Genomic DNA, 56,381 nt, shown 5'->3' with positions numbered 1-56,381 from the left:
AGAAGCGGGAGCTGCCCGGCGGGAGCCCGGCGGAAACACTTTTTGCCCAGCATGCACGCTCCGGATGGCTTCCAGCAGGTGCTCCGCATCAGCCGACTTGGCCACGAAGCCCTGAGCACCGGCCGCGGCCACCCGCTCAATCAGCTCCGGCGAGGCCGCCGTGCTGAACACCAGTACCCGCAGCTGCGGATACTGCTGCAACGTAGGCAGCAGCGTCAGCCCATCGGGGCCGGGCAGGTGCAGGTCGAGCAGCACCACGTCGGCGGGCGGCGTGGCGGCAGGTATTTGGGCCAGCCATTCCAGCAGGGCCGTTCCCGAAGCCAATTGTCCTACCACTTGCATGTCGGGCTGCCCGGTGAGCAGTAGCGCCAGGCTCTGGGTGAGCATGAGGTGGTCATCGACGATGAGCAGGCGGCAAGGGCGGGAGTGCATGCAGGAGGAAGGCGTGAAGAACGAGGAGTGGGGCTAGTTAGCAAGGAATTCTGACAACGATGCTACTGCCCTGCGGGGAGCTGTCGATGTAGAGCTGGCCGCGCAGATAATCGGCGCGGGCCCGCACGCCGCGCAGGCCAATGCCGCCGTTGGGAGGGGGCTCGGTGAAGCCCCGGCCGTTGTCTTCCACCATAATTTCGAGCTCTTGGGAGTGGCGTAGCATCTGCACCGATATTTCCGTGGCCCGGGAATGGCGAATGGCGTTGTTGAGCAGCTCGGCCCCAATGCGGTAGGCGGTCTGCTGAACAGGAGCCGGCAACTCATCCACGGTGGCGTCGCAGTAGGTGCGCACGGCCGGGCTGCCGTGCAGGTTGTGCAGCTTGCCCAGTGCCGCCACCGACTCGCTCAGCGTGCCCAGGCCCGGCTCGGTGGGGAGTAGCGTGTGGCTGTAGGTCCGCACTTCGTCGCGCAGGTGGCGCAGCAGCAATTCGGTGTGCTGCCCCACGGCGGCGGCGGCGGGCGAAGTAGACAGGGCCTCACGCATGGCCGGCCCCTGCCAGGCCATGTGGAGCGCGGCCAGGTTAGGGCCCAGCGCATCGTGCAGCTCCCGGGCCAGCTGAGCCCGTTCTTCTTCCTGGGCCGCAATCAGGCGGGCACTCTGGGCATTGCGCTGCCGCAGCTGCCGGATCCGCAATTTTTCGTTTTGCCGCAAGGTGTGCCGAAACCGGCCGGTGAGCAGGCCGCTAAGCACTAGTAGCTCCAGCACCAGCCCCCAGGCCAGGGCGTTGGGCCGCACCAGGTTGAAGTTGGTCAGGCCGAGGTGGTTTAGCCAAAACAGCATAAAACCCACGAAAAAGAAGGAGTACGTCAGGGCGTAGTAGGCGCCCAGCTGTCGGCGCCGGCGCGACAACAGCACGCCCAGTAGCGTTACCCAGCTATACATAGCCAAGGCTCCCAAGAGTACTTCCCGCAGCCCGTTGAGTATAGTCGGAAAAGTAGGCCCGGCTTGCACAGCCCGCGGAAACAGCAGCGCATACACCAGCACAAATACTGCCGCTAGGCCCGCCAGCCAGTTGCCCACGCGGTAGAGCCGGGGCCAGCTGGCCCGCAGGCCCAGGAAGGACTGCATAATCTGCACGCCGCAGGCGGCGGCCAGCAGCAGGAAATTGAATTGTCCTACCGTCCACACCAGGCGGTAAAGCCCCGCGGGCAGCACCCAGGCGTCGAATCCGTCTTCCATCAGCAGGAAAAGCGTGATACACACCACGTAGGCCACGTACCAGATGTGGATTCGGTCGCGCAGGAAGGTAAACAGCACCAGATTGAACAAAGCGCTGCTTACGTAAAAGCCCAGCAGCCAAATCCAGTACCGCTCGAACGGGGCCTCGACTTCCGAAGCCAGAAACTGCTCAGTCGTTTCGATGTAGGTGGGCAGGTACAGGGCCCCGGCCCGGTGGTCGACGCGCAGGTATAGCACGGCCCGCTGCCCGGCTTCCAGAACGAAGGGGAAGCTCAGGGACCGGGCCGGGAAAGGACGTTTATCGGCTTCCTGCCAGGAACTGGCCTGTACCCGCCGAAACTGCTCGGAGCCATTGGGCCGGAAGTAGAGCGTGGCGCTGTCGGTGAAATTGTAGATACTCCACACGTAGCGGCTGCGCTGACTCGACGTATTGGCTACGGCAATGCGTACCCACACGCGCTGGTGCAGAAAACCCAGACTAAGCGCCTTGTGCCAACGGCCAGGCCGGAAAGCCCCGGCCTGCCACAGGCTGTCGGCCCGCTCGGGGCTGGGCTTTACCGCAAACGGCTCGGTGTAGTAGCGGTACACCTCCGACACGTGCCGGTGATTCTCGTCCTGCAGGAACAGCGTGTCGAGTACGGTCTGGTCATCGGCGGTGGCATCGGGAGCCTGGGCCCGGGCCGGTAGCCAGCAGCCAAGTAGCAGGGCGCAGAGAACAAGCAGGCGAATAGGCACGGTGGGTTAGAATAGAGGCAGCAACGGTCAGGTGTGGACGGAATATACCCTGTACTTACCTGACCCCAGCTGCGTTGCATCCCTGGCAAATTACCCCGCTTATTTGCTGGTGCTGGCTTTCAGCTGCCACGCCAAAACAGGCTGTGCTACTGGCCGAAACGAGGGCAACAGGAAATCAGGGTTTCCATTGCTGTGCTGGCTGTTAGCGGAGGGGCGCCTTAGTCGTAGTACTGATAGTGGTACTGGTAAAAAGTGCGGGCGCCGGTGCGGGCATTTGTGGTTTCACCCGCCAGGAGCCCAGATTCTAAATAGGAGTATACCGTGTAGGTGGAAAGGGCAGACGCACCGGCACTAGTAAAGCCACTTTCGCGGCCGATGAGCTGGCCCAGGTTGTTATACGTGTAGCGGACGGTACTACGAAAAGAAGGGGAATCATTCGACTTCGTGAATTCCTCCCGAATAAGGCGGCGCTGGGAGTCGTAGAAACGGCGGTTCTGGGGCTGAAGCCCGGTTCCCCGCCGCAGGGCTGCCACTGCCTGCTCCGGGGCCAGCATTGCCGCGCCGGCAGCTTTCGTTTCTGGGCCGGGTTTGGGCAGCGTTATTTTGCCCGTTTCGAATAAACGGCCGCGCTGGTAGAGCAGATAATCGAACTGGTGGCTGCTGATTTGCTGGTCTTTGTTGTAAAAGTAAGTCAGGCTCAGCGTCGTGTCGGGATGAAGGGCCAGGCGCAGGCTGCGCTGCACATACTTCGGGTAGTAATAGTTGCCTACTTGCAGCTCGTGGGCCTTTATTTCGGTCAGCAGCGTGTCGCCGCTGTGGTAGAGCTGCTTTTCCTGAACCAGGGTGTGGGTGCCGTTGCGCTGGAGTACTTCCTGGTGGCCCCGTTGCAGCGCAGGATTGTAGGTACTGATAACGGTGTAGGGGCGGGCCGACCGGGGGTGCTCTATTAGCGCCGTGCACTGGCCGGCACTGTTATAGCTCCATTGCCGCTGCACCTGACCTTTCCAGGTGTTTACTTGCGTCCAGCGGCCTTGTTCGTCAATGGTGAGGTACTCAATAGTGTCTAGTACTTCGCCCTGTTTATTGAGGCGGGTTTTCAGCACTGAGCGCACCCGATGGCGGACATACTGGTGCCGGGTAGCGGAGTCGGGTTCGGGCCTAATAGAGCCGTCAGCATCGATGGGAATCGTCGGCGCCACTACTATTTGCCTTGTAGCCTGATGCTGAGTTGGCGAGTATAATTGGTGGAAGTTTTGCGGCTGATAAAGTTGCGGATGATAAATCATCTGGCCCTGCACATAGCCCGAATAAGCTGTCAGCAGACCGGGCAATAGGAGGGTACGTAGCAGAGGAAGGCGCATGGGATAATAGACTTATAGAAATAGACACCAAAAGATAGGACAGCAAAATCAGTAACCCAAAAAAGAAACAGACCCCACCGGAGTCGGCAGGGTCTGTCGTTAGGCGGTTGGGTCGGGTTACTTTGCCGCTTGAGCGTCGGGCTTGAGCGTGCGGCCCAGCCAGTCGAAAAACACCCGGTTCCAGAGCACCGCGTTCTGGGGCTTCTGAATCCAGTGGCCTTCGCCGGGGAAGTACAAAAAGCGGCTGGGGATGCCGCGCAGCTGGGCCGAGCCGAAGGCTTCCATGCCCTGGCCCTCGGGTACCCGGAAGTCCTTGCCGCCGTGAATTACCAGGATGGGCGTATCCCACTTGCCCACGAACTGCTGGGGATTAAAGTCGGTGTAGCTCTTGTGCTGCGGCATTTCCCAGGGTGCAGCCCCGATGTCGTGCTTGGCAAAGAACATTTCCTCGGTGCTGGGGTACCAGCTGGTTAGGTTAAACAGGCCAGCGTGGGCAATAAAGGTCTTGAACCGACCCTGGTGATGACCCGCCAGGTAATACACCGAGTAGCCCCCGTACGAAGCCCCCACGCAGCCGCGGCGGTCCTTGTCTACGTAGGCCTCCTTGCTCACGTCGTCAATGGCCGAGAGGTAGTCCCGGATGGGCTGCCCGCCCCAGTCGCCGCTGATGCTGTTGTTCCACTCGGTGCCGAAGCCCGGTAGGCCGCGGCGGTTTGGGGCCACCACGATGTAGCCGTTGGCGGCCATCAGCTGGAAGTTCCAACGGTAGCTAAAGCTCTGGGTGACCGGGCTCTGGGGGCCACCCTGGCAGTAGAGTAGGGTCGGATATTTCTTGCTTGGGTCGAAGTCGGGCGGGTAGATGACATAGACCAGCATTTGCTTGCCGTCGGTGGTCGTTACCTGCCGGCTTTCCACCTTGCCCATCTTCAGGCCGCCCAGCTCGTCCTTGTTGATAGATGTTAGCGGGGTTTCCTTGCCGGTTTTCAGATCCACGCGCACTAGGTCGGCGGGGCTGCTGATGGTGGTTTTGTTGGCAATAACCTGGTCTTTGCCGGCCAGCTCAAACGAGTTGTAGTTCTGAGCGCCCTTGGTGAGCTGCTTGACTTTGCCACCTTTGCTGGGCACCGAGAAAATCTGGTCGGTGCCCTGAATGACGCTGGCGAAGTAGATGGTTTTGCCGTCGGCGCTCCAGCGGATATTGGCCGCGGCCTGCTCCGAGCCCTTGGTAATATCCTCGCGCTGCTTGGTCTTGAAGTCGTAGACCACAATGCCGTTGCGGTCCGACTCGAAGCCCGGCGTGGCCATGCTCAGCCAGGCTACTTTCGAGCCGTCGGGCGAAAACACAGGCTCAATGTCGTAGCCTTCCAAGCCTTGGCTCAGGTTTTCAGTTTTGCCGTCCCGGATGCTGTAGAGGTAGATGTCGGAGTTGGTACTTTCGGCCTCGGCCTTGCCCGTGAGCTTGCGCGAGGTGTAAGCCACCGAGTAGCCGTCGGGGGAAAAGGCCAGCTGCTCGGAGCCCGCCAGGGGCTGCAGGGGCGCATCAAACTTCTCGCCCTGCATGGCGTCCTTGCCGTAGCCGGTCGGCTTGCCATCGGCCCCGACGGGCTGAAAGAACACGTGGGAGACCTTGTAGTCGTCCCACACGTTCCAGTGGCGGTAGTTCAAGTCGTCGATGATGCGAGCGTCGGCCTTGGGCAGGTCGGGGTACCAGTCCTTGACCTCCTTGCCCGTTTTCACGTCCTGGGTGTAGAGGATAAAGTTGCCCTTGGGCGCGTACTTGAGGTTGCTCAGGCCCTCTTTCGGAAACTGGCTAAGCTGCTGCTTGCCCGAGCCGTCGGCGTTAATGACGTAGAGTTGGTCGGTGCCGCCTTCGCCCGAGAGGAAGGTGAGCTTGCCGTCGGGCCGCCAGTTCAGCGTGTTTTCGGAAACGGCCGGCGTGTTGGTCAGCTGCTTTACGGCGCCGCCGGCCACGGGCACCAGGTAGATATCGGCGCTGCCCTTGTTATCACCCAGGCTATAGCGCGTCACGGTGAAGGCCACCATTTTCTGGTCCGGCGACACCTGCATTTCGCCCAGGCGGCCCAGCTGCCAGAGCTTCTCCGGCGTCAGTACCGATTGTTGGGCCGCGGCGGCCAGGGGCAGAAAGGCCAGCGCGGCAAGGAAAGGTTTTCTCATTGGGAAAGGTGGAAGTGGGAATTGCAAGTGCAAGGTAGGGCTAGTTGTTGGTTGTTAGTTGCCCGTTGTTAGGTGTTCGATTAGCCAATTAGTTGTCTGTCATCTGGAACACAGGATGACAGCTCTGCTGACTGACAACGGACAACCAACAACTAATAACTAGCCCTACCTTGCAGCCATGCCCGATTTTCGTCTTCGCGTTTTTCAGTCGGTGGCCCGACACCTAAGCTTCACCAAAGCCGCCCAGGAGCTGTTTATCACCCAGCCTGCCATTACCAAGCATATCCGGGAGCTGGAGCGCAGCTACGGGCAGCGGCTGTTTGAGCGCCGCGGCAACCGTGTTACCCTCACCGAAGCCGGCCGCCTGCTGCTTACCCACGCCGACGCCGTCGAAACCCTGCACCAGCAACTCACCGACCAGCTCCACGGCCTGCACGCCGAAGCGGCCGGCCGCCTGCGCCTGGGCGCCAGTACCACGCTGGCCCAATACGTGTTGCCGCCCATTCTGCCCGGCTTCCAGGCCCGCTACCCCCACGTCGAGCTGACGCTCTACAATGGCAACTCCGAGCAAATTGCCGAATCCCTGCTCTACGGCCACATCGACCTGGGCTTCGTGGAGGGTCAGGTTAAAAATCGCGACCTGCACTATGAGCCCGTGCTGGACGACGAGCTGGTAGCTGTGCGCCGGGCCACGCTCACCGGGCCGCCCCAGGTGCCGCTGCCCTTGGCCGAAGCCATGCGTCACCCTTTGGTGCTGCGGGAGCGGGGCTCGGGTACTTTGGAAGTGCTGGAGTTTGCCCTACGGGCTCAGAAAATCAAGCTGGCCGATTTACAGATTGCCCTCTACCTCGACAACACCGAAGCTATTAAGTCTTACCTGGAGGCGGCTTCTCACTGTCTGGGGTTTATTTCCAAGCAAGCCTTGAAGAAGGATATCGAAGCCAGCCGACTGGAAATTGTGCCCGTCGAAAATCTGAGCTTAAAGCGGCAGTTTGAGGCCGTGTGGCTGCAAGGGCAGCCGCTGGCAGTGCCGGCCCGGCGCTTCCTGCTGTATGCCCAACAAACGCTGAGCACGGATTAGTATAACCTAAAGTAATAACTGATAATCATTTTTGATTATCGAAAGGGGTGGGGTCGGCGTACTTTTGGGGTAGTTATTGCTACCGCCCCACCCGTGAAAGTTTCCCACCCCGCCCCACCCGTACTGCCCCACCCGGCGGAAGCCCGCAGCGCGTTTGCGGCTTTCCTAACGCAACCTTTCTTCATTTTTGGCTTACCCGTCACGCTCCAACAGCTGATTTTTGCTGGGGCCGTGCTGGTGTGCGTGTCGCCGCTGGGTTCTCCGCCCCTGGCGTTGCTGCTCGGGCTGTTAGTGGCTTTAGTCGTCGGTAATCCATTCCTGAGCTTGAGCCGCAAAGTGACCAGCAAGCTGCTGCAGTGGTCGGTTATCGGGCTGGGCTTCGGCATGAATGCCCAGGCGGCAGTGCAGGCCGGGCGCGAAGGTGTCCTGTTTACAGTGGCCTCCATCGGCACTACGCTAGTGCTGGGGTATTTTCTGGGCCGTTGGCTGAAACTGAATCCTAAAACTTCCCACCTTATTGCCAGCGGCACCGCCATTTGCGGGGGCAGCGCCATTGCCGCCGTGGGCCCGGTGCTCAAAGCCGACGAGTCGCAGATGTCGGTGGCCCTGGGTGCGGTATTTATCCTCAATTCCATTGCCCTGTTCGTGTTTCCGGCGCTGGGCCACGAGCTGCACCTGAGCCAAAACCAGTTTGGCCTCTGGTGCGCCCTTGCCATTCATGATACCAGCTCGGTGGTGGGCGCAGCCAGCCATTACGGCGACCAGGCCCTACAGATTGCCACCACCGTGAAGCTGGCCCGCGCCCTGTGGATTATCCCGGTGGCTCTGGGTACGGCCTTTCTTTTCAAAACGCCCGGCGCCAAGCTTAAGCTACCTTATTTCATTCTGGGATTTATCGGGGCCATGCTGCTCAATACCTACGTGCCGGCCCTGCAGCCCCTGGCGCCGGTAGCCGTGAAGCTGGCCAAAATCGGCCTGACGCTGACTTTGTTCCTGATTGGGGCTGGGCTCTCGGCCCAAGTGCTGCGCTCGGTAGGTGTACGGCCCTTTGTGCAGGCCGTGCTGCTGTGGGTAGTTATTTCGGTGGCCTCACTCTACGCCATCCTGCATACAGTTAGTTAGCCGGTGCGGTGTTTTACCGAAACGGCTACCAACGAAAATTGCAAAAGGGCCTCTTCAGGATAGGAGAGGCCCTTTTACGGTTACGAGTGGTCAAGAAGAGTCGCCTTATTTATCGTCGGCTTTCTTGCGGCCCGAGCCGCTCTTTTTGCCGCCGCCGTCCTGCTTGTTGACGGTGGCCCAGGCACGGCTTTCGGCTTCTTCTTCCGAGAGGCCGCGCTTTTCGTAGCTTTCCTCAATGTGCTCGGCCTGCCGCTTTTGCTTGTCGGTATAAGCTGATTTATCTCCTTGTGGCATGATGCAAGTGGGAGTTAGGTGAGACAATAATCGGATGTGAGTTTTGTACGCGGCCCCTGGGCGGGTGTTATGCCGAGCTTGCCGGCAAGGGAGTTGCGCGGGGCTGCCTATCTTCGCCCGTTCAACCCAGTGCCAACCCCTGCTGCTATGCGCCAGCTCGCCGATATTCCGCATCCGGAAGCCAAAATCACGCTCTTCTCCTGGAATGGGAAATATCTCATCAAGCTCGAAAAAGGGCCTTTCGAGCAAACCTACAAAGTGAGCGAAATGGACGTGACCAGCGAGGCCGAGGTGCGCGAGCTGCTCGACGACGAGTTCATTGCCGCCGCCGTGCTGCGCTTCACCCAGATGCGCCAGGATTTGCAGGCTGCCTTCGAACGGCACGATATTTACTAGTTCGCGGCCCCGGCTGCTTTCTTTACTGCCTGATATTCTTTTCCTATGAAATTCTTCTTCGCAACTCTTGCGCTGGCCGGGTTAGTCGGCTTTGCGGCCCCGCAGGCCAGCGCCCAGCTCTACGAAGCCCGCACCAGCAGCGTCAACTTCGAGAAAAAGGAGCGGGCCGCCGTTAAAGTGCAGGTGGAAGGCACCGCCGCCTGGACGCGCGACTTCTGGCAGTCCTGGATTAAGGACACCTACAACATCCGCCTCAAGGGCGACGGAGTCTTTGGCGTCGGCAAAAAAGACGTGCTGGCCGCCAAGCAGACACCGGCTTCCAGCGTGTCGGGCAAGCTCATCGACTTTTACTCGATGATTACCTCGCCCTCGGATACGACCTCGGAGCTGTCTATTTTCGCCGCTTTCGGCCCCGATACTTTCCTGGATCCGGACAAGACCACAACCGAGTTTGCCGCCCTGCGCACCATGGGGCAGAGCTTTGCTGTTGCCGCCCGCCAGAAGGCTTATAAGGAGAAGATTGCCGAAGCCGAAAAGCAGCTGAAGGAAGCCGAAAAGGAAAAGGAACGCCTGCAAAAGGAAATTTCCACCCTGGAAGCCAATACCACCAGCAACCTGGCCCGCATTGAGGCCCTAAAGCAAACCAACGCCAGCAACGCCCTCAAGGCCCGCGAAGACTCCGTGAAGCTCGTCACCAACGGCCAGCAGATGGAACTGCGCAAAATTCAGCTGCAAAAGCGGCGTGACCGTTTGTCGGCCCTGGACCGTAAATAACCCCCGGCCCCATAGCCCCAACCGCTGCCTTGTATGGAAAAAGACCCGTCTCCCCTCGATACCCTGCGCCAGCTCAAAGAGTGGCTCGACGCGGGCACTATTACCCAGACCGAATTCGACACGCTAAAGCGCAAGCTCCTGTTTAGCGAGCAAAACCCCGGCGCAGCCACACCCTCGGCCCCAGCCGCCACAACGCCGATGCCCCCGGTAGGTACGCCGCCGACCACTACGGTATCCGGCTCCGGTACTTCCTTCAGCCCGCCTAGTCCGCCCACTGCTCCGCCGGTCATCGTACCTATTGTGTCGGAGCCGGAGCGGCCCATTACGCCGCCTATTGCGGATTTGCCGCCCGTAACGCCCACCGCCCCGCCCGTGGTACCCGTGAATCCGGTGTCGCCCACCGAAACCTACAGCTACACCCGGGAGCGGCCTGCCGAACCCATTTACACCAATGTGCCCGCCGAAAGCTTCGAGGCCAATGAATTGCCCGACGAGCCCGACGAAACGCCCTACGTAGCCCCAGCCCGCAACCCGCTGTCCACGGTACTTATCGTGGGTGGTATCCTGGCTTTGCTGGCTTTGATTGGCTACCTCGCGCTCGGCAACCGTGAGTCGGAACACCTGAGCAGCCAAAGCCGCACCGAAGCCGACAGTGTTAGCACTACTCCGGAAGTAGGCCCCCAGGCCGAGCAAATCGACCTGCCTCCCGCCGCCGCGCCCGAAACCGTGCGGGTAGCACCCGTGGTACCGCCCACTACGGCCCCGGCCCAGGATACGGCTACCACCGCTCCCGCCACCACGCCCGCTGAAGCTACAGCCCCCGCTCCGGCGGCCGACGACAGTGCCGTGCGCAGCCGCATCGAAAGCACACTGTCGGCTTACTACGAAGACATGAAAGCCGCGCCCTTCAGCGCCGCTCAGTACTTTTCGCCCTCCGTCGAGCGGTTTTATACTCTGCAAAACACTACTCCGGCGTCCATCAACGAGGAACTGACCCGTAGCCACTTTCCCGAGTTTCTGGAAGCTTCCACCGAAATTGAGCCGGGCAGCCTGCAAATCAGCGACGCGGCCGACGACGGCTCGCGCGTGGTAACATTCCAGGAGAAAAGCCAGGCGTTCCGCCAGTCGCAGCAGAAGCACCAGCAAACCCGGGCTCAGGTGCGGGTGCGCTTCGATAAGAACTACAAGATTAAGTACCTGCGCCAGGAGCGTTTGCTCGAAAATACCTTCACCGATTAAGCAGAGGAGGCAGCTGCACTGTCGGCTGCCGTTTCAGGCGGGAGGCGAAATTCTACCGGCCGCAAACCTGCTCAGAAGAAGAATAGCTCCCGCAACCGGCTTGCGTGAGCTATTTTTGTGTTCCCGCTACTGTTACTCATGCAAATTTCCGTTCTATCCCGTTCCTGGTATCTGGGCGCGGTGCTGCTGGCCGCCAGTAGCCTGAGTTCCTGCTTAAAGGTCATCAAACCCGGCAAGCAGTTCACGGCCTACCGTCCCGCTACTGCCCCCGACTACGCCCAGCCCGATACCTGGGCTGCCCTGCCCACCCGCCGCGACTCGGCCGACGTAGTACCGCTGGGCTCCGGCCTGCACGACCAGCAGCGGCAGGCCGCCGCCGACGTGTTCTATGTGCATCCTACCACGTACTACAAGAGCTTCTCCTGGAACGCCGACCTCTCGGATGAGCGTCTGAACCGATTCACCGATAACAGCACCATCCGCAAGCAGGCCACGGTGTATAATGCTGCGGCCCGCGTCTACGCCCCGCGCTACCGCCAGGCTACGCTTTACTCGTTTTTCGACGAGAAAAGCACTAATGGCAAGGAAGCTCTGGACTTAGCTTACTCCGACGTAAAAGCTGCTTTCCAGTACTACTTGGCGCACTATAACCAAGGTCGGCCTATCATCATTGCCGGCCACAGCCAGGGTACTTTCCACGCCACGCGCCTGCTACACGAGTTTTTCGACACCAACCCCAAGCTCCGCAAGCAACTCGTCGTGGCCTACCTCATCGGCTTCAAGGTTAAGACCGACGAGTACCAGACTATGCGGCCCTGCCAGGATTCCACCCAAACCGGCTGCTACGTAGGCTGGAATTCTGTAGAGTCGGGCAACGAGTATCCGCCCTTCGCCGGCGGCCTGGCTACCAACCCCCTCACTTGGACGCTCGACACCGCCCCAGCCCCGGCTCAGCTGAACAAAGGAGGCGTACCGCTCAACTTTGCTCGGATTGATACCGCCGTCGTCGGCGCCCAGGTGCATAAGGGCCTGCTGTGGATCAACGTGCCCCAGCCCATTGGCTACCCGCGCTTCCTGCTGCCCGGCCAGCCCCAGCTCCGCCACTCCTTCCACATTGCCGACTACGGTTTGTTTTACCTCAACCTGCGCCGCAATGCGGTTACGCGGGTGCAGGCGTATACCAGTCAGCCGCAACGCCCGTAAAGCCCTGCTATGAAGAATATCAATTGGCCCCGCGTCCTGATTGGGCTGCTGTTTCTGTTGTTACTGGCCGCGCTGGCGAAGAATTTGATTGGAGGCGCCAGCCGGCGGAAGCATTCGGTTGAGCAAAGCCGCTAATCAATCTTTTGCTGGCATTACTCTGTCAAGCTCCTGTATATAGCAGTGCCTGATAGACCAAAACGAATCAGTAGGCGTCTGTTTACGCATTACTTCGTATTCTTGCCACAGATGCTCCTCAATGAAGCCTTGGAAATCAATTGCTGAATAGAACGCTAGTTTCTCCAACCATCTGGCAAAAAGACTGATTTCTTTTACAAGTTGGTAATGTCTATACCACGAGGCTGGGTTGTAAATCTTAAAATCATCTGAAGCGCAACAAATGGCGATTAACTTAAAGCCATGTTGCAAAACGGCGCGTAGTGCGTATTTCTTCTCTTCCGTCATAGCCACGAAGTACCAAGGAAACTTGGTACACACAAAAAAGGCCCGCCGGTTTTCACCAGCGGGCCTTTTCAATAAACTAAACTTCTTAAATCTTAGGCACCGATGGCCACCCGCTTGAAGTCGGTTACGGTCATGCCTTTCGACGTTTTGTCGAGCAGCTGAGCGATGGTCAGCGAGTTGTCTTTCACGAACTCCTGGTTCAACAAGGTGTTCTCCTTGTAGAACTTGTTCAGCTTGCCTTGAGCGATTTTCTCCAGCATAGCCTCGGGCTTGCCTTCGGCACGCGCCTGCTCTTTGCCGATTTCGATTTCGCGCTCGGTGATCGAAGCGTCCACACCGTCTTTGTCAACGGCTACGGGCTTCATGGCTACGATCTGCATGGCTACGTCGCGGCCAACGGCGGCGGTGTCAGCACCACCTACGTTCTTCAGGCCTACGAGTACGCCTTTCTTGCTGTCCGAGTGGATGTAAGAAGCTACTTTCTCGGCGGTCAGGGTGGCGTAGGTCAGGTTCAGCTTCTCGCCGATTTTGCCCATCAGGTCGGTGATGTGCTCCTGAATGGTCAGGCCATCTTCTTCCTTGGTAGCGAGCAGCTCTTCCTGCGACGTAGCATTGGTACGTACGGCAGCATCCAGGATGCGCTGTACCAGCTCGCGGAACGAGGCAACTTTAGCTACCGATTCCGTTTCGCAGGCCAGGGCCACTAGCTTGCCGGCGGTGCCGTCTTCGCTTACGGCTACGGCTACAAAGCCTTCCGACGTTTCGTTGTCAGCACGCTTGTCAGCAATTTTCTGACCCTGCTTACGCAGAATGTCACGAGCAGCTTCGAAGTCGCCATCGGCTTCGGTCAGCGCTTTTTTGCAATCCATCATGCCTGCACCGGTCATGGTGCGGAGCTTGTTCACGTCTGCGGCGGTAATTGCGGCCATTCTTGTGAGAGTTAAAAGGAGGGGATGTTATGAGAGGAAAGAACCGCTAGCGTACCAGCAGGTTCTCAATAGGCGAAAAAGGGGAGGAGTACCTAAAGAAAAAGGGAACACCGGAGCCGAGTGCTTCGCATGTTCCCCTCTTCTCAATAGGTAGCCGGACTATTCGTCGGCGGCCAGCTTCTCTTGGATGCCTTCGTCTTCCGACTGCTTCTTGTCCGCTTCGTCTTTGTCGACTTTGCGCTCCGACAAGCCTTCTTCGATAGCCTTGCTGATGATACCTACGATCAGCGAAATCGACTTCGAGGCGTCGTCGTTAGCAGGGATGGGGAAGTTTACCAGCTCAGGGTTCGAATTCGTATCGCAGATAGCGAAAACGGGGATACCGAGTTTCTGGGCTTCTTTAACGGCAATGTGCTCACGCTTTACGTCCACTACGAACAGGGCAGCGGGCAGGCGGCTCAGGTCGGCAATGCCGCCCAGTACACGCTCCAGCTTCTCCCGCTCGCGCGACAGCATCAGACGCTCACGCTTTGCAAGTGCTGCGTAGGCCGTGTTTTCCTTCACCATCTTGTCGATGGTGCTCATTTTCTTCAGCGACTTGCGAACCGTGGCGAAGTTGGTGAGCATGCCACCCAACCACCGGTCGGTAACGAATGGCATTTTCAGGCGCTTGGCCTCTTCGGTAACGATTTCCTGAGCCTGCTTCTTGGTAGCAACGAACATTACTTTCCGACCGCTCTTGGCGATGTTGCGGATAGCAGTGGCAGCTTGCTCCAGCGAAACCAGGGTTTTGTTCAGGTCAATGATATGGATGCCGTTCTTCTCCATGAAGATGTACGGCGCCATTTTCGGGTCCCACTTACGCGTAAGGTGACCAAAGTGGGCACCTGCGTCGAGCAGTTCTTTATACGTGGTGGACTGAGCCATGATAAAATTCCTCTGGGTTTAGCGTTTCGAGAACTGGAACGAACGACGAGCCTTGCGCTTGCCGAACTTTTTGCGTTCCACCATGCGGGGGTCACGGGTCAGGAAGCCTTCTTTTTTCAGGGCGGGACGCACTTCGGCGTTGTCACCCACGAGGGCTTTCGAGATGGCCAAACGGATAGCCTCAGCCTGAGCCGAGATGCCACCACCGCGCACGTTCACCTTGATGTCATACTGGTTGAGTTGCTCAACCGTATTCAAAGGCTGGTTCACGATGTTTTCCAGGAGTTCATTGCCAAAGTAGGCTTTCATTTCCCGGCCGTTGATAGTGATATTCCCTTGCCCGGCTTGCATGTAGATGCGAGCCACCGAGGTTTTTCTTCTACCAGAGGTGTTGGAGATTTCCATTAATGAAAAATTAGAGAAAAAAAGGAAAGCTGGTGAGGCTTACAGGTTCTTCAGATCAACAGCTACCGGCTGCTGAGCTTGGTGGGGATGCTCGGCACCTTCGTACACGAACAGGTTGCGGAATTGCTCACGGCCCAGACGGTTGCCGGGCAGCATGCCGCGTACAGCGTGCTCGATAACGCGGGTCGAGGAACGCTCCATGACCTCACGCATCGACTTGCGCTTCTGGCCACCGGGGTAACCAGAGTGCGACACGTAAATCTTGTCGGTCATCTTTTTACCCGTCACGCGCAGTTTGTCGGCGTTGATAACGATAACCGAATCGCCGCAATCAGAGTTGGGCGTGAACGAAGGCTTGTGTTTGCCGCGCAGAATGTTGGCAACTTGGCTGGACAGACGGCCCAGGGTGTTGTCACCAGCATCAATCACGACCCAGCCCTTGTTGGCGTTGGCTTTGTTGACGGACACCGTCTTGAAGCTCAGATGATCCATTGGGGAGTTGAGTAAGCGTTTGAAAATGAGATAGAACCCAGCAAGGGTTCGGGAAAAACGGACACAAAGTTACCCTTTTTCACTTACGAAGCAAAGGGGCAGACAGAATTATCCGCTTAAAACCCATTCACTTACCAGCTTTGGCCGTTTCGGGTGCTTGCTATTCAAAGCAAAACCCGCGGGGTTTCGGGCCAAAGAAGCATTAAAGCCTAGCTATACTGCCGCAACGTATCGACCAGCACCCGGAAATCCTTGGGGTAAGGCGCTTCCACGGTTACTTCCTCGCCGTTAAGCCGGGTAAATGTGAGCTTGGCGGCGTGCAGGGCGAAACGCTTAATAAAGGGCTGTTCTTCCTCGCCTTCCTTCATATTGAACTTCTTCTTCAGCGTCGACAGGTAGAAATCCTCGCCGCCGTATACCACGTCGCCCACGATGGGAGCCTGCAGGTACATCAGGTGCAGGCGAATCTGGTGCATGCGGCCGGTGATGGGCACGCACTGCACCAGCGTATGGCGCGCAAAGGGTTCCAGCGTGGTAAAGTAGGTCTCGGCCGGCTTGCCCTTGTAGGCCAGGCGCGCTTTGCCTTTGGTAGTGGTTTCGATGCTGCGGTCTACCAGCTTGTTGTCGAACTGGTGCACGCCCCAGGCCACGGCGTGGTAGAGCTTCTTGACCTCCCGGTTCTCAAACTGCATCGAGAGGTGGCGGTAGGCTTCCGGATTTTTGGCCAAAGCCAGGGCCCCGGAGGTTTCTTTGTCGAGGCGGTGGCAGGCCTGCATGTCGTCGGAGTACTCCCGGGCCATGCGCAGGATGTTGGGCGCGCCGCCCACCCGCTCGTCGAGCGTGGCCAGGAACGGGGGCTTGTTGATGACCACGAAGTCGTCGTCCTCGAACAGAATCAGGTCCTTAAAATCGATATTCTTCTTCATAGCGGGCCGCAAAGGTACGCCGAAGTCTTGGGAAGCTTAGGCCTCGGGCGCACTTACTTCAGTAGGCACTTCACTGGCTGCTTTAGGCAAGCGGGGCTTGGGTAGCTTAAATTCCAGCGTAGTGCCCACGCCCATCTCACTGCGCACCCGAATCACTGACTTATGGGCTTCCACAATATGCTTGCTGATGGCCAGGCCCAGGCCCGAGCCGCCGGAGTCGCGGGAGCGGCTTTTATCGATGCGGTAAAACCGCTCGAAAATGCGGTTCTGGTGCTGCTTCGGAATGCCGGCCCCGTCGTCGCGCACGGCCACACGTACCGTTTTGCTGCTTTCTACCAGGCTCACCGTGACGTGGCCGCTGTCTTTGCCATACTTAATGGCGTTGTCAATCAAATTGACCAGTACCTGCCGTATCCGGTTCCGGTCGGCCAGCACGGGCAGGGAGTCGGTAGCTAGGCTGGGCGGGAAAAGCTCCAGCGTGACGTTGCGCTGGGCTGCTTTAAGCTCCAACTGCTCAAAGATTTCCCGAACCAAGGCCGCCAGGTCGAAATTCTGCTTCCGCATACGAACCACGCCCTTTTCCAGTTGGGAGATAGTGACCAGGTCCTGCACCAGGGCATCGAGGGTGTCGAGGCTGGTGGCAGCTTTGTTCAGAAACTTCTGGCGGAGGAAGTCGTCGTCCATGTCGCCGTCCAGCACGGTGTGCAAAAAACCCTGAGCGGCGAAGATGGGCGTTTTGAGCTCATGCGACACGTCGGCCAGAAACTCGCGGCGCAGCACCTGCAGGCGCTTGAGCTCGTCAATTTCCCGCTCCTTGCGCTCGGCCATTTCCAGGATTTCATCCCGCATCCGCTTCAGCGGCTCCGGCCGAAACAGGAACTTGTTGGAAAGTCGCCGAAACTCCTTGCGCTTAATATTCTCCAGCCCGGCGTAGATGTTATTGATTTCCCGAAACAGCAGCGCCTCAAACGACAGATATACCAGCAGAAAGCAGGCCGCCACGGTGATGCCCATAGCCAACGAAGCCTCTTGAAACGGCAGCGTGGGCGCTATCCAGGCAAAGGTGACCAGCACGCCGGCCACGAGCAGCGCAATCAGAATGGCAATGGTGCGGGAAGAAATGTTCACTGGATGAACAGAGTAATTAACTGCTAAAAATACGACTGTCACCCCTGGAAAAGAAGGGTGACAGTCGTTCATTGAAAAGTCGGTAAGGGCTTAATCGGCGTTGAACTTGTAACCGACGCCCTTGATGGTCTGGATGTGGTGGTCGCCGACTTTCTCCCGGACCTTGCGCACGTGCACGTCCACGGTGCGGGCCAGCACGAAGACGTCGTTGCCCCAGATATTCTGGAGCAGCTCCTCTCGGCCGAAAACCTTGTGGGGCGAGGCCGCCAGGAAAGCCAGCAGTTCGAACTCCTTCTTGGGCAACGAAATCTTGCGGCCTTCCTGAAACACGGCAAAGCCGGTGCGGTCAATGGTCAAGCCGTTGATTTCAATGGTTTCCGACACGGCCGAAGTTTCATGGTCGCGGCGGACGAAGGCAGCCAGGCGGCTCATCAGGGCCCGGGGCTTGATGGGCTTGGCAATAAAGTCATCGGCGCCGGCGTCGAAGGCGGCTACTTCCGAAAATTCCTCGGCCCGGGCCGTGAGGAAGATGATGTAGGTTTCCTTGAAGCGGCTCATAGCCCGCAGCTGCCGGCAGGTGTCGATACCGTCGAGGTGGGGCATCATCACGTCGAGCAGAATGATGTCGGGCCCGAACTGGGGCGCTACTTCCAGGGCTTTGCGGCCGTCGGGGGCGCTGGCCACGAGGTAGCCCTCTTTGCGCAGGTTGTACTCAAGCAGTTCCACGATGTCCGGGTCATCATCGACTACCAGAATCTTGTAGGCGTTGGAGGAAGGAGTAGGGTGCACGGGTCGTGGGGTTTGGGGGTAAAAGAAAATGCGCGAGGACAAAAATACTTGCTGCCGGATGGTAGCGCGTGTTACCTTTTTGTGAACCGGGCTTACCCCAGTGGCCCCTGGGCGCAGGTTTTGCACGGGCCGCACCACAGCCGGCGGGCAATGCCGGTTGGGGATGAGGTTCTGCAGAAGCGGCTTAGAGCTTTTCTTCGGCAAGGTTTCAGTCAGCGGCATAGCGTGGAGCTTGGTTGATCAACAGAAAGAATGAACTCGGGCAAGGCAGCAGGGTATAAAAAAAAGCGACTCGGACGGAGTCGCTTTTAGAAACAGAATCAATTTTTGGCCACCAGATTCAACCGGTTTCGCAGGCCTTGGTACTTGTACATATCGACTTTCACGGAGCCGACAAACATTTCTGCCTGAAACAGCACCGGGATTTTGTTCCGGTCGTCAGAGAGGTACACCGATACGGCGTTTTCCCCTTTAAACAGCTTATTCTCGGGCATTTTCGGGACGAGGCGAATAGCGCGAATGACACCGGCTTTCGTTTCGACCGTTTCCTTGCCCTTGTAGGTCACGTCCATGTTGAAGACCTCGTCGTCGAAGAAGCCCTGGACCCGGATAACCTCCCCAACTTTGCGGTTGTCGTAGTTCAGGGTCCGCAGGAAGTAAAAGCCGCTGACGATGTCCTGGATGTTGTCGGGGGTTTTGAATGAGCCTTTCTTGACCGGATCCTGCTTGCGGTGGGTTTCGACCTGCACTAGGTTCTTATTGTGGTCGAAATCCATGTATTCCTTTTTGCGAAAGCTGTTCTCCTCGATATTCTGAAAGAAGCGCTGGGGCAAAATGCTCGTCGTGTCGATGTAGGAGCGCCACGTGTCGCGAATGCGCAGGAAGAAGTCGAAGGAGCCGGTGGTTTTGCCCGTGACGGTGGCCTTGTAGCAGGGCCGATCATTGACTTTGTGAATCTCGTCGGACAGCTCCACGGTGGCCTCGGCGGCGTTGATCAGGCCGTAGTGCACTTTATAGCGCAGCACCTCGCCCTTGGTAAAGCTGTTGTTGGGAATACTGCGTTCAGTTTTGGCCGTATCAAACGACCACAAAGCAGCACAAAAAGCGAGAAGCAACGGAGAAAACAGAAGCCAGCGACGGTTCATGGAAAACGGCAAAATGGTTTTGGCCGATGCTTATTCAAACGAGGTGCCAGCAAAGATACCAGTAACCACAGAAACTACATCGTACTTGGGCAAAAGGAACGCAAAAGTGCGTGCCGAGTTATTTTACCCACTTTTAGCCCAATAAGATACGCACAAAAAAGCCTTCCCACTTTCGCAGGAAGGCTTTTTTAGATGAACCGGGAAGTTTATTCCTCGTCGTCCTCGTCCGTCGACTCGTCGGTGGGAATGGCGGCCAGCGCAGCAGCGGGCTCCCCTTTCACCATGGCGCGAATCTTCTGTTCGATTTCGTCGGCCAGCTCGTGGTTGTCGAGCAGGATTTGCTTCACTCCTTCGCGGCCCTGGCCGAGGCGGTTGCCGTTGTAGGAGAACCAGGAGCCCGACTTGACGATGATGCCCATGTCAACACCCAGGTCCAGAATCTCGCCGACTTTGCTGATGCCTTCGCCGTAGATGATGTCGAACTCAATCACTTTGAAGGGCGGAGCTACTTTGTTTTTCACCACCTTCACCTTGGTGCGGTTGCCGGTTACGTTGTCCTTGTCTTCCTTGATCTGGCCGATACGACGGATGTCGAGACGAACCGAAGCGTAGAACTTGAGGGCGTTACCACCGGTCGTGGTTTCGGGGTTACCGAACATCACGCCGATTTTCTCGCGCAGCTGGTTAATGAAGATGCAGCAGCAGCCGGTTTTGTTGATGGTACCAGTAAGTTTCCGCAGGGCCTGGCTCATCAAGCGGGCCTGCAGACCCATCTTGGAGTCACCCATGTCGCCTTCCAGTTCGCCTTTGGGCACCAGAGCGGCTACGGAGTCAATTACGATGATGTCGATGGCACCCGAAGAAATCAGGTGGTCGGCTATTTCCAGGGCTTGCTCACCGTTGTCGGGCTGAGCAATCAGCAGGTTAGTAGTGTCGATACCCAGCTTTTCAGCGTAGGTTTTGTCGAAGGCGTGCTCGGCGTCGATAAACGCGGCAATACCGCCTTTCTTCTGGGCCTCGGCGATGCAGTGCATCGTGAGCGTGGTTTTACCGCTCGATTCAGGGCCGTAGATTTCAACGACCCGGCCGCGGGGCAGGCCGCCGATGCCAAGCGCAATATCAAGGCCGAGCGAGCCAGTGCTGATGGCCGGGATATCGACCACGCGCTCATCGCTCAGCTTCATGACGGTGCCTTTGCCGTAAGCTTTGTCAAGCTTGTCCATCGTGAGCTGAAGCGCCTTCATCTTCTCGACGTTGGCATTGACAGCTTTATCAGTGGTGGGTGCAGCCATTGGAATGGGGTTAGGGATAAATGCTTAGGTTTGGTGAATGTAGGCGTTTTAAGCCGCTAAAACAACCCGGTCAGGGCCTTTTACGGTGTCTGACGTGGGGTGTTCCTGGTCGGCAATGGGTAACACAGCCGGGCTATATTTTGTCCCCACAATGCTAAAAAAATTTGCTGAATTTCGGGGTATAGATCAATGCTAAAATTTTTGTCAAAGCTAGTGCCTGATTCCCAGCTAAAACCAGCGGGATTGGCTTTTCTGGGGCTGTTTTTTTTGTTGGCCGGTGCCCCGAAAAGTTGGGCCCAACTCAACAACCGCGCCTTTTACCGGCCCATTGACCTTCGCCCCGAGTACGACCAGCAGCTGCGGTTGCAGGTTAGCGCGCTGCTCTTCAACAAGGACAACGAGTATTTCAACAAGATTGATGACGGCCTCACGTATTATGGTGCCCAGCTGGCGCCGCGGCTGATTTATTTTCCTAGCCCCAAGTTCCGGCTGGAGGCGGGCGTTTTTCTGCAGAAGAACTACGGCACCGATAAGCTGCGCATCGTGCAGCCTTTGTTTACGGCCATATACCAGCATGGTCCGCACCGGCTGCTGCTGGGCAATATTCAGGGCCACGTGCAGCACGGCTACATCGAGCCCCTGTTCGACTTCGAGCGGGTATTGACCAACCCATTGGAAGAAGGCACCCAGTACTTGCTGACCACCCGCCGGCTGACCCTGGACGCCTGGGTGAACTGGCAGCGGCAGCAGTACCGCTTCAGCAACTACCAGGAGGAAGTAGCGGGCGGGCTGGCCACGGAAGCCACGGTGCTGCAAGACTCGTTGGGCTGGCGCGTGGGTATTCCGTTTCAGTTTACTGGTAAGCACCTCGGCGGGCAGATTGATACCCTGGATAAACCCCTGCAGACGTACTTTAACCTGGCTACTGGGCTGCGGGTGCGCAAAAAGCTGCCTTCGGACCTGTTTCGGGCAGTTTCTTTTGATGGCTACCTCACTCAGTTTATTGACTATTCCTTTACCCAGGAGTTGGCTTTCGACAAAGGCTACGGCATCTATCTGAATGCCGGGCTCAATACCAAGTTGTCGGATCTGCAGGTAGCGTACTGGCGGGGCAACGGCTATTTTTCCCCGCTGGGCGGGCGGCTGTATCGGTCCATTTCCTCTACCGTCAGTGACCCCCAATACACGGAGCGGCATCGGGAACTGCTGATTCTACGGGTGCTGAAGGATTACCAGTTGGCTGACAACATCGTCCTGACCACGCGCTTTGAGCCTCTTTACGATTTGGGCAACAAGTCCATTGACTTCTCTTTTGCGCTGTACCTGAACTTCAACCAGGAGTTTTTGCTCACTACCCTCAAGCGGAACAACTAGGTAAGAATCGGGCCTGGGTTAGGCCGCCTCGGCTGATAGGCTGTAGTAGTAAATTTCCGGCTGATTGCGCTGTGGCCACAGCCGGGGCCGGGCTGGTAGCCGCCGGAAGCCAATTCGCTCGGCTACGGCGCAGCTGCGCGGATTCGTGGCGTAGCAGCGGATATCGAGGCGGGTAGCACCCAGGGGTTTGCTAAATCCGAAGGCTACGGTGGCGGCCAGAGCTTCCTGGGCATAACCCTGACCCTCGGCTTCGGCAGCTAGGTAGTAGCCGATTTCAGCTGTAACGGCACGGCCCCACACAGGCTTGAGGCTGATATCCCCCAAGTAAGCGCCCGACTCGGCGTGCCAGATACCCAGTACCAGCAAGCGGCGCGAGGTCCAGTCCTGGGAGTAGCCCAGCAGGACCTGCCGGGCATCGGCCAAGGTCTGGACGGCGGCTACACGGGAGGGAAAGGCCGGCCGCAGCCGCAGCCGGTTCTGGTCGATGACGGCAAAAAAGTCCTCGGCGTCGGTGGGCTCATAGGGGCGGAGCATGAGGCGCGACGTGCGGATCGGCGTACGGGAAGGGGCTTGGGGCAGCTCAGCAATACTCATAAGGACACGGCCGGAACACCCTAGGCTACACGTAGCCGCGGCCGGAAAGTTGGGGCGCGGTGCCCAGCTTTTGGCATAACCTGCCCTGCAGAACGCCGTTAAGATTTAGTGTCGCGGCAGGCAGTGGGCCACAAAATCAGGGTCATTTGCCAACTACCGCGCAAATCTATCTACCCAACCAAGCACCCATCATGACCAGAAGATTAGAAGGCAAAGTAGCTATTGTTACCGGCGGTGGCGCCGGTATTGGCGAGGCCATCAGCAAGAAATTTGCCCGGGAGGGCGCCGCCGTAGTTGTCGTTGGCTTTGCCGAAGACCCCGTGGGCGACGTAGTAGAGGAAATCGTGGCTGCCGGGGGACGGGCGCTGGCCTTCACCGGTGATATTTCCAACCAAGCCACCGCCGAAGCCTGTGTGCAACAAGCCGTAAGTCAGTTTGGAAAGCTCGATGTGCTGGTCAATAACGCCGGCGTGTTTCCCGCCACCGACGAGCTGGACAAGTACCCGGTAGAGGCATTCGAGTACATGATTAAAAACAACATCTACACCGTGTTTCATATGAGCCGGGCCGCCCTGCCCTATCTGCAAAAGACGCGGGGCAACATCATTTCGGCGGGCTCGGAAGCGGGGCAGATGGGTTCCCCCAACATCACGCCCTACGGCGGGACCAAGGCCTGGGTCATGACGTTTTCCAAGGGCCTGGCCGTGGAGCAGGCCAAGTACGGCGTGCGCGTCAACTGCGTGGGACCGGGGCCTATTGATACAGCCTGGACGCACAAGGAAACCGGGCCGATGGACAAAAAGATGGAAAAGAACACGGTGGAAGGCGTCCCGATGGGCCGCCGCGGCACCCCCGAGGAAGTGGCCAACGTGTACCTGTTCCTAGCCTCCGACGAAGCCAGCTACGTGACGGGCGCAACCTACTTCGTGGATGGCGGTGTGACGTCTTCTAAGAGCCTGTCCGGCGAAGAAGTGCCGAGCGAGCTGAAAAAGGAGCCGGCTGGGGAGCTGGTTTTAAACCACTCCCAGGATGGGCACGCCGAAATCCGCTCCGAGGATGGCGGCCACATGAGCAGCTAATTAGGGCTGTAGAGCACTCACCAACAAAAAAGCCGCCTCGGGTTGAGGCGGCTTTTTTGTTGGCTTAGGTACTATAGCGCTACTTTTTCAGGGCCACGCCAGTGCTTAGGTGCGGGTGCTGGTATTGCACGGGGCTGCCCAGCGCCTGCTGAATCCGCATCACGTTGACCAGGCGGGCCGTTTCGTTGAAGTACTCCAGGCGGCGAATCAGCATTTCCTTGGTCAGCACGCGGCCTTCGGGAGTGCGCATAAAGGAGCGTTTGTCTTCCAGAATGCGGCGCATAATGGTTTCGGTTTCGGCTTCCTGGCGCAGGTACTGCTCCTCAAACTCGGCCAGCCGGGCTACGCCTTCGGTGGTAAGGCGGTACGTGGCTCCACCCGTGTTAAGCACTTCGCAGAGCACGTAGACTTCCAGGGGCAAAGAGGTTTCCAGGGGTGTCGTGCGCAAATCAAGGCCGGCCCGCAGCGCGTCGAGGATGATTCCGATGTTGCGCTCAAATTGCTGATAGTAGCCAAGAACTTCCACTGTGGAGAATGTTGAATGGTGAAGGGTAAATGTTGAATGGGGCGCTGACTAGCAGAATGTAAAGGTCATTCTGCGCTTAGCATCCGAAGGCCAAGGGGCTAAAGGAGCTCCTTGACGATTTGGTCGATGCTGATACCTTCGGCTTCGGCCTTGAAGTTGCGCACCAGGCGGTGGCGCAAGATCGGACCGGCAATGGCTTTCACATCCTCAATATCGGGGGAGTATTTGCCGTTGAGCAGGGCATTGCACTTGGCGCCTACAATCAGGTGCTGTGAGGCCCGCGGCCCGGCACCCCATTCCAAGAGCTGATTGACGCGGGCCGAAGCCCGGTCGGTGTTGGGCCGGGTTTTGTGCACCAGGCTCACGGCGTATTCCACCACGTTGTCGGCTACGGGCACCCGACGTACCAATTGCTGATAGGCCTGAATATCGTCGGAATGCAGGATTTTGCTGACGCTCGGCTTTTTGTCGGACGTCGTGTTTTTCACAATCTGCAACTCGGCCTCGTAGCTGGGGTAGCCCAATTCAATGTTGAACATAAACCGGTCTAGCTGGGCCTCGGGCAACGGATAGGTGCCTTCCTGCTCAATCGGGTTTTGGGTGGCCAATACGAAGAACGGGCGCTCCAGCGGGTAGCGCTTACCGGCCACCGTTACGGAGTATTCCTGCATGCTTTCCAGCAGGGCGGCCTGGGTTTTGGGCGGCGTCCGGTTGATTTCATCAGCCAACACGATATTGGCAAACACGGGACCTTTCACAAATTGGAAGTCGCGCTGCTGGTTCATCGTTTCCGAGCCCACGATGTCGGACGGCATCAGGTCGGGTGTGAACTGAATCCGGTTGAACGACAAATCGAGCGAGTCGGCAATGGTCTGAATCAGCAAGGTTTTGGCCAGACCCGGTACGCCCACCAGCAGGCAGTGGCCCTGGGAAAAAACGGCCGTCAGTACCAGCCGGACAACCTCATCCTGGCCAATAATGACCTTGCCAATTTCCTGGCGCAGCGTACGGTAGGAGGCTGCCAGGGCATCGGCGGCTTCTTTATCAGAAGAGAAAGTGCGCATGAATAGGTGAAATTGTGAGATGGTGAAATTGTGAGTTGAGAAGCCGTGAAACAGGAGCTTATGTTCGACTAACGCGGCTTGACGCCTCCAGAACAAAAACTCACTATTTCACCACTTCACCATTTCACCACTTAATAAACCGCGTCCAGTAGTTTGCAGTCGGCGTACTGCGGGTCGGCTTCGAGGTATACGGAGCCGCGGTTTTTAAGGAACCACTCGTCCAGCGCCTTGTTTTTCTTTTCGTTCAGGGCCGCCTGGGCAATTTTCTGGTAGTCGTCCTTCAGGTTGGCCTGGTGGGGCGGCGTGTTCGATTTAAGCCAGATAATGCGCATGGCATCCTTGCCATCGTCGGTGCGGTAGGGCAGGGGCGGGGTAATGTGGCCCACTTTCATCGTGTCGATGGTGAAGAAGATGGCCGGATCAAGCTTATCGAGGGGCAGGTAGTTGCCGCCATCCTGACGGTTGGCCAGCAAGCCGCCATTACCGCTGGTTGGCTTATCGTCCGACATTTCCTTGGCCGCCTTGGCAAACGAGATACTGTCGCCTAGGATGCGGCGGCGCAGCTTAGTCAGCTGCTTGGCTGCTTCGTTGACGTCGTTGCCACCCGCGGCGGGCTTGAGCAGAATGTGACGGGTGCTGTAGCTGTCGCCTTTGCGCTCAATGAGCTGAATCAGGTGAAAGCCGAACTGCGACTCCACGATGGGCGAAAGTTGACCGGGCTCCAGCTTCAGAGCGGCGGCTTCGTACTCGGGCACCAGCTCCCGGCGCTTGAAGAAGCCCAGGTAGCCGCCCTGCGACCCGGAGCCGGGGTCTTCAGAATATTGCTTGGCCAGGGTTTCGAAGCTTTCCCCACCCTGAATTCGGGCGCGGAGGTCGTTGAGCTTGGCAATGGTTTCCTGCTTGGCCTTGGGATTTACCTGCGCCAGCTTCACAATCTGGCCTACTTCTACCTCGGTAGAATAATAAGGCAGGCTGTCTTTGGGAATCCGGTTGAAGTACTGGCGTACCTCGCGCGGAGTCACGGTGACCTTACCGGCAATGGTTTCCTGCATCTTCTGCTGAATCAGCTGCTCTTTCACCTGGGGGCGCAGGTCGTCCTTGAGCTGCTTGAGGGGCTTGTTATAATACTCCTCCAGCTTTTTCTCAGAGCCAATCTGCTGCACGAAATAGGCCATGCGGCGGTCCAACTCATTCTTTACTTGGCTGTCCTCGACCACTACGGAGTCGGTTTCGGCCTTGGCCAGCATCAGCTTGTTGAGCACGATGCTTTGCAGGATTTTGCAGCGCAAATCGGGGGGCAAGGGCTTGCCCTGAGCCTGCTGCACCTGCTGGGCGTAGGCAATTTCCAGGTCGGAACGCAACACAATCTGGTTGTCGACCTTCACAATAATAGCATCCGCAATCTGCCGACCGACGGGGCGCCCAATGCCAAGCTGGGCGAAACTTGTACTAACGGTGCCGGCCAGCAAACCCATGCCAAGCAGGGCCACGCGGGCCGACGTACGAACGAATTGAATCATGGAATCGAAAAGAGTAATGCCCGCGGCAGCCGTGCGTGCTGCACTTGCCGGAGCCAGCCGACTTCTGAAACGCAGAAAGTCGCCCGTAAATTTCAACATAAATCCTTTCTCCGGCAAAAACAACGGTTTAGGTAGTCTTACGGGCCGGAAAGTAGCCTAAGGAGTCCGGCGGGGGCCGGGGCGTTGCATGAGCAGGGCCGGTAAAAAAGAAGCCCCGGCAACAACCGAGGCTTCTGTAACGAGTAGCGCCGGAAAACCAGGCGCCCTATTTAGTAACCAGCTTGTCGACTTCGGGCTGGTTGACTTTCACCGGGTACTGCTCACGCAGCTGCGAAATCCACTGCTTTTCCAGGAAGTTCTGGTAATCGGAAGTAGCTTGGCCACGGGCTTCGGCCAGCGTTTTGGGACCAGCGGGTAGCACCTTATCGATAGTTACGGCGTAGTAGCGCCCGTCTTTGTTAACGCTGTAAGTGCCGGGGCCTTTGCTCAGGAGCTCATCCACCACCTTGTTGTCGCCTTTCTGGAAGCTGCGCTGCTGAATCTGCACGGCCAGCGGGTTCTGCTCATTGAGGCTTTCCTCCAGAGCCGTGGGGTTGGTGCTGGTCAGGGCCAGTACGGCGGCGCCATCGGCAGTAGCGGTCTTGCTGGGCACCGTCGTGATGCGCCGTGCCAAGGCCCCTTTGGCTACCAGATACGATTTTACTTTGGCCGCACGTGAGGTTGCCAGGCTAGCGGCTTCCCCGCGCTTGGGGTGACCCGTAACTGTAAGAGTCAGGGTCGTGTCAGTGGCCAGGCGGTTGGCCAGGCGTTCCAGATTAAGCAGGGCCGCCTTGGGCATGGTCACTTTACCGGGCAGGAAGCTTACCGTTTGGGGCACTACGCGCTTTACTTCGTAGCGGCCGGACTTCAGCTGCGCCTGGGCTTGCTTGAGCAGCTCGGGCGTGGCCGCGCTGATAACGGTACCCTGCACGCGGGGCTCCCACTGGTACTTGCTCTGGTTCTCAGTAAAGAACTTCTGCAACCCTACCGAGTCCTCAATGGCCTTTGACCACACCTTTTCGTCCATGAGCTGGAACAGCAGAATACCGTCGCGGTACTCTTTCACGAGCATGCGGTAGTCTTCGTACTTGGTTTCCAGGTTAGCCTTTTCAAAGTCGGTCAGCGTCTGGTCGACGTACTGGTCGTAGAGCTGCTGCATGCTGAACTTGGGGTCAGCTCCGGCCTTGGCGCGCTGGTTTTGCTGCACGTACGTCAGGAAATCCTTGGCCAGATATGGCTTGCCCTTGATGGTAAACAGTGGCGTGTTGTCGCCTACGGTCTTGCTGGCCTTGGCTGGTGCAGCCGGAGCTGTGTATTTGAAGCGGCCGTTAACCAGGGACGTATCGGCCTTGGCAAACACAAAATCCTTACTGGCTTTATTCTCGGTAAACTGGTTTTCGGTCCGAATCCGCTTCAGGAAAGCGGCGCGGTTGAGCTCCGAGCGGGAGTCTTTCGACACCTTGCTTTTCAGCGACGCCTCCATGTCCTCGAACTTGGGCACGGGCTGCTTCTCAATCAGCTTGATGATGTGCCAGCCGTAGGGCGTCTGCACGGGCACCGACAAATCGCCGGAGTTCTTGAGGCGGAAAGCGGCTTCCTCAAAAGACGGAATCATGCGGCCGGTGCCGAAGGGTGGCAGCTCGCCACCATTGGCCGCCGAGCCGGCATCTTCCGAAAACTGGGCTACCAACTTGTCCCAGGGCTCCTTACGCTGCAGGCGGCTGTAGATTTCGTCGATTTTCTTCTTGGCCGTCACCGAGTCGGCTTTGGGCATGTTGGGCGTAGCCCGAATCATGAGGTGGGCCACTTTGATTTCGCCCTGGGCCGTGCGCACATCATTCACCTTGATGATGTGGTAGCCAAAGCGGGTGCGCACCGGCTGCGATACTTCGCCCACCTTGGTGCGGTACGCGGCCGACTCAAACGGGTACACCATCTGCATAGCCGTGAAATAACCCAGTTTGCCGCCATTATCGCGGGCCGAAGGGTCTTCCGACGTCTGGGCTGCAACCTGGTTGAAGTCCTCGCCACCGGTCACGCGCTGGCGTAGGGCCATGATCTTGTTGTAGGCCGTCAGCGTATCGGCTGGAGCCGCGTCGGGAGCCAGGCGAATCAGGATGTGAGAAGCGCTTACCTCTTTGCTCATCCGGTCGTAGGCTTCGCGCACCAGCTGGTCAGTAACGCTTTTTTCCGTTAGGTAGGGCTGAGCTAGCTGCTGCTTATAGCCTTCCAACTCGCGCTTAAAAGCCTGGGTGGTGTCGAGGCCGCGCTGCTCAGCTTCCAGCACTTTAAGCTTGAAGTTGGTGTACAGGTCCAGGTATTCCTGGACGCTGGCCCGGGTGCCAAACTCGGGCGCGGTACCGTTGTTCTTGCGATACACATAGGCAAACTCCCCAGCGGGCACCTCGTGGGTGCCGAGCGTTTCGATAACGGGTTGTTTGGCGGTGGTAACTGATTTGGTAGTCTGGCAGCCAGCGGCCAGCAGTGCAGCGGCCAGCGGGCCGGCGTACAAAATGCGTTTGTGCATACAATAAGTAAGATACTACAAAGCGTACAGCCATCGAAACTCGGTAGGATGGAAGGCTGACTGACGCAATTTTACGCATTTTTTTCGGCCCGCCGCTGCCAAGCTAAGTCGGCTGTGGGCATAAAAAAAGCCCTTCCGATGGGAAGGGCTTTTTCGATTGGGTTTGGGGCTTACCCAAGGCGTTTGTAGAGGCGACACACATTGTGGGTACCGGTGGTGGTAAACTCGACGCGGTCCATGATGCGGTTCACCAGTGTCATGCCCACACCGCCTTTTTTCCCGATGCGGATGTGCTCCTGCAAATCTGGCTCCTTGTACAAGGAAGGCTGGTAGGACGAGTTGCTGTCGTCTTCAATTTCGATTTCGAAGACCTGATGCTCTATCGTTATGCGCAGGTCCAGGAACTGGGATTCGTCTTCGTGGTTGGCATGAATAATCAGGTTGGCCACTACTTCATCGACGGCCAGAATGATCTGGTTAAGCTGCAAGTCCGACAGGCCGTAAGCAGCCAGATAGCTGCTTACAAAATCGCGCACCACCTTGAGGTTGTGGCGGCTACAACTGATGCGGATTGCGTTTTTCATTCCCTCCTGTACCCCTTGAAGCTTAAATGGCGGTGGCTTCGGCCTCGGAAGGCACAATAGTCATCAAAGCGTCCAAGCCCAGAATTTCGAAAACGTTGTGGACTTTTTCCTGCATGTTGAAGAATACCAACTTCACGTTGGCATCCTGAAAACGCTGCAAGTGGGAAATAAATACCCCCAGACCCGCTGACGAAATATAGTTGAGGCGCTGACAATCAATGAGCACCTTTTTATAGTCGAGTACTTCGGGCTTGGTCAGTTCCGTATCGAGCAAGACGGAAGAGCTGGCATCTAGTTCTCCGTCGAGGCTGAGCGTGAGGGTATTCTCGGTAGTGTGTTGATTAATTTTCATGCCTCCACTGTACGTTAGATTGTTGCTTCTGGTTGAGCTGCCTTAAACTTGATAACCAGTAGCGTCTGGTCGTCGTGCATGGGCTGGCCCTTGCTGAACTCGTTGAGGTCGTCCAGAATATGCTGTTTGATTTCGTTGGCCTCCAGGTAGTACGTGTGTTCGAGTTGCTGCTTGAGCCGCTCTTCGCCGTATTCCTCCTGGTTGGCTCCCCGTGCTTCTACGATACCATCGGTATAAATGACCATCACGTCGCCGGGATTGTAGTCGTAGAACTGGTTTTTAATGTGCTTTTCGTACGAGTCGTTCCGGATAATGCCCAGTCCCAGGCCCGCGGTGTGGAAGTACGATACTTCCTCCTTGATGGAGTGGTAGTACAGCGTGTGGCAGTGGCCGGCCCGGGCAAAGACGAAGCCTCCATGCTCATAGTCAATGATGTAGAGCGAGGCTGTGATGAACGACGACTTTTCCAAGCAGTGGGTCAGCGCCCGGTTGGCCATCGACATGAACTTGCTGGGCACCGGAAACTTCTCCCGGTCATCCTTGGCCAAGGGGTTTTCCTGCATCAGCGCGTGGAAAATACCCTTCATCTGGGCCATGTGGAAGGCCGCCGTAATGCCCTTGCCCGATACGTCGCCGATGAGAATGGCGAGGCGCTTGCCGGGTAGGTGCAGGAAGTCGTAGAAGTCGCCGCCCACTTCCTTGGCCGCCAATGCGTGGGAGCCGATTTCAAACCAGTTGTCGATGGGCAGGTCCTTAGGAATCAGGCTGTCCTGCACCGAGGAGGCAATTTTGAGCTCTTCCTTTACCCGCTCGTTCTGTAGGGAAGCGGCCACCAGCTGCAAGTTCTCGATGCTGAGTACCGTTTGGCTGGTGAAAGTTTGCAGGATGCCCAGGTTTTCGCGGTCAAAGCTTTGGCGCTGCTCCTTGAGCATGTAGAGGGCCCCGTAATGGCGTTTGGCCGAGCGCATCGGCATCACAATCAGGGAGCCGTAAGGCAGCTCCAGGCCACGGAAGCCGCTGCTATTGGCCAAATCGTTGTTGAGGTACTCAATCTGACCCAGGTTGTAGTCGGTGAGCAGGGTACGGATGGCCGCTACGTGCTCCTCACTAATCTGATAACGCTGGCCTACCTGTAGCTGTCCGTCGTTTTCCACATCGAGCCAAGCGGCATCGGCCCCTACCGTCTGAATAGCGGCCTCAAACAGCATCTGGTAGACTTCTTGCTCGGTTTGACCTTTCTGAATGAGCTGGGTAAGGCGCTGCAGGCTCAGGATTTCGTCGCGCTTCTGCTCAAATACGCCCGCCGTGGGCAAGTTGAAGAACGTTACCAGCAGGCCGGTCAGGGAATAGAACCCGGCAAAGAAGACGGTAAGCAGCAGAAAAGCGTGCTGAGGTTCGGGTGCCACGATCTTGGAGTCCTGGGCGATGCGCAGGAAGTACATCGTGAAAATGCCCAGGCACAGCAGCAAGGCCAACTGCAGAAACACTACTTCCCACTTCTGGCGACGATTCAGATACGCCACCCACTTCTGATTGCCACTCAGATACACCCCGTATACGGCCAGGCCACCCAGAATAAAGTAGGCGGCTGGCAAAGGTGGAGTCCAGGAAAACAGGCGGAACAGCAACGTGCCGCCGAGCAGCAGCTCAAACCACAGCCAGGAATGGCGCAGGCGGGCCGAGGAGCGGAACAGCACCAAGGAGCGCCAGCAATAATTAGTATACGCCAGAAAAATGACGAACAGTGCCAGGTTAATGGTGTAAACGCTGGCAAAAAGCAGCCGGTCGGCACTGGGCCGCTCATACTGGATAAACCGCTCCAGCAGATGCAACACCACGCACACCGTCGCCAGTAGACCCGGGCCCAGCACCAAGCGCCGTAGCAAGCCCACAAAGTCGGTGCCGCGCAAGGGATCCGGACGGCTGCGCTGGTACACAAACACGCCGGCCACGAAAGCAGCCTGCGCCAGCAGCGTAACCCATCGCGGGAAAAAGCCGAAAAGGTCTGCTGCTTCCGGACTGGCGTGCACCAGCGTACTGATAAGCAGTATCAGCCAGCTCAGCACGGTGAAGGGCAATACAATAGCTTTCAGCTTCTGTCGGAAGGGCATGAAAATGAGTAAAATACTAACGGCGGCGCGAAAGAAACCCCACCGGGATATAGGCGCAAGATACAGCCTGATTCGCAAATAAGCCGGAATGCCCGGCCATGGGCACGGTACCGGTACGAAATTGCGAAAAAAGAGGCCAACTGCCCAGTAGGACAATTGGCCTCTTATACAATATTCTGCCGGAAAGGTTAGCGGCTGCTGTAGTTGGGCGCTTCGCGGGTTATCTGCACATCGTGGGGGTGACTTTCACGCAAGCCAGCTCCGGTAATACGCACCATCTGAGCTTGCTGCAGGTCTTCGATAGTAGCGGCTCCACAATACCCCATGCCGGCCCGCAAACCGCCGGCCAGCTGGTAAAGCACCTCCCCGGCCCCGCCCTTGAACGGCACCCGGCCCACAATGCCTTCCGGTACCAGCTTTTTCACGTCGTCTTCGGCATCCTGGAAGTATCGGTCCTTGGAGCCTTCCTCCATGGCTTCCACCGAGCCCATACCGCGGTACGACTTGTACTTGCGGCCCTCGTAAAGCGTTACTTCACCGGGCGCTTCCTCGGTGCCGGCCAGCAGCGAGCCCACCATGATGGTAGAGGCTCCGCCCGCCAGGGCTTTTACCGCGTCGCCGCTGAATTTTACGCCACCGTCGGCAATGAGCGGTACGCCGGTACCTTCCAGGCCGCGGGCTGCTTCCATCACGGCCGAAAGCTGGGGTACGCCAATACCGGCAATGATACGAGTGGTGCAGATGGAGCCCGGACCTACGCCTACTTTCACAGCGTCGGCACCGGCATCGGCCAGGGCGCGGGCCCCTTCGGCGGTAGCTACGTTGCCGGCAATTACCTCCAGCTTGGGAAATTTATTCTTAATGCTACGCACCGCATCAAGCACACCTTTGCTGTGGCCATGAGCCGTATCGACGCTTACTACATCGACGCCGGCTTCTACCAGGGCGGCAACGCGGTCCAGCAAATCGGGGGTTACGCCGACGGCGGCCCCGACGCGCAGGCGGCCGAATTCGTCTTTGCAGGCGTTGGGGCTGCGGCGGCGCTTCCGGATATCGCGGTAGGTGATGAGGCCCACCAGGCGGCCTTCGGTGTCGACTACGGGCAGCTTTTCTACTTTTGAATCTTGCAGAATCTCTTCGGCGTGGGCCAGTTCGGTGCCGGCCGTGGCCGTTACCAGCTTGTCCTTGGTCATCACCTCCGAAACCGAGCGGTCCATGTCTTTCTCGAAGCGCAGGTCGCGGTTGGTCAGAATTCCCTTGAGGCGGCGCTGGCCGTCTACAATCGGAATACCGCCGATTTTATTGTCGCGCATCAGGCGCTTGGCGTCGCCGAGGGAGGCGGTTTCTTCCAGGGTAAACGGATCCAGGATCATCCCGCTTTCCGAGCGTTTCACGCGCCGCACCAGTTCGGCCTGGGCCTTGATGCTCATGTTCTTGTGAATGATGCCGATACCGCCTTCCTGGGCCATGGCAATGGCCATTTCGGCTTCGGTCACGGTATCCATGGCGGCCGAGACGAACGGCAGCTTCAGGCGGATGTTGCGGGTAAGCTGGGAGCTGGGGTCCGCGTCGCGGGGCAATACCTCCGAATAGGCAGGTAATAGCAGGACGTCGTCGTAGGTAAGGGCCTCGAAGGCAATTTTGGGCAGCGCGTTGGCCATGGCAATAAGATGATTAGGTACCGCTTATTGCCGGGTAAAACTACGACGAAAAATCGGGTAAGTCGGTGTTAAGGTTTTATAACCCCTGACTTTTAGCTTATGGCCTTACTTTGCCTCAGCCTCTTTAGCCGCCGCCACCAAGGCCAGGGGCCGGAAATCCGGGTTGAATTTCAAGCCTACCTGCACTGAATGAGTATTACCAAAGCGGCCGATGCTAGCGGAAGAGGCAAGCTGGTTCTGGTAGCCGAGTTCCAGCGCCAGCGACTTCATCACCTGATAGCCAAGTGCGGCATACGCCCGGTTCTGGTCGAAAATGCCGTGTTCCACGTTGCGGCCAAAGCCCAAAAACAGCTCATTGGCCGCGACGATGTAGGCCCCGCTGGACGTGAGTACGGGCCCCGACAGCGGGTAAAGCATCCGCAGTTGATAACGGATCCGGTTGACATATACCGGTGCGGCCCCATCGGCCAGCTGCACCCAGCGCTGCTCCAGGCGGTAACGGTGCTGAAGCTGCAGGCGGTCCTGCAAGTCATTCAGCAGTAACTGCTGGTAAACCCGGTGCTCGGGCAACAAAGTGGCGGTTGGAACGTCGTTGTTGTCAGTAGTAAGCAGCAGGGCGTAGCCAGAGGAGAGCTGCAGTGCCGCCGTGGCGTGGTAGGTAACACCCAGCCGCAACACGTTTTGGTGCGGGGTCCCAACGCCTTTCGCCTGCCGCCACTGCGCTTCAAGGTGACTGCCCCAACGGTCCGTGAGGCGGGCATCGCTGCTTAGGTTCAGCCAAAGAGCACTGGTCAGGGGCCGGCTTTTGCCCAGCGTCGAGCTTTGTGCCCACCCCCCCAGGGCCCCCAGCAGTAGCAGGACAGTCAAAAACAAACTACGAGTACAGGTAACAAGCATAAGCTAATGTTACGCAATTGTTACCCGTATTACCAAATTGTTACGATTGTATTTAAGCCTAAATAGCAAATGATAACATTGGCCTTTGGAAATTGAGGCTGAAAGGACGGGAATTAAGCTTAAGGACTCTGTCTGGCGCTGTTAACCTAGGGATGAACTCTGTGATGGACTTGTCGAGCTCTGCTCCGCCAAGCTTAGACTACAGGAAGCAGTTGGACTTTAACCGGGCCGCTTCTTCGTGCCGCGGGTAGCCGGAGCTTCCAACGGGTTGTCGGGCCAATGGTGCTTGGGGTAGCGCCCGCGCAGATCTTTGCGCACCTCGAAGTAGCCCGTGGTCCAGAAGCTGCGCAGGTCGCGTGTGACTTGCACCGGCCGCCGGGCCGGCGACAACAGGTGCATCGTCAGCGGCACCCGACCCTGTCCAACGGTGGGTGTATCGAGCAGGCCAAATACTTCCTGCAGACGTACGGCTAGCACGGGCGCCTCGGGGTTGGAGTAGTCCAGCGTAATATTTGAGCCGCTGGGTACGGTGCAATGAGCTGGCGCTAGCCGATTTAAGTCCTGCTGTTGGGCCCAGCCGCCGGGCAGCCAGTTGAGCAACGCCTCACCAAGTGGCAGGCGGTTGACCTCGGCCATGGTGCGCACCCCGTCCAGGTAAGGGCCCAGCCAGTCGGACAATGCTGCCAGCAAGGCCTCATCCGACACATCGGGCCACTCGGTCGGGGAAAGGTGGTGGGCAAAGGCTAGCCGCTCCCGGGTGTGCTGGGCTTCGTCGGTCCAGGGCAGGCGGGCTATGCCACCCTGGCGCAACCCGTCGAGCAAGGCTGTGGCTACGGCTTCGGGAGTTGGTTGGGGCAAGGCCGTTTCGGCCAGGGTAATGGCCCCGAGGCGGCGGATGCGACGGGCCATAACGCGCCCGGCCGCGGCATCCCAGCGTACTTCTTCCATGGTTTCGATGAGGTCCCGGAAATGCTGCTCCAGCTCCTCCCGCTCGATGGGTGCGGCCAGGGCCGCCCGCGGGGCGTGGGGCGGACCATCCAGGTGAGCCACGCCAAAATAGGTAGTGCCCGGACTAAAATGCTCGGCTGGCAGGGCGGCGCGCTGCCCGGTAATGAGGCGCACCCGCTCGGGCGTTTCGCGCTGGGCCAGCCGGTCGGGGTACGCTAGGCCGGCCAGTAGCCCAGCCACGTCGGCGTCCAAAGCCGTGTCGCGGACATGGGCCCGGTTGCGGAGCACGGCGGCGGCTTCACGTACACGGCGTACGGCACCGGCATCGGGCGAGAGGCCAGGTAGCGGGGCGCGGCCGGTGCTAAGAGCTTCCAGGCGCAGGCGCAAATCGGGCGGGGCTGGGGTGCCATCGGCAAGGCGTAGGATGTCACGCTCGGTCAGTAGGGCCGCCAAAGCGCAGGCCGTAGCGCCGTGACCCACTTCTTTACCCCGAATGACTAGATGGCCCAGGCGCGGAATCAAGCCCAGGCCCGCCAGCGTGCGGCCGTGGGGTGTGGGCTGGCCTTCTGTTGTCAAAGCTCCGAGCCGCACGAGCAAGTCCCGGGCCTGAGCCAGGGCGGCGGCGGGTGGGGCATCGAGCCAGCGCAGTGTAGCCGGGTCCTGGGTGCCCCACAAAGCCAATTCGAGGGCCAAGCCGCTGAGGTCGGCCGTCAGGATTTCGGGCGGCAGGTGGTGGGGACGCTGAGCGTGTTCGGCTTCGGTCCAGAGGCGGTAGCAGGTGCCCGGACCCAGGCGGCCCGCCCGGCCTCGGCGCTGGTCGGCGGCGGCCTGGCTCACGGGTACCGTGGCTAGGGTGGTCAGGCCAGTGCGGGGCTCAAACTGTGGCACCCGGGCGTAGCCGCCATCCACCACAATCTGCACGCCCTCGATAGTCAGGCTGGTTTCGGCAATGCTGGTGGCCAGTACCACTTTGCGGCGGCCTTGCGGGGCGGGGCGCAGGGCTGCGTCCTGCTGTTCGGCCGGCAGCTCGCCGTGCAGCACGTGAATATCAATGGATGGTGCTACGGCTCCGGCTAGTTTGTCGGCGGTACGGCGCTGGTCGGCTAGGCCGGGCAGAAACACCAGCACGTCGCCCTCGGCATGTTTGCTCAGGGCTTCCCGCACCAGGGCTGGGGTCAAGTCGGCCAGCCGCTCGTAGGGCCGGCTACCGGCTGCCGCTACCCGGGCGGGTGGCAGGTAGTGCGTGCCTACCGGGTGCTGCAAACCCGCGCTACGCACGACGGGCGCTTTGAGCCAGTTGCCCAGCCGCTCGGCTTCCAGCGTGGCACTCATGATGAGCAGGCGCAAATCGGGGCGGAGCACGGCCTGGGCGTCGAGGGCCAGGGCCAGGCCCAGGTCGGCTTGCAGGCTCCGCTCATGAAATTCGTCGAAGAGCACGGCCGCTACGCCTTCCAGGGCGGGGTCGTCCTGCAGCATCCGGGTCAGGATAACCTCAGTGGCGACTTCAATGCGGGTCTGGGCCGAAACCCGGCTTTCCAGGCGCACCCGGTAGCCCACCGTTTGGCCTACCGGCTCCCCCAAAATGCTGGCCATGCGGGCAGCAGCCGCGCGGGCCGCCAGGCGGCGCGGTTCCAGCACGATGATGCGGCCGGTGGGCGGCATCCAGTCGGCTTCGAGCAGGGCCAGAGGCACCACGGTGGTTTTGCCAGCCCCGGGCGGGGCCTGCAGCACGGCGCAGTTGGTGGCGGCCAGCGTGGTCAGCAGCTCAGGCAGAGCCGCGCATATGGGGAGGTCGGGCAGGCGCAAACGGGGAACTAGTGAGATGGTGAAATGGTGAGTTTGCTGTTTTGATATTGTGGACGGCCCTCACCATTTCACCATCTCACTAGTTCACTAAAATCAATACACCGGCACCGTGGGGTCGACGCGCACGGACCAGGCGTGAATGCCGCCGCGCAGGTTGAGCAGATTGGTCAGGCCGTGACGGTGCTGCAAAAACGACAAAGCCTGGGCCGAACGGACGCCGTGGTGACAAATCAGCACCACGGGCTGGTCGGTGGGCACCTCTTCCCAGCGCCGGACAAGTTCGCCCAGCGGCAGGAGCTGGCTGCCTGAAATCTGGCAGTACTCGAATTCCATGGGCTCCCGGACGTCGAGCAGGTGCAGGGCCTGGCCTTGCTGCAGGCGGGCGTGCAGATCTTCGGGGGTAATTTCGGGGAGCATAGTTTCGGCCGGCAAAAGTGAGAGGAGCCCGTAAAATTAGCGGGTGACTGGTTAGCTTTGGCCTCTGCCAGGCCCGCGGGTCCGGATTAAACCTGAATTTGCCGTCAACGTTTCTGCTCTTTGCTACATTCCCTCTACGAGTTCTGGACTTCTGCCGCGGGCAACTCGCCGCTGGAATGGGTGGCCGTCATTACCGGATTTGCCTGCGTGTGGCTGGCGGCCCGCGAGTCGCTCTGGAACTTCCCGGTGGCCATTTTCAGCTGCCTGCTCTTCGCCGTGGTGTATTTCCGCGGCAAGCTTTATTCCGATAGTATTCTGCAGGGCTTCTTCATCCTGATGAGTATTTACGGCTGGTACGAGTGGCTGCACGGCGGCAAGCAAGACACGGCCCTGGTCGTGACGCGCACCCGGCCCTGGGAGTGGGTGGTGGTGGTAGTCGGCGTGGTCGTTTTTACCCTGGGCTTCGGCTACTACCTGCAGCACCACACCGACGCGGCCGTGCCGCACTGGGACAGTTTTACCACCGCTGGCAGCTTGGCCGCCCAGTATCTGCTGACCCGTAAGCGGCTCGAAAACTGGCTGATCTGGATTGTGGTCGACCTGATTTACGTGCCGATTCTGTGGTATAAGCAGCTCTACCCGACCAGCGGGCTGTACGCCGTTTACCTGATTCTGGCCGCCTATGGCTACGTGGAGTGGCGCCGGGCCGCCCGCGCAGCAGCCGCCACCGAAACCCCCGTTGTCTGATGCTGCGCGTAGCTCTCACCGGCCCCGAATCGACGGGCAAAACTACGCTCAGCCGCCAGCTGGCCGACTATTACCACACTACCTGGGCCCCGGAATACGCCCGCGAGTACCTGGAAACGCACGGCCCTAGCTACACGCTCGAAGATCTGGAAATCATTGCCCGCGGGCAGGTGGCCGCTGAGGAAGCCGCGGCGGCCCAGGCGAACCGCGTGATGTTCTGCGACACGGATTTGCTGGTCATCAAGGTCTGGTCGGAGCACGCGTTTGGGCAGTGCCCGGAGTGGGTTAAGCAGCGCATCGAGCAGCAGCGCTACGACCTGGTACTCTTGCTGGGCGTGGACATTCCCTGGGAAGCCGATCCGCTACGGGAGCATCCGCACCACCGGCAGTACTTCTACTCAATTTATCAGGCCGAGCTCAACAGCCGCATGTCGAACTACGCCGAAATCAGTGGTACGCCCGAGCAGCGGCTAGAACAGGCTTGCTTTTTCGTGGATGCCCTGCTGGCCGACCCCAAACCGGCTTCGGCTCGTACTGGGTTACCGTAAGCTTGATTAACCAGCCCGATTCATGAACTACACGCTCGAAAACGACCAGTGCCGCGTTACGGTAAATAGCTCCGGCGCCGAGCTCAGCAGCCTGGTGCGCAAAGACCTGCCCGAAATTGCCAACCTGGAATACCTCTGGCAAGCTGACCCGGCCGTGTGGGGCCGACACGCTCCGGTACTCTTCCCGATTGTGGGCCGCCTGCCCGAGGACACGTATCTGCACCAGGGCCAGCAGTACAGTTTGCCCCAGCACGGCTTTGCCCGGGACCGGGAGTTTACGTTGGTCGAGCAAACTGCGGAGGAGCTGACCTTTGAGCTGCAAGCCGATGAGGCCAGTCGGGCCGTGTACCCATTCGAGTTCGTGTTGCGCATTAGCTACCAGTTGCGCGGGTTGCAGCTCACGGTGGGCTGGCACGTGCAGAACCCTGATTCGGCCCAGGAGCTGCTATTCAGTATCGGGGCTCACCCGGCCTTCCGCTGCCCGCTGATGCCGGAGGAGAAGTTTGAGGACTACTTCTTCCACTTCGACCACCCCGTGACCCTGGACCGCCACCTGTTGCAGGGCGGCTTGCTCAGCGGACAGACCGCGCCTGTGCTGCACGAGGAAACCGAAATGCCGCTAACCTACGAGCTGTTTGCCCAGGATGCCTTAGTATTTAAGCACTTCGACTTCACCCACGTCACGCTGCGCAGCTTCGCCTCCGACCGGGCCGTGCGCCTGCGCTTCGACGGATTCCCCTTCTTAGGCCTCTGGACGAAAGAAAAGGGCGCTCCGTTCGTGTGCGTGGAACCCTGGCAGGGTATTGCCGGCTCGGTAGGTGCTCCGGTGGAGCTGGCCGATAAGGAAGGCATTCTGAGCCTGGCGTCCGGCCAAACGTACTCGGCCCAGTATTCCATTGCCATTACCTAAGGCCCGGACGAATGCGTATCCCCGTAGAAATCCGCCGCATCACCCCCGAGCAGACGTATGTGCTGCGCCACGCGGTGCTCTGGCCGGATAAGCCCCTGGACTATGTTAAGGTCGAAAATGACGCCGCCGGCCACCACTTCGGCGCTTTCTGCGGGCAGGAATTGGTATCGGTTATTTCCCTGTTTGTGGAGGAAAAGCAGGCCCGCTTCCGCAAGTTTGCCACCGCGCCTGAGTGGCAGAAGCAGGGCATCGGCTCCCAACTATTGCAGCGCGTCATCGAGGAAGCCCGGCAGCTCGGGGCCAGCGCGTTGTGGTGCGACGCCCGTCAGGATGCGGCGGCCTTTTACCGGCGCTTTGGTATGACGGGGGAGGAGCCCGTGTTTTACAAGGGGGATATTCCCTACCAGCGTATGAGCGTCGGACTGTAGTCTGGCCTATTTGTAACAGCACGAAAAAGCGGCCTTTTCGCCTGCCAGCTTCCGGTATCAGCCACGATTAGCCGGAAGCAGCAAGGCAAAAAGGCCGCTTTGATTCTGTATAAGCCGCGCTAAAAGGTAATTGTTTCCAGGGGGCGCACCGGCGTGCTGGGCCGGCCGTAGTCGGGCTCCCAGTCGTTGATGGGCCGGGAGATGCCCGGCGGCAGGTCGAGGTCCGGCAGGCCGTCGTCGAGCGGCTCACCGCCGTCGTCGTCGCCGTCGGTGTAGGGTGGGTGCTGGGAGCGTTGGCGCGGGGCCAGAATGAAGTAAGCCAAAACGGCAACCACGAGCGTGTAGATAAGACTGATCATGGCAGCAACTGCTAAAAGACGACGGAAACAAACAAAGGGAAGCCGACGGGCTTTATCACGCTAACGAGGCGGGCGGGGCGGATGTTTTGGGATACCACAATTTTTCCGCCTACTGGTTAGCCAGCCTAATATAGTTGATTGTCAAGCGAAAGTAAAGCGCAAATCTTCTGATTTGGAACTCCTTGCCGGGGGCTCTAGCTTTGCACCATAGTTTTAGGGGTGCCCTACCAGCGGCTTGCTGCCGTGGGGCTGAGATCATACCCATTGAACCTGCCCGGGTAATGCCGGCGAAGGGAACAAACGATCCACGAACGTGAAAACCTGCTGTGCCGACCCCTGGCGCCGGGCCCGTTCCACTTTTCTTTTACCAATCCTTGAAAAATTTATTGGTTTTGGGTGGTGCCGTGCTGGCGCTTCCCTTGCTCGCGCCCCGGGCTGCCTGGGCCCAGGGCCCCGTGGCCGGCACTATAACCGATGCCCGCACCGGCACCGCCCTGCCCGGCGCCACCGTGCTGCTCGACGGGGCAGTAGTGGGCGTAACGGATGCCAGCGGTATGTTTGCCTTACCCGCTGTGCCGGCCGGCTCCCATGAGCTGCGTATTACCTTTCTGGGCTACGACGCCTTGCGCCAGCCAGTGCAGGGCCAGCCCACGGAGCAGCGCTTGGCGCTGGGGCTACGTTCGGGCGGCATCCTGACGGGTGAGGCGCTGGTAACGGCCAGCCGGGCCAACGACCGCACCGCCACGGCCTATACCAACGTGAGCCGGGAGGACCTGGCCAAGCGCAACTTCGGCCAGGACATTCCCTACCTGCTCGACCAGACGCCCTCGGTAGTGGTAACTTCCGATGCCGGAGCGGGCGTGGGCTACACCGACATCCGTATCCGGGGCACCAGCAACACGGGGATCAACATGACCATCAACGGGGTGCCGCTGAACGATGCGGAGTCGCACGGCTCGTTCCTGGTGAACCTGCCCGATCTGGCTTCGTCCATCAGCAGCCTGCAGGTGCAGCGCGGGGTGGGCACCAGCCAGAACGGCGGTGCGGCTTTCGGGGCCAGCATCAACATCTCCACGATGGAGAACCGGACCGAGGCCTACGGGGAAACCCAGAATAGCTTCGGCTCCTTCAACACCTGGAAAAACACCGTGCAGTTTGGCACCGGTCTGCTAGGCCAGCATTTCACCATCGACGGCCGCCTCTCGCGCATCGCCACCGACGGCTACCTGAACCGGGCCTCGTCGGACCTGAAGTCGTACTACCTCTCGGCGGGCTACCAGGCCAAGAATACGCTGCTCAAGTTTATTACCTTCTCGGGCCGGGAGAAAACCTACCAGGCCTGGAACGGCGTGCCCGAGCCGCTGATTACCGGTGACCGGAAATTGCTCCAGCAGTTTATCGACAACGGCGAGCTGAGCGAGGCCGATGCCGCCCGGGGCCTGCAGGAAGGCCGGCGCTACAGCTACTACACCTACGACAACCAGACCGACAACTACCAGCAGAACCACTACCAGCTCCACCTTTCGCAGGGCCTGGGCCAAGACTGGAATGTGGGGGCCGCCCTGCACCTGACGCGCGGCTTTGGGTACTACGAAAGTTACCGGGCGCGTCGCAAATTCGCCGACTATAACCTGCAGAACGTAGTAATTGGTGGGGATACGCTTACGCGCACTAACCTGATTGACCAGAAGTGGCTCGACAACTACTTCTACGGCGGCACCTTTGCCCTGAACTACCAGCCCCGCAACAACGATAAGCTGCAAGCCACCTTGGGTGGAGCCTGGAATCAGTTTGTCAACGACCATTACGGCGAGGTAATTTGGGCGCAGTATGCTTCCAACGGCAATATCCGCCACCGCTATTACTTCAACGATGCCCGCAAAACCGACTTCAACGCCTACGCCCGGGCTACCTGGCAGGTGCTGCCCCAACTAGGCGTGTACGGCGACTTACAGGTACGCCGCATCAAGTATGGCATCGACGGGTTGGAGGCGCAGAACCGTGACGTGACAACCCACGAGCGGTACCTGTTCGTCAATCCCAAGGCCGGGGCCACCTTTACCCTGGCCGAAGGGCAGCAGCTCTACGCCAGCTACGCCCGCGGGCAGCGGGAGCCGGTGCGCTCCGACTTTACCGACCGGCCCGCCGGCCAGCCCCGCGCCCAGGCTGAGCGGCTCAACGATTTTGAGGGCGGCTACCGCCTCACGCGCGCCAACAGCACCCTGCTGGGCCCCCAAACGACGCTGCGCCTGGAAGCCAACTACTTCTACATGCAGTACCGCAACCAGCTCGTGGCCACCGGCCGCCTCGACTCGGTGGGCAATGCCCTGCGCACCAACGTGGACCGCAGCTACCGCACCGGCCTGGAGCTGACGGGCTTTGCCTCCATGAACGATAAGCTCAGCCTCAGCTCTACGCTCACGCTCAGTCGCAACCGGATTCAGGGGTTCCGGGAGGTGATTTACGACGCCAACTACCTGCCCGTAACCGCCGCCGAGGCCCGCACGACAACTATTTCCTACTCGCCCTCGGTGGTGTCGGCGCATACGCTGGAAGGCCAGCCACTCAAAGGCCTGCGCCTGGCGTTGCTCTACAAAACCGTCAGTGAGCAGTTTCTGGATAACACCGCCAGTGCCGCCAAGCGCATCGCACCTTATCAGGTGCTGGACTTCCGGGTGCGCTACAGCATCCGGCCGGTATTTGTGAAGGAAATCGAGCTGGGCCTGCTGGTCAACAACGTGCTCAACCGCAAGTACGTGGCCAACGGCTACACCTACGGCTACCCCGGTGCCGACGGCAACCCGCAGATCTTCAACTTCTACTTCCCCCAGGCCACCCGCAACTTCCTGGCCTCGGTTGGCGTGAAGTTCTAAGGTGCGCAGGTAGAACCCGGGTCATTGCAAGGAGGAACGACATTCCGCGCATCAAGCGGCGGCTATCCGTCCTCTGCTAGTGACAAACACTCTTTTACCAGAAAGCCCCTTACTACCGCGTGTAGTAAGGGGCTTTTTTATATCAGAAGGCTCCGCACATGTCAGAGTACTGATTGCTTCGCGCTGCCTACAAGGACAGGAAGTTAGTAGCTTAACTCCTTAAATAATTAGTCGCACGCCGCCCAGCTCGGAAATGTGGTAGGGAAACTGGTTGCCGGGGGAGCCGATGAACATGAAGTTTTTAGGGATATTCCACTCGGTAGAAAGCCGGTCAATCAGCTCGGGGCCAAACTTGCCGTCGATGGTAACAAAATCCACCTCTATCTGCTCGTAGGCGCGGTCCAGGACCCGAATGTCGGTTAGCAGCTCCTGCGGATATTCCTCACCGGGCTTGAGCAGGGTCACGATTTTGAGGCGGTTGGTAAACTCGTTTTCTACCACGTAGGCCATGACTTTGTTGAGGTTCGAGACATTGTCGCCCTTGGTGAAAAATACGAATTCCTGCTTGTGCAGCTCCTTTAGCTGCCGCTTCACAAACAGCCGGCCCAGGCGCGAAAACCGCGGCGAATGCTCGGCCACCGACTCCACTGCCGCCAGAATCAGGTTCAGAATGGCCGTGCGGTTGAGCATGATGTAGACCAGGGCCATGGTGGGCAGGAAGTACTGCAGAAACACAATCAGGTAGTCGGGGTGAATCTTGATGTTGCCGTACAGGGCCACCAGAATGCCAATCAGCGCCAGCAACACCGTGGTGATGCCCGCATACACCGGCCGCGGCAGCTTGGGCCGCTTGCTCTTGAGCAGGAAGTTGCCCAGGGCAAAAAAGGCCATTACCGACAAAAAGGAAATAGTATACACCCCCGACAGCGGCCCCAGCTCCCCATTGGTAATAAGCAGCACCGATACGCAGAGCAGGAAAAAGGTAATCAGGATCAGGTAGTTGCTGCCGGCTTTGTTGGCTTTGAGAAAAAACTGGGGCAGAATCCGGTCCAGGGTCATGCGCTGCATCAGGCCGCTCACGCCCACGAAGGAGGTCAGCACGGCCCCGCTGAGCACGGCTACGGCATCGACTGAAATGAGCATGCCCAGCCACCGGCCGCCGGTGGTAGTGCCCAGGTGGGAGAGGAGCGTCTCGGTGTGCTGGCCGACTTCCACCATGGGTAGCACCGCAATGGCCAGAAAGGCAATAACGGGGTTGAAGAAGCTCACCACAATCCACATGTTGCGCAGAGTCTTGGGAAACACGCCCCGGGCCTGTTCTTCCACGAAATTGGCCGAGCTTTCGAAGCCCGAAATGCCCAGCATGGCCGCGCTAAAGCCGAAAAACAGCGCATTGACTACGCTGCCGCCTTTCACCGGGAGCTGGAAATTCAGGCTCATGGTATCGAGGCCGTGGGTAGCTAGGTACCAGATGGCGCTGCCCACCAGCAAAGTCAGGGACACCAGGTGGACCAGAAAAATAGCCACCGCCACCTTCGCCGACTCCGAAATGCCCAGGATGGTCAGCACCAGAAACAGGCCCAGCAGCCCCAGCGTAGCCCCGATAATGGGCAGCCCGTGCCAGAGCGTGTGCAGGTAGTGCATGGCCTCACTAGCCGAAATAACGGCCGTAGCCATGTACGACAGAATGGTGAGGCAGGCGGCCAGGGCGGCATTGCGCTTACTGGTCGTGTTGAGCAGCACGTTGTAGGCGCCGCCATTCAGTGGCAAAGCGCCTACCACTTCGCCGTAAATCGTGCGGAACAGAAACAGCACCGCTCCCACGATGAGCAGGGCAATCCAGGCGTACTGTCCGGCATAGGCAATGGCCAGGGCCGAGACGTATAGGCACGAGGAGGAAATATCGTTGCCGCAGATAGCCGTGGCTTCCAGCTCGTTTAGTTTCTTTTCGTGACTCATATGCAGAAGGGCAGAAGGATAGGGCGGAAGGGAATGTGCCCTCTACGGAAGAATCAGCTGTTTTGAATATAAAAACGCAAGATTCCCCATCAGGGAGGGCCGGCAGTGTACAAGAATACGGCATATCATAAACTTCGCCGCTGTTTCGGCCGCACCGAACCAACCCCACCCGGGGCCTGTTCTGCATGCTGAAACTTCTATCTTTGAGGCTGATTCCCACCCAACCCCCAGTTATGTCATCCCAATCCGACGTCCTCTCGCCCAAGGCTAAAGCCGAGCACCGCAGCGGTTCGTTGAACGCCGCCGGCTTCACCGATTACTACGACATCGACGGCCTGCTGACCGAAGAGCACAAGCTCATCCGCCAGAGCATCCGCGACTTTGTCAAGAAGGAAATCAGCCCCAGCATTGAAAAGTGGGCCCAGGACAATCATTTTCCCTCCGAAATCGTCAAGAAGTTCGGCGACGTGGGTGCCTTTGGCCCTACCATCCCCACTGAGTACGGCGGCGGCGGCCTCGACTACATCAGCTACGGCCTGATTATGCAGGAAATTGAGCGTGGCGACTCTGGCATGCGCTCCACGGCCTCGGTGCAGGGCTCGTTGGTGATGTACCCCATTTACGCCTACGGCTCGGAGGAGCAGCGCAAGAAGTACCTGCCCAAGCTGGCCTCGGGCGAGTGGCTGGGCTGCTTCGGCCTCACCGAGCCCGACCACGGCTCCAACCCCGGTGGCATGGTTACCAATATCAAGGATATGGGTGACTACTACCTGCTCAACGGCGCCAAGCTCTGGATTTCGAACTCTCCCGAGGCGCAGATTGCCGTGGTGTGGGCCAAAAACGAGCAGGGCCGCATCAAGGGCCTGATTGTGGAGCGCGGTATGGAAGGCTTCACGACTCCCGAAATTCACAACAAGTGGAGCCTGCGCGCGTCCTGCACCGGTGAGCTGGTGTTCGACAACGTGAAGGTGCCCAAAGAAAACCTGCTGCCCAACGTGGAAGGCCTGCGCGGCCCCCTCGGCTGCCTCGACTCGGCCCGCTATGGCATTGCCTGGGGTGCTATCGGCGTAGCCATCGACTGCTACGAGTCGGCCCTGAAGTATTCCCTGGAGCGGGAGCAGTTCGGTAAGCCCATTGCCGGCTTCCAGCTCCAGCAGAAGAAGCTGGCCGAAATGATTACCGAAATCACCAAGGCCCAGCTGATGGTGTGGCGCCTGGGCATGCTCAAAAACGAGGGCAAAGCCACCAGCGCCCAGATCAGCATGGCCAAGCGCAATTCCGTGGACATGGCCTTGCAGGTAGCCCGCGAAGCCCGCCAGATTCACGGCGGCATGGGCATCACCGGCGAGTATCCCATCATGCGCCACATGATGAACCTGGAGTCGGTGATTACCTACGAAGGCACCCACGACATCCACCTGCTCATTACCGGCGCTGATATTACCGGAATTCAGGCGTTCAAGTAAGACCTAATGCATTGCATAAAACGGCCGTTCTGGAAACAGGGCGGCCGTTTTACATATAACTCCATGGACCAAGAGACGGTGAGCTACATCCTTACGTACCACTGGCATCTTCTATCAGAGCAGGAGAAGCTCATATTGCAGCATCTACTGACGACGGAGAAGCTGATGGCAGTAACGGCCGCCTCGGTACGGCAGAGAATGCAGATTCTTAGTGCGCGTAAGGGCTGGCTAATTACCGATAAGCAACTGCTGGAAAGGCTGGCCGACGGACCGGATGCTTTTCGGTATAACACGGCCGTTACTGTCTTCAATGCGCATGGCCGCGAGAAGCTGTTAAATCTGTGTCCTCGCTGTGGCCTGCTTGCCCGCACGCCCCAGGCCCGCCAATGCCGTCATTGCGGCAATGATTGGCACTAATTCCTTTGCTCTGCAAGCACACCTGATTCAACGTCACCTCATGGGCAGGTCCTGTGAACTTCGGTCAATTTCGGATACGGATGCGCAGGAGTTCCTGCAATATCCGGAAAAGCTGGTTCAGCTGGAAGCGGACGAGTACCAGCGCGCTGAAGAAGCCTATGAACGGACCGGCAACATAGCTTCGTACCTGGGTCCGGCTGATTCGCCAAGGCGTTTCTACGACTGGAGAATGTTGGTTATACTCGTTTCGTGCAGCCACACGGCTTGGCATATGATTGTCAACGAAGGGGAGCAGGTCGGGAAAGATGCTTGGTCACTGGGTTTTGATGCCCAAATATTCAGGGCTCCGCAGGTGCTAAAGCTTAGTACCGCGTTAGCCAGCGCGTTGGCTGAAATGCCCGAAAGCCCCGCCGCTGCTCCCGAAGTTCTCCTGTCTCCCGATGGTTGGGAATTTTTTGATATGGACAATTCTCTACCCTTTACCTGGGACGAGGACAGTAGCCGTCCAACCAGTGAGAAACAGGGACCTGCCCCAACGGAACGGCAGATGCAGCAGGAGCTACAGCACTTTATCCAGGAAACAGCCGCCGCCAACCGCGCCTTGCTGCTGCTGGGCTGAGTCTGCGGATCCAACTTCCGGCAAGCTCTTACTTTCCCTGGCCTGGGCTGCGGAGGATTAATAGTCACCATCAAAACGCACTTTGGGTATTATCCGCCCCGCTGCTCACCAGCCCCGGCGTTTAAGTAACCTCTGATTTGCCTACCTTGAAACGGCCATTCTAAGGGCAGAATGGTCGTTTTTATTGAGTTTCACCTTTACCGCAGTTCAGCTATGGGCATGATTATGATACTCAGGAAAGTAAGTGAGCCGCAACTGCAGCAACTGCTGGCCGAGCCCGACTTGATCCTGGATTTAGTGGACGAGCTGGCGCCGGCTGGTCAGGAGCTAGACCTAGACAAAGCCTGGCACGGCCTGCACTTTATGCTAACGGGTTCGGGCTGGGAAGGTCCCGAGGAGTTGGCTTACTTAATGGATGGCGGGCAGGTAATTGGGAATGAAGAAGAACATAGCGTCGGCCTCGGCCCGGCGCGGGGGCTCACCAATGCCGAAGTCAGTCAATTCGCGGCGGCGCTGGGCCGTTTGTCCGAATCAGAATTCAGGTTGCGCTACGATAGTGCGGCAATGGACGAACTGGAGATTTATCCAGTAGGCTGGAGCAAAGAGGAAAAGCCTGAGGAAACTGTAGACTGGCTAGTGACCAGCTTCAACGAGCTAAAGCAATTCGTGGGCGACGCTGCCATTGCCAAGCAAGGGTTGCTGGTTTGTATATAAGGTTCGGTGGCCAGCTGAGAAATACTTGCACTAAAGTCCGGCTCAGGGAAGGCTGTCTAAATAAGGTAGGAATCGACTGGTTCTGCTGTCATCAGTCAGGACGCTGTTGCAGGCAGGACCTGGGATAAAGCACAAAGGGCCGCCCCACTGTGGGGCGGCCCTTTGCGTGTGCCGACAAGCTTACTTCTCCAGCACGTACACCGTCTGGCTGAAGACGGTATTGCCGGTGCTGGTCATGTTGTTGGGCGTGCTGCTGATGACGTGCCAGCCAGCCTTGGTATACTCATTCACCGTGGCCAGCGCCGCTTTGTGCACAATGGCCGTGTTGGCAGCCATACGCTTGGCGCTGCCCCGGCTAAAGTCGAGCTCCTTCTCCTTCTGTCCTCCATCGGGAGCAATGGTGATGATGGAAGCCTGGGCATCGAGGCCGAACGACATATTGCTGATAACCATCATGGTGCCGCCGCCCTCGGCGGGTTTCGGATAAAACGACCAGGTGCCCAGAGCAGTCAGGGTCAGCGTGGCGGCAAGTAGAGCTTTTTTCATAAAAAAGAGCAATTGATAAGGTGTGAAACTCAGCCAAGGTAAGCCCAAATAGGCCGCGCTGCAATAGCTCGGCCATAGGCTCCAAACCAGCTTGAGCAGGTGCCATTCCCAAAGCCGGTAGCGCGGCAAGTACGCCTGTCCCAGATAAGAAAGCAGGGTAGGCAAACGCGCTCCGCTGCTGGAAGCTAAAACGGCAAAGCCGCCCCAATTCCGGGGCGGCTTTGGTCTATGCGTTGGCGGCAGCTGGGCTCAAGGCTTTTCCAGCAGATACGTCGTGGTGCGGACAAAGTCAGGGCTGAGCTGCGGGTGCCGGGCATCGGGAACCACCGTTTCGGATTCCTGCTGCTGTGCTACCGTCCAGCCCTGGGCCCGCAGCTCATTGAGCCGGAGTATAAGTTGCCCCCGGTACCGGTAGTCGCTCTTGCCCCTGACATCGAGCTTCTGCTCGTTGATTTCACCAGTGGGCAGAATCATGACCAGGGTATGAGTGCCGTACACCTCGCGCAACGACAATTCCATGTACTCGGCGGGGGCCGCGGGCTTGGGATAAAACGCCCAGCTGCCGAAGGCCACTGTTACCAGGGCCGTAACCCAGAAAGTTTTCTTCATCGGACAAAAATCAAAGGATAGCGCCACTGCCGGACCGTGCTTGTAAGCCCGGCCGCTACTGGGTTACGGCCGCGTCTTTGCGAAACAGATAACGCACCGTAGCCGCTTCCTGGGTGGTACTCACCAGCTGCCAGCCCTGGGCACTCAGTTCATTTAGTTTCTTCACCTCGGCCTGGTACACTGTGTTCTGGGCGTAGCGCTGGCGGCGGATGTTATTGCTGGTCGAGTCCGGGGTAAAGCGGGCAATGCTGGCATTGGCTGTTTTCTTGCTGATGCTGGTAATGGGCAATACCTGGACTTCTTCGGTGCTGAAGGTACCGTCGGGTTGAATAGTCGTTAGAGAAGAGCTGCGCCCGAGCTCCGACCCCGGCACCGATATATCGATGACGCGCACCAGCATCAGGTAGCGCGAGGGAGTGGGCTGGCGCTGGGCCAGAGCTGCGCCGGAGGCCAGCAGTAGGCCCAGTAAGCAAGTAATGTTACGCATGATACACTTGGGTTAGGAGGTAAGAATAAGCCGTGCCACACCTGTCTTTCTATGGCCTGCCGGGCGCAGAAATCAAGCCAAATACTATTAAATAACTATATAGAGTGCTAGAGCCAAGCTGGAAGCAGAGTGGCTCCATTCCAGCCTATACATTGGCCGACCTTGCCAGTTGGCGGAGCTGAACCGGGCACTTGTAAAATTTGGGCATTCGGCACCGGAGGAAAATTGGCTGGCGTATAAACAGTTGATTTTCAATAGTAAACTCAGCGCTATGAATACTGACAACGAGCACGAAAACGCCGAGTCGCGGCGGCAGGAACGCCGGGAGCACGACAAGGAGCAGTACCGCCAGGAAGGCGACGAAATGCGCCAGGGTGGCCCCGACCCCAACCTGCGTCACCACGACCGCACCCGCGACGGCGACGGCAGCTTCAGCCCCGACAGTGAGTCCGACTCCGGCTCTTCCGACGGTATTGCCAGCATTATGGCCGGCAGCGGCGGCAACAACGGCGTCCGCTATCATACCCTCGATGAGGTAAACAACAGCAGCCCCAACGCCGACCAGGGCGGTACGCCCGGGGCTGGCCAGAGCCGGGAGCCGCAGTTGCGCACGCCCAGCGCCCAGACCTCCCACACCAGCAAAGGCCCTCAGAGTGAAGGTGGTGAAAGCCAAAGCCAGGGCATCAAGAGCGGTAACCAGTCTTAAAAAAATAGGGCGTAGAGAGCCAAAAAAGGCTGTTCCCGAGCGTGGGAGCAGCCTTTTTGGTTGGTAAGCAGTGCCTTACCGCAAATCATCGAAGGCATATTGGGCTCCGCTCCAGAACTCGTCCAGGGCCATCAGGCGGGGCTTGAAAAAGGAAATTAGCTTGGGCCAGTCTTCCCGGTCAAACATATTGGCCGGGCGCAACTCCTGGTAGATGCGGCTCATCGTCTGCCCGTTTTCGTCCACAAACTGCGGTTCCCAGGTCCAGGCCTCGCCCAGACTTTCCTCCAGCATGCGCCGCAGCTCCAGGAACTGCTGAAAAAACAGCTCCCGCAGGCCTTCATCGGGATGGGTAATATCAATACTGATGGTGGCGTGGCGCACATCGGCCCGCAGGCGGAAGTACACGTGCTTGAGCCCGGTTTTGTAGTTAATCCAGTTGGTCGGGACACCCTCCGCCGAAGGCACGGGAGCCATATACTGCCCAAACGTAGTCCAGAAAGCCTGGCGTAGCTGAGCGGCTTCAGTTTTGCTATACATAAGGAAAAGAGGAGAGAGGCGCATGTTGCCGCCGTATTCGTGGCGGATGCTGTTCAAACTGGCTTTTACGGCTGCCGCTGCCGGCTGATTCACTTGCCTCCGCCCGGGGCCAACGACGGCCGGCAGCAGGGGCACTTTCAGCGGCAGCAGGCGAAGAATTCATTGGGCAAAGGAAACCGTAAGACCACGGCAAACCAATGTATAGCCCCACTACTGGCCTCGGGATGGCAAAAGGTGCCCACAATGTATCCTACGCAACCCGTAACGTATATAGAGCACTGCGTAAGGTCCAGGAAACCGGGTGCTGCCGGTCAGCACCAGCCCTAATTGTCAGTAAAACCCTGTCAGCTTGCGGCCTTATGCATAAAACCTGCCGCGAGTCCGTAAATTGGCCCCATGACTACTGCATCCGCATCCTCTGCCCCCGCCCTGATTTTGCTTGAATGCCTGGTGGCCGGCACTACCCACCGGGAGAAACTCAAACAGCACGAGCCTAAGCTCTACGTAGGTCAGGCCCTGGAGCTGGTGCGCGAGTCCGACAGCAAGTACGACGACTGGGCCGTGAAAGTACTGACCACGGCGGCCGAGGGCGGCGTGTGGCTGGGCTACCTGCCCGAAGTGCGCAACGAAACCGTAGCCCGCCTCCTCGACGCCGGCTACACGCTGGGTGCCCGCCTCGCGCACAAAGCCTGGGAGGAAGACTGGCTCCACCTCGAAATCGAAGTACTACTGCCGGCTGGCACGTTGGCGTAGCTGCTGCGGGCTTAAATCAGGTCGGTCAGGGCGGCTATTTCCTGGCGGGCCAGCTCCACCTCGGGGTCTTCGGCAAAGTTGGCCTGTACCCACTCCGTGAAGCCGCTGACCATTTCGCCCACCGCCTGCCGGCTGCTCATTGGGCCGCGGGCCGGGGCTTCGGTTTCCGCCGCGGGCTCATCCAGCTCTGGTGGCCCCGACATAAAGTCTTCCAGCCCCAGCGCCACCAGTACATCCGACACGAATACCAGCCCGCACACCTGCATGGCCTGGTAAAGCTGCACTAGCTCGGGCATGGTCAGCGTGAATTGGTCACCGGCCTGCAAGGCGCCCAACCGCTCGGTCAGGGCCTCCAGGTTGTGGGGCTGCAGGGCCGGAATCTGCGTCACGGCCCGCACGAACTCTACCTCCGAGTCGGTGGGCAGGCTGTGCACCAGCAGCACGGCCAGCCGCACCATCTGGAGCTGGGGCTCGTTGAAGCGCACATTGGCCACCGAAGGCAGGGGCTCGGCTTCTTCCTGCACCGATTCGCTGTGGGTAAAAAAGGCTTCCTCGATCTGCAGGCGGTGCTGACCCAGGCGGCCGGCCACGGCCCGGTCGGTTTCGGCCAGGTGCTGCTCTACCGACGCCAGAAACGCCTCGCTCAGCTCCACGCAGTACACCTTAATAGCTACTAGCTGCTCCTCCGACACGTACATCTGCTGGCGCACAAACCGCAACACCGGCTCGGCCAGCGAGGTATCCAGGCCCAGGCGCCCGAGCAGCAGCATATCGTAGACGTGGCCGGGCTCCTGCCGCAGCGCCTCAATGAGCTGTTCCTGACTTTGCACCCCGTTCAGCGCGGTCACCGTGGCGGCCGTCACGGGCGTGAGCAGCATGAGTTGCTGCACCAGCGCCGAGTCGGGTCGGCTAAACAGTTCGGCGCACACCATGCCGTGCAACGACAGGCAATGGGACAGCTGTTCGTAGAAGTCGGCAGGCAGGTGGGTAATCCAGGTATCGGAGAGGGAAAAATTCATGGGCACGGCAAATGAGGCCGCAAAGAAGGGAAGAAAGGCTTATTTCCAGGTACCTAAAGGCTTGAAACCCCTATTTTGCTAATTATACTAGTAGAAAAAGCGTAGTGAATACTAAATTTTACTAAAAACCGGGAGCATTTTGGGCGTCGAAAGCGTTACCTTTATTCAACGCAATACCTGAATATAGCCCCGCTATGCGCGAACCATTCATGACCGGTGGCAATGACCACATGGACTCCGGCGAAAAAGAGATTGACAAGGCCCTGCGGCCCCTGAGCTTCGCCGACTTCACGGGCCAGGCCAAAGTAGTCGACAACCTGCAGATCTTCGTGGGCGCGGCCAAGCAGCGCGGCGAAGCCCTCGACCATGTGCTCCTGCACGGGCCTCCCGGTCTGGGCAAAACCACGCTGTCCCACATCATCGCCAACGAACTGGGGGCCGGCATCAAGATGACCTCGGGTCCGGTGCTCGACAAGCCTTCGGACCTGGCCGGCCTGCTCACCAACCTGGACCCGCACGACGTGCTGTTCATCGATGAGATTCACCGCTTGAATCCCGTGGTGGAAGAGTATCTATACTCGGCCATGGAGGACTACCGCATCGACATCCTGCTCGATTCGGGCCCGAATGCCCGCTCGGTCCAGATTTCGCTGAGCCCCTTTACCCTCATTGGCGCCACGACGCGCAGCGGTATGCTCACCTCGCCGCTGCGGGCCCGCTTCGGCATCAGCTCCCGCCTCGAATACTACGACGCCAAACTGCTGACTGACATTGTGATGCGTTCGGCCGAAATTCTGGCGACGCCCATCTATGAGGATGCGGCCTTCGAAATTGCCCGCCGCTCCCGCGGTACGCCCCGTATTGCCAACAACCTGCTGCGCCGCACCCGCGACTTTGCCCAGATCAAAGGTACCGGCACCATCACCGTCGACATTGCCCAGTTTGCCCTCAACGCCCTCGACGTGGACGCCCGCGGCCTCGACGACATGGACAAGCGCATCCTGAACACCATCATCGACAAGTTTAAAGGGGGCCCGGTGGGTATCAGCACCATTGCCACGGCCTGCGGTGAGGAAGCCGAAACCATTGAGGAAGTGTACGAGCCTTTCCTGATCCAAGAAGGCTACATCAAGCGCACCTCCCGGGGCCGCGAAGCCACCGAAGCAGCTTACAAGCACCTAGGCAAGCTCATGCCCCAGCACCTGCGCGGCAATTCGCCCGGGGACTTGTTCGGCGCTCAGGAGTAGGGTTAGAGTATACATGATTAGGAGTACCCTCCGCCGTATGCCCAGGCATCTGTTCGTCGTAGCAGTTTGCCTGGGCATATTGGCTTCATGCCAAAGCCAGCAACCGAAAGAGGATATGTCCGATGCGTTTAGGAAAAGAGAGGTACTAGATGCCCGAACAAGGCGGTTGAGCAAAAAGTACGACTTGCGTACTCATTACTTTGATGCGGAATGCCTGTATGAGGACGGCGACTTAGCCCTAACTCTATCTGAGTTCTTGACTAAGCTGCTCCCGGAGCAAAAATTCCGCGTCATCGAATCGTTGACTCCGGATCAGCAGCAAATCCTGGTTCAGGTTTTCTACCATGACACGCTCGTTGCTAAAGTAACGTCCGAATTTGGAGGTGACTATTTGCCGGATTCATTTTACGCCGCGCTGGACTCTATACCGGTAAGAGCACAGAGCAAACGGGAAATGTGGATGATGAATCCACGGCTTTATGGGCAGGATGGCTGTTACGTTTCCGGCACCGCGCAAAACTTATTAGCCGCCCGGCAGGAGGGGCTTCCTTTGCTTCTCCCGACCGAAACTACGGATTACATGCTAGAAGCGGATATCAGCGAATTTGAGTAGCTGCTCGCCCGACTTGGCAACATGTGGCACAGGAGAGGAAGTAATGCCGTATTTTTGTAGTTAGCCATTCCCAAACTCATGCTCCCAACTGCCCAGTACACTGCTTTCATCAAGCGCCGCGCGGCGGAGCTGGGCTTTATGTACTGCGGTATTTCCAAGGCCGAGTTTCTAGAAGAGGAAGCGCCCCGGCTGGAGAATTGGCTTAACCAGCAGATGAATGGCAAGATGGCCTACATGGCCAACCATTTCGACAAGCGCCTCGACCCGCGCCTGCTCGTGGACGGGGCTAAGTCGGTCATTTCTTTGCTGCTGAACTACTACCCGGCCCCGGAAGACCAGCAGCCCGCCGACGAAGACACGCTCAAGATCAGCAAATACGCCTACGGCCGCGACTACCACTTTGTCATCAAGGACAAGCTCAAGGAGCTACTCCATGATATGCAGCAGGAAATAGGGGAGGTCGGCGGCCGGGTGTTCGTCGATTCGGCGCCGGTGATGGACAAGGTGTGGGCCAAGAAGAGCGGGCTGGGTTGGGTTGGCAAGAACTCCAACCTGATTACGCCGGGCGTGGGCAGCTTTTACTTTATTGCCGAGCTCATCGTGGATGTAGAGCTGGACTACGACGGGCCCATCAAGGACTATTGCGGTACCTGCACCAAGTGCGTGGATGCCTGCCCCACCGATGCCATTACCAACCCCTACGTAGTGGATGGCAGCAAGTGCATCAGCTACTTCACCATCGAGCTCAAAGACCAGATTCCGCAGGAAGTGGCGGGCA

At 58.7% G+C, this 56,381-nt stretch carries 56 protein-coding genes and 1 riboswitch (2 of these 57 cut by a window edge); of the genes, 22 read left to right on the top strand and 34 right to left on the bottom strand.

Annotation, left to right across the window (positions count from 1 at the left end; translation table 11 throughout):
• From MUN80_RS00545 to MUN80_RS00530, 4 genes are all read right to left on the bottom strand, one after another.
• Positions 1-432 carry the 5' portion of a response regulator gene (locus MUN80_RS00545; RefSeq protein WP_244718267.1) on the bottom strand. The gene continues 219 nt to the left of window position 1, outside the view, so 432 of the gene's 651 nt are visible here — the first part of the coding sequence; it begins with the start codon at positions 430-432; its stop codon lies beyond the left edge, outside the window.
• Between the two features lie 37 nt (positions 433-469).
• Positions 470-2,407: a sensor histidine kinase gene (locus MUN80_RS00540; protein ID WP_244718264.1), complete on the bottom strand. Its 1,938-nt coding sequence runs from the start codon at positions 2,405-2,407 to the stop codon at positions 470-472.
• Between the two features lie 218 nt (positions 2,408-2,625).
• Positions 2,626-3,768: a hypothetical protein gene (locus tag MUN80_RS00535; RefSeq protein ID WP_244718261.1), complete on the bottom strand. Its 1,143-nt coding sequence runs from the start codon at positions 3,766-3,768 to the stop codon at positions 2,626-2,628.
• A 117-nt stretch (positions 3,769-3,885) separates the two neighbouring features.
• Complete coding sequence (locus MUN80_RS00530) at positions 3,886-5,943, bottom strand: S9 family peptidase (protein ID WP_244718259.1); 2,058 nt, start codon at positions 5,941-5,943, stop codon at positions 3,886-3,888.
• A 178-nt stretch (positions 5,944-6,121) separates the two neighbouring features.
• Between MUN80_RS00530 and MUN80_RS00525 the strand changes: the two genes are divergently transcribed.
• Both MUN80_RS00525 and MUN80_RS00520 read left to right on the top strand, forming a co-directional pair.
• Positions 6,122-7,024, top strand: a complete 903-nt coding sequence (locus MUN80_RS00525; RefSeq protein WP_244718256.1) for a LysR substrate-binding domain-containing protein — start codon at positions 6,122-6,124, stop codon at positions 7,022-7,024.
• Positions 7,025-7,117: 93 nt separating this feature from the next.
• Positions 7,118-8,146, top strand: a complete 1,029-nt coding sequence (locus MUN80_RS00520) for a YeiH family protein (protein WP_244718253.1) — start codon at positions 7,118-7,120, stop codon at positions 8,144-8,146.
• 105 nt (positions 8,147-8,251) lie between these two features.
• Here the strand turns inward: MUN80_RS00520 and MUN80_RS00515 are convergent, their stop codons facing one another.
• Entirely contained in the window at positions 8,252-8,440 is a 189-nt protein-coding gene (locus MUN80_RS00515; RefSeq protein WP_244718251.1) for a hypothetical protein, read from the bottom strand.
• A gap of 147 nt (positions 8,441-8,587) precedes the next feature.
• Between MUN80_RS00515 and MUN80_RS00510 the strand changes: the two genes are divergently transcribed.
• The 4 genes from MUN80_RS00510 to MUN80_RS00495 all read left to right on the top strand — a co-directional run bounded on the left by MUN80_RS00510 (position 8,588) and on the right by MUN80_RS00495 (position 12,052).
• Positions 8,588-8,836, top strand: a complete 249-nt coding sequence (locus MUN80_RS00510) for a hypothetical protein (protein ID WP_244718249.1) — start codon at positions 8,588-8,590, stop codon at positions 8,834-8,836.
• Between the two features lie 45 nt (positions 8,837-8,881).
• A complete protein-coding gene (locus tag MUN80_RS00505; RefSeq protein ID WP_244718247.1) occupies positions 8,882-9,610 on the top strand; it encodes a hypothetical protein in 729 nt (242 codons plus the stop codon).
• Between the two features lie 33 nt (positions 9,611-9,643).
• Positions 9,644-10,849: an SHOCT domain-containing protein gene (locus tag MUN80_RS00500; RefSeq protein WP_244724972.1), complete on the top strand. Its 1,206-nt coding sequence runs from the start codon at positions 9,644-9,646 to the stop codon at positions 10,847-10,849.
• Positions 10,850-10,987: 138 nt separating this feature from the next.
• A complete protein-coding gene (locus tag MUN80_RS00495; RefSeq protein WP_244718245.1) occupies positions 10,988-12,052 on the top strand; it encodes a DUF3089 domain-containing protein in 1,065 nt (354 codons plus the stop codon).
• Between the two features lie 135 nt (positions 12,053-12,187).
• Here the strand turns inward: MUN80_RS00495 and MUN80_RS00490 are convergent, their stop codons facing one another.
• The 10 genes from MUN80_RS00490 to recA all read right to left on the bottom strand — a co-directional run bounded on the left by MUN80_RS00490 (position 12,188) and on the right by recA (position 20,547).
• On the bottom strand, positions 12,188-12,514 hold the full coding sequence (locus tag MUN80_RS00490; protein ID WP_244718243.1) for a hypothetical protein: 327 nt from the start codon (positions 12,512-12,514) through the stop codon (positions 12,188-12,190).
• 92 nt (positions 12,515-12,606) lie between these two features.
• Positions 12,607-13,443: a translation elongation factor Ts gene (gene tsf / locus MUN80_RS00485; protein WP_244718241.1), complete on the bottom strand. Its 837-nt coding sequence runs from the start codon at positions 13,441-13,443 to the stop codon at positions 12,607-12,609.
• Between the two features lie 159 nt (positions 13,444-13,602).
• On the bottom strand, positions 13,603-14,370 hold the full coding sequence (gene rpsB, locus MUN80_RS00480; RefSeq protein WP_100337368.1) for a 30S ribosomal protein S2: 768 nt from the start codon (positions 14,368-14,370) through the stop codon (positions 13,603-13,605).
• A gap of 18 nt (positions 14,371-14,388) precedes the next feature.
• The gene (gene rpsI / locus MUN80_RS00475; protein ID WP_100337369.1) at positions 14,389-14,775 is read right to left on the bottom strand and encodes a 30S ribosomal protein S9; all 387 of its coding nucleotides are present in this window, start codon (positions 14,773-14,775) and stop codon (positions 14,389-14,391) included.
• Positions 14,776-14,814: 39 nt separating this feature from the next.
• On the bottom strand, positions 14,815-15,267 hold the full coding sequence (gene rplM, locus MUN80_RS00470) for a 50S ribosomal protein L13 (RefSeq protein ID WP_244675789.1): 453 nt from the start codon (positions 15,265-15,267) through the stop codon (positions 14,815-14,817).
• A gap of 209 nt (positions 15,268-15,476) precedes the next feature.
• The gene (locus tag MUN80_RS00465; protein WP_244718239.1) at positions 15,477-16,193 is read right to left on the bottom strand and encodes an RluA family pseudouridine synthase; all 717 of its coding nucleotides are present in this window, start codon (positions 16,191-16,193) and stop codon (positions 15,477-15,479) included.
• 36 nt (positions 16,194-16,229) lie between these two features.
• Complete coding sequence (locus tag MUN80_RS00460; protein WP_244718237.1) at positions 16,230-17,321, bottom strand: sensor histidine kinase; 1,092 nt, start codon at positions 17,319-17,321, stop codon at positions 16,230-16,232.
• Between the two features lie 90 nt (positions 17,322-17,411).
• Positions 17,412-18,110 (bottom strand): response regulator transcription factor, encoded by a 699-nt coding sequence (locus MUN80_RS00455; protein WP_244724816.1) that lies wholly within the window; start codon positions 18,108-18,110, stop codon positions 17,412-17,414.
• Positions 18,111-18,430: 320 nt separating this feature from the next.
• On the bottom strand, positions 18,431-19,201 hold the full coding sequence (locus tag MUN80_RS00450) for a DUF3108 domain-containing protein (protein WP_244718234.1): 771 nt from the start codon (positions 19,199-19,201) through the stop codon (positions 18,431-18,433).
• Between the two features lie 260 nt (positions 19,202-19,461).
• Complete coding sequence (gene recA, locus MUN80_RS00445; protein WP_244718231.1) at positions 19,462-20,547, bottom strand: recombinase RecA; 1,086 nt, start codon at positions 20,545-20,547, stop codon at positions 19,462-19,464.
• A gap of 213 nt (positions 20,548-20,760) precedes the next feature.
• On the opposite strand from recA, the gene MUN80_RS00440 reads away from it, so the two are divergent.
• Positions 20,761-21,921: a lipid A deacylase gene (locus tag MUN80_RS00440; protein WP_244718229.1), complete on the top strand. Its 1,161-nt coding sequence runs from the start codon at positions 20,761-20,763 to the stop codon at positions 21,919-21,921.
• Between the two features lie 18 nt (positions 21,922-21,939).
• Here MUN80_RS00440 and MUN80_RS00435 read toward each other — a convergent pair whose 3' ends face one another.
• Positions 21,940-22,515: a GNAT family N-acetyltransferase gene (locus MUN80_RS00435; RefSeq protein ID WP_244718226.1), complete on the bottom strand. Its 576-nt coding sequence runs from the start codon at positions 22,513-22,515 to the stop codon at positions 21,940-21,942.
• 191 nt (positions 22,516-22,706) lie between these two features.
• Here MUN80_RS00435 and MUN80_RS00430 point away from each other — a divergent pair, with 191 nt between their 5' ends.
• Positions 22,707-23,594, top strand: coding sequence for an SDR family NAD(P)-dependent oxidoreductase (locus MUN80_RS00430; RefSeq protein WP_244718223.1), 888 nt, complete (start codon positions 22,707-22,709; stop codon positions 23,592-23,594).
• A 79-nt stretch (positions 23,595-23,673) separates the two neighbouring features.
• Here MUN80_RS00430 and MUN80_RS00425 read toward each other — a convergent pair whose 3' ends face one another.
• The 11 genes from MUN80_RS00425 to MUN80_RS00375 all read right to left on the bottom strand — a co-directional run bounded on the left by MUN80_RS00425 (position 23,674) and on the right by MUN80_RS00375 (position 38,046).
• A complete protein-coding gene (locus tag MUN80_RS00425; protein WP_244718220.1) occupies positions 23,674-24,120 on the bottom strand; it encodes a hypothetical protein in 447 nt (148 codons plus the stop codon).
• A gap of 98 nt (positions 24,121-24,218) precedes the next feature.
• Positions 24,219-25,184 (bottom strand): AAA family ATPase, encoded by a 966-nt coding sequence (locus MUN80_RS00420; protein WP_244718217.1) that lies wholly within the window; start codon positions 25,182-25,184, stop codon positions 24,219-24,221.
• Between the two features lie 131 nt (positions 25,185-25,315).
• Positions 25,316-26,704 (bottom strand): peptidylprolyl isomerase, encoded by a 1,389-nt coding sequence (locus MUN80_RS00415; protein ID WP_244718214.1) that lies wholly within the window; start codon positions 26,702-26,704, stop codon positions 25,316-25,318.
• Positions 26,705-26,969: 265 nt separating this feature from the next.
• Positions 26,970-29,270, bottom strand: a complete 2,301-nt coding sequence (locus MUN80_RS00410) for a peptidylprolyl isomerase (protein ID WP_244718212.1) — start codon at positions 29,268-29,270, stop codon at positions 26,970-26,972.
• 170 nt (positions 29,271-29,440) lie between these two features.
• Positions 29,441-29,854 (bottom strand): ATP-binding protein, encoded by a 414-nt coding sequence (locus tag MUN80_RS00405; RefSeq protein WP_244718209.1) that lies wholly within the window; start codon positions 29,852-29,854, stop codon positions 29,441-29,443.
• A 22-nt stretch (positions 29,855-29,876) separates the two neighbouring features.
• Positions 29,877-30,206 carry an STAS domain-containing protein gene (locus MUN80_RS00400; protein ID WP_244718206.1) on the bottom strand — a complete coding sequence of 110 codons (330 nt, stop codon included), beginning with the start codon at positions 30,204-30,206 and terminating at the stop codon, positions 29,877-29,879.
• A gap of 14 nt (positions 30,207-30,220) precedes the next feature.
• Positions 30,221-32,317, bottom strand: a complete 2,097-nt coding sequence (locus MUN80_RS00395) for a PP2C family protein-serine/threonine phosphatase (protein ID WP_244718203.1) — start codon at positions 32,315-32,317, stop codon at positions 30,221-30,223.
• 188 nt (positions 32,318-32,505) lie between these two features.
• Complete coding sequence (gene guaB, locus MUN80_RS00390) at positions 32,506-33,978, bottom strand: IMP dehydrogenase (RefSeq protein ID WP_244718200.1); 1,473 nt, start codon at positions 33,976-33,978, stop codon at positions 32,506-32,508.
• Between the two features lie 105 nt (positions 33,979-34,083).
• A complete protein-coding gene (locus MUN80_RS00385) occupies positions 34,084-34,851 on the bottom strand; it encodes a DUF2490 domain-containing protein (RefSeq protein ID WP_244718197.1) in 768 nt (255 codons plus the stop codon).
• A gap of 243 nt (positions 34,852-35,094) precedes the next feature.
• A complete protein-coding gene (gene hrpB / locus MUN80_RS00380; RefSeq protein WP_244718194.1) occupies positions 35,095-37,629 on the bottom strand; it encodes an ATP-dependent helicase HrpB in 2,535 nt (844 codons plus the stop codon).
• Between the two features lie 93 nt (positions 37,630-37,722).
• Positions 37,723-38,046, bottom strand: coding sequence for a rhodanese-like domain-containing protein (locus MUN80_RS00375; RefSeq protein WP_244718191.1), 324 nt, complete (start codon positions 38,044-38,046; stop codon positions 37,723-37,725).
• Between the two features lie 120 nt (positions 38,047-38,166).
• Here MUN80_RS00375 and pnuC point away from each other — a divergent pair, with 120 nt between their 5' ends.
• Genes pnuC through MUN80_RS00355 form a run of 4 tightly spaced genes read left to right on the top strand, consistent with a single transcriptional unit; the run spans position 38,167 to position 40,679 of the window.
• Positions 38,167-38,793: a nicotinamide riboside transporter PnuC gene (gene pnuC, locus MUN80_RS00370; RefSeq protein ID WP_244718188.1), complete on the top strand. Its 627-nt coding sequence runs from the start codon at positions 38,167-38,169 to the stop codon at positions 38,791-38,793.
• Complete coding sequence (locus tag MUN80_RS00365; protein ID WP_244718185.1) at positions 38,793-39,341, top strand: AAA family ATPase; 549 nt, start codon at positions 38,793-38,795, stop codon at positions 39,339-39,341. Before pnuC ends, MUN80_RS00365 begins: the two co-directional genes overlap by 1 nt.
• Positions 39,342-39,363: 22 nt before the next feature.
• A complete protein-coding gene (locus MUN80_RS00360; RefSeq protein WP_244718182.1) occupies positions 39,364-40,251 on the top strand; it encodes an aldose 1-epimerase family protein in 888 nt (295 codons plus the stop codon).
• Positions 40,252-40,262: 11 nt separating this feature from the next.
• Positions 40,263-40,679, top strand: coding sequence for a GNAT family N-acetyltransferase (locus tag MUN80_RS00355; RefSeq protein ID WP_244718180.1), 417 nt, complete (start codon positions 40,263-40,265; stop codon positions 40,677-40,679).
• 119 nt (positions 40,680-40,798) lie between these two features.
• On the opposite strand, the gene MUN80_RS00350 is transcribed toward MUN80_RS00355, so the two are convergent.
• Positions 40,799-41,038: a hypothetical protein gene (locus MUN80_RS00350; RefSeq protein WP_244718177.1), complete on the bottom strand. Its 240-nt coding sequence runs from the start codon at positions 41,036-41,038 to the stop codon at positions 40,799-40,801.
• A gap of 205 nt (positions 41,039-41,243) precedes the next feature.
• A riboswitch (TPP riboswitch) is annotated at positions 41,244-41,352 on the top strand.
• Between the two features lie 60 nt (positions 41,353-41,412).
• Between MUN80_RS00350 and MUN80_RS00345 the strand changes: the two genes are divergently transcribed.
• Positions 41,413-43,911, top strand: coding sequence for a TonB-dependent receptor (locus MUN80_RS00345; RefSeq protein ID WP_244718174.1), 2,499 nt, complete (start codon positions 41,413-41,415; stop codon positions 43,909-43,911).
• A gap of 219 nt (positions 43,912-44,130) precedes the next feature.
• On the opposite strand, the gene MUN80_RS00340 is transcribed toward MUN80_RS00345, so the two are convergent.
• Positions 44,131-45,870, bottom strand: coding sequence for an APC family permease (locus tag MUN80_RS00340; protein ID WP_244718171.1), 1,740 nt, complete (start codon positions 45,868-45,870; stop codon positions 44,131-44,133).
• Positions 45,871-46,103: 233 nt separating this feature from the next.
• On the opposite strand from MUN80_RS00340, the gene MUN80_RS00335 reads away from it, so the two are divergent.
• From MUN80_RS00335 to MUN80_RS00320, 4 genes are all read left to right on the top strand, one after another.
• Positions 46,104-47,336, top strand: coding sequence for an acyl-CoA dehydrogenase family protein (locus MUN80_RS00335; protein WP_244675761.1), 1,233 nt, complete (start codon positions 46,104-46,106; stop codon positions 47,334-47,336).
• A gap of 63 nt (positions 47,337-47,399) precedes the next feature.
• On the top strand, positions 47,400-47,753 hold the full coding sequence (locus MUN80_RS00330) for a hypothetical protein (RefSeq protein ID WP_244718168.1): 354 nt from the start codon (positions 47,400-47,402) through the stop codon (positions 47,751-47,753).
• Positions 47,740-48,372: a hypothetical protein gene (locus MUN80_RS00325; RefSeq protein ID WP_244718165.1), complete on the top strand. Its 633-nt coding sequence runs from the start codon at positions 47,740-47,742 to the stop codon at positions 48,370-48,372. The genes MUN80_RS00330 and MUN80_RS00325 overlap by 14 nt, the downstream gene beginning before the upstream one ends.
• A gap of 171 nt (positions 48,373-48,543) precedes the next feature.
• Complete coding sequence (locus MUN80_RS00320; RefSeq protein ID WP_244718162.1) at positions 48,544-49,086, top strand: YfbM family protein; 543 nt, start codon at positions 48,544-48,546, stop codon at positions 49,084-49,086.
• A gap of 180 nt (positions 49,087-49,266) precedes the next feature.
• Here the strand turns inward: MUN80_RS00320 and MUN80_RS00315 are convergent, their stop codons facing one another.
• From MUN80_RS00315 to MUN80_RS00305, 3 genes are all read right to left on the bottom strand, one after another.
• A complete protein-coding gene (locus MUN80_RS00315; RefSeq protein WP_244718160.1) occupies positions 49,267-49,632 on the bottom strand; it encodes a hypothetical protein in 366 nt (121 codons plus the stop codon).
• Positions 49,633-49,881: 249 nt separating this feature from the next.
• The gene (locus MUN80_RS00310; protein WP_244718157.1) at positions 49,882-50,241 is read right to left on the bottom strand and encodes a hypothetical protein; all 360 of its coding nucleotides are present in this window, start codon (positions 50,239-50,241) and stop codon (positions 49,882-49,884) included.
• A 55-nt stretch (positions 50,242-50,296) separates the two neighbouring features.
• Positions 50,297-50,728: a hypothetical protein gene (locus MUN80_RS00305; RefSeq protein WP_244718154.1), complete on the bottom strand. Its 432-nt coding sequence runs from the start codon at positions 50,726-50,728 to the stop codon at positions 50,297-50,299.
• A 271-nt stretch (positions 50,729-50,999) separates the two neighbouring features.
• On the opposite strand from MUN80_RS00305, the gene MUN80_RS00300 reads away from it, so the two are divergent.
• Positions 51,000-51,434: a hypothetical protein gene (locus tag MUN80_RS00300; protein WP_244718151.1), complete on the top strand. Its 435-nt coding sequence runs from the start codon at positions 51,000-51,002 to the stop codon at positions 51,432-51,434.
• Between the two features lie 75 nt (positions 51,435-51,509).
• Here MUN80_RS00300 and MUN80_RS00295 read toward each other — a convergent pair whose 3' ends face one another.
• Positions 51,510-51,971: a DUF4268 domain-containing protein gene (locus MUN80_RS00295; protein ID WP_244718148.1), complete on the bottom strand. Its 462-nt coding sequence runs from the start codon at positions 51,969-51,971 to the stop codon at positions 51,510-51,512.
• Between the two features lie 396 nt (positions 51,972-52,367).
• Here MUN80_RS00295 and MUN80_RS00290 point away from each other — a divergent pair, with 396 nt between their 5' ends.
• On the top strand, positions 52,368-52,724 hold the full coding sequence (locus tag MUN80_RS00290) for an HIRAN domain-containing protein (protein WP_244718145.1): 357 nt from the start codon (positions 52,368-52,370) through the stop codon (positions 52,722-52,724).
• 11 nt (positions 52,725-52,735) lie between these two features.
• Here the strand turns inward: MUN80_RS00290 and MUN80_RS00285 are convergent, their stop codons facing one another.
• On the bottom strand, positions 52,736-53,743 hold the full coding sequence (locus tag MUN80_RS00285; protein WP_244718143.1) for a hypothetical protein: 1,008 nt from the start codon (positions 53,741-53,743) through the stop codon (positions 52,736-52,738).
• 194 nt (positions 53,744-53,937) lie between these two features.
• On the opposite strand from MUN80_RS00285, the gene ruvB reads away from it, so the two are divergent.
• The 3 genes from ruvB to queG all read left to right on the top strand — a co-directional run.
• Complete coding sequence (gene ruvB / locus MUN80_RS00280; protein WP_244718141.1) at positions 53,938-54,990, top strand: Holliday junction branch migration DNA helicase RuvB; 1,053 nt, start codon at positions 53,938-53,940, stop codon at positions 54,988-54,990.
• 115 nt (positions 54,991-55,105) lie between these two features.
• Positions 55,106-55,603 (top strand): hypothetical protein, encoded by a 498-nt coding sequence (locus MUN80_RS00275; protein ID WP_244718139.1) that lies wholly within the window; start codon positions 55,106-55,108, stop codon positions 55,601-55,603.
• 78 nt (positions 55,604-55,681) lie between these two features.
• A protein-coding gene (gene queG / locus MUN80_RS00270) for a tRNA epoxyqueuosine(34) reductase QueG (RefSeq protein ID WP_244718137.1) crosses the window boundary here: on the top strand, positions 55,682-56,381 show its 5' portion. It continues 266 nt past the right edge of the window; 700 of the gene's 966 nt are visible here — the first part of the coding sequence; its start codon is at positions 55,682-55,684; the stop codon falls past the right edge of the window.

This window comes from Hymenobacter cellulosivorans, from assembly GCF_022919135.1.
GTDB classification, from domain to species: domain Bacteria; phylum Bacteroidota; class Bacteroidia; order Cytophagales; family Hymenobacteraceae; genus Hymenobacter; species Hymenobacter cellulosivorans.
Note: the sequence above shows the minus strand (reverse complement) of the source record. Positions and strands in the feature narration are given on the sequence as shown.

Bases quoted from the DNA above. Each gene is read 5' to 3' on its own strand.
- MUN80_RS00355 (WP_244718180.1), top strand. From the start codon at position 40,263: ATGCGTATCCCCGTAGAAATCCGCCGCATCACCCCCGAGCAGACGTAT.
- MUN80_RS00535 (WP_244718261.1), bottom strand. From the start codon at position 3,768: ATGCGCCTTCCTCTGCTACGTACCCTCCTATTGCCCGGTCTGCTGACA.
- MUN80_RS00415 (WP_244718214.1), bottom strand. From the start codon at position 26,704: ATGATTCAATTCGTTCGTACGTCGGCCCGCGTGGCCCTGCTTGGCATG.
- MUN80_RS00515 (WP_244718251.1), bottom strand. From the start codon at position 8,440: ATGCCACAAGGAGATAAATCAGCTTATACCGACAAGCAAAAGCGGCAG.
- MUN80_RS00285 (WP_244718143.1), bottom strand. From the start codon at position 53,743: ATGAATTTTTCCCTCTCCGATACCTGGATTACCCACCTGCCTGCCGAC.
- tsf (WP_244718241.1), bottom strand. From the start codon at position 13,443: ATGGCCGCAATTACCGCCGCAGACGTGAACAAGCTCCGCACCATGACC.
- MUN80_RS00430 (WP_244718223.1), top strand. From the start codon at position 22,707: ATGACCAGAAGATTAGAAGGCAAAGTAGCTATTGTTACCGGCGGTGGC.
- rplM (WP_244675789.1), bottom strand. From the start codon at position 15,267: ATGGATCATCTGAGCTTCAAGACGGTGTCCGTCAACAAAGCCAACGCC.
- MUN80_RS00275 (WP_244718139.1), top strand. From the start codon at position 55,106: ATGTCCGATGCGTTTAGGAAAAGAGAGGTACTAGATGCCCGAACAAGG.
- guaB (WP_244718200.1), bottom strand. From the start codon at position 33,978: ATGGCCAACGCGCTGCCCAAAATTGCCTTCGAGGCCCTTACCTACGAC.
- MUN80_RS00340 (WP_244718171.1), bottom strand. From the start codon at position 45,870: ATGAGTCACGAAAAGAAACTAAACGAGCTGGAAGCCACGGCTATCTGC.
- MUN80_RS00315 (WP_244718160.1), bottom strand. From the start codon at position 49,632: ATGAAAAAAGCTCTACTTGCCGCCACGCTGACCCTGACTGCTCTGGGC.
- recA (WP_244718231.1), bottom strand. From the start codon at position 20,547: ATGGCTGCACCCACCACTGATAAAGCTGTCAATGCCAACGTCGAGAAG.
- MUN80_RS00410 (WP_244718212.1), bottom strand. From the start codon at position 29,270: ATGCACAAACGCATTTTGTACGCCGGCCCGCTGGCCGCTGCACTGCTG.
- MUN80_RS00300 (WP_244718151.1), top strand. From the start codon at position 51,000: ATGAATACTGACAACGAGCACGAAAACGCCGAGTCGCGGCGGCAGGAA.
- MUN80_RS00405 (WP_244718209.1), bottom strand. From the start codon at position 29,854: ATGAAAAACGCAATCCGCATCAGTTGTAGCCGCCACAACCTCAAGGTG.
- MUN80_RS00525 (WP_244718256.1), top strand. From the start codon at position 6,122: ATGCCCGATTTTCGTCTTCGCGTTTTTCAGTCGGTGGCCCGACACCTA.
- MUN80_RS00365 (WP_244718185.1), top strand. From the start codon at position 38,793: ATGCTGCGCGTAGCTCTCACCGGCCCCGAATCGACGGGCAAAACTACG.
- MUN80_RS00495 (WP_244718245.1), top strand. From the start codon at position 10,988: ATGCAAATTTCCGTTCTATCCCGTTCCTGGTATCTGGGCGCGGTGCTG.
- MUN80_RS00350 (WP_244718177.1), bottom strand. From the start codon at position 41,038: ATGATCAGTCTTATCTACACGCTCGTGGTTGCCGTTTTGGCTTACTTC.
- MUN80_RS00530 (WP_244718259.1), bottom strand. From the start codon at position 5,943: ATGAGAAAACCTTTCCTTGCCGCGCTGGCCTTTCTGCCCCTGGCCGCC.
- MUN80_RS00320 (WP_244718162.1), top strand. From the start codon at position 48,544: ATGGTCGTTTTTATTGAGTTTCACCTTTACCGCAGTTCAGCTATGGGC.
- MUN80_RS00490 (WP_244718243.1), bottom strand. From the start codon at position 12,514: ATGACGGAAGAGAAGAAATACGCACTACGCGCCGTTTTGCAACATGGC.
- ruvB (WP_244718141.1), top strand. From the start codon at position 53,938: ATGCGCGAACCATTCATGACCGGTGGCAATGACCACATGGACTCCGGC.
- MUN80_RS00335 (WP_244675761.1), top strand. From the start codon at position 46,104: ATGTCATCCCAATCCGACGTCCTCTCGCCCAAGGCTAAAGCCGAGCAC.
- MUN80_RS00400 (WP_244718206.1), bottom strand. From the start codon at position 30,206: ATGAAAATTAATCAACACACTACCGAGAATACCCTCACGCTCAGCCTC.
- MUN80_RS00310 (WP_244718157.1), bottom strand. From the start codon at position 50,241: ATGAAGAAAACTTTCTGGGTTACGGCCCTGGTAACAGTGGCCTTCGGC.
- MUN80_RS00395 (WP_244718203.1), bottom strand. From the start codon at position 32,317: ATGCCCTTCCGACAGAAGCTGAAAGCTATTGTATTGCCCTTCACCGTG.
- rpsI (WP_100337369.1), bottom strand. From the start codon at position 14,775: ATGGAAATCTCCAACACCTCTGGTAGAAGAAAAACCTCGGTGGCTCGC.
- MUN80_RS00360 (WP_244718182.1), top strand. From the start codon at position 39,364: ATGAACTACACGCTCGAAAACGACCAGTGCCGCGTTACGGTAAATAGC.
- MUN80_RS00435 (WP_244718226.1), bottom strand. From the start codon at position 22,515: ATGAGTATTGCTGAGCTGCCCCAAGCCCCTTCCCGTACGCCGATCCGC.
- MUN80_RS00505 (WP_244718247.1), top strand. From the start codon at position 8,882: ATGAAATTCTTCTTCGCAACTCTTGCGCTGGCCGGGTTAGTCGGCTTT.
- MUN80_RS00420 (WP_244718217.1), bottom strand. From the start codon at position 25,184: ATGCGCACTTTCTCTTCTGATAAAGAAGCCGCCGATGCCCTGGCAGCC.
- MUN80_RS00295 (WP_244718148.1), bottom strand. From the start codon at position 51,971: ATGTATAGCAAAACTGAAGCCGCTCAGCTACGCCAGGCTTTCTGGACT.
- rpsB (WP_100337368.1), bottom strand. From the start codon at position 14,370: ATGGCTCAGTCCACCACGTATAAAGAACTGCTCGACGCAGGTGCCCAC.
- MUN80_RS00510 (WP_244718249.1), top strand. From the start codon at position 8,588: ATGCGCCAGCTCGCCGATATTCCGCATCCGGAAGCCAAAATCACGCTC.
- MUN80_RS00375 (WP_244718191.1), bottom strand. From the start codon at position 38,046: ATGCTCCCCGAAATTACCCCCGAAGATCTGCACGCCCGCCTGCAGCAA.
- MUN80_RS00330 (WP_244718168.1), top strand. From the start codon at position 47,400: ATGGACCAAGAGACGGTGAGCTACATCCTTACGTACCACTGGCATCTT.
- MUN80_RS00305 (WP_244718154.1), bottom strand. From the start codon at position 50,728: ATGCGTAACATTACTTGCTTACTGGGCCTACTGCTGGCCTCCGGCGCA.
- MUN80_RS00290 (WP_244718145.1), top strand. From the start codon at position 52,368: ATGACTACTGCATCCGCATCCTCTGCCCCCGCCCTGATTTTGCTTGAA.
- MUN80_RS00325 (WP_244718165.1), top strand. From the start codon at position 47,740: ATGATTGGCACTAATTCCTTTGCTCTGCAAGCACACCTGATTCAACGT.
- MUN80_RS00465 (WP_244718239.1), bottom strand. From the start codon at position 16,193: ATGAAGAAGAATATCGATTTTAAGGACCTGATTCTGTTCGAGGACGAC.
- MUN80_RS00500 (WP_244724972.1), top strand. From the start codon at position 9,644: ATGGAAAAAGACCCGTCTCCCCTCGATACCCTGCGCCAGCTCAAAGAG.